The 57,671-nt window shown below is 37.9% G+C and carries 50 protein-coding genes (2 of these 50 cut by a window edge); 19 read left to right on the top strand and 31 right to left on the bottom strand.

The features are described 5' to 3' along the window. The 3 genes in view from QCQ61_RS11450 to QCQ61_RS11460 are tightly spaced (at most 8 nt apart) and all read right to left on the bottom strand, a layout consistent with a single transcriptional unit that may run on beyond the window. Nucleotides 1-790: the 5' portion of a phage tail sheath family protein gene (locus tag QCQ61_RS11450; protein ID WP_279447782.1), read on the bottom strand. It extends 635 nt beyond the left edge of the window; the window shows 790 of its 1,425 coding nt (coding positions 1-790); it begins with the start codon at nt 788-790; its stop codon lies off the left edge, out of view. An 8-nt stretch (nt 791-798) separates the two neighbouring features. After that, nucleotides 799-1,674 carry a hypothetical protein gene (locus QCQ61_RS11455; protein ID WP_279447783.1) on the bottom strand — a complete coding sequence of 292 codons (876 nt, stop codon included), beginning with the start codon at nt 1,672-1,674 and terminating at the stop codon, nt 799-801. Next, nucleotides 1,671-2,264, bottom strand: coding sequence for a Pvc16 family protein (locus tag QCQ61_RS11460; protein WP_279447785.1), 594 nt, complete (start codon nt 2,262-2,264; stop codon nt 1,671-1,673). Before QCQ61_RS11460 ends, QCQ61_RS11455 begins: the two co-directional genes overlap by 4 nt. A 243-nt stretch (nt 2,265-2,507) precedes the next feature. Between QCQ61_RS11460 and QCQ61_RS11465 the strand changes: the two genes are divergently transcribed. Genes QCQ61_RS11465 through QCQ61_RS11480 form a run of 4 tightly spaced genes read left to right on the top strand, consistent with a single transcriptional unit; the run spans nt 2,508 to nt 4,986 of the window. Beyond that, nucleotides 2,508-2,855, top strand: coding sequence for a hypothetical protein (locus QCQ61_RS11465; RefSeq protein WP_279447786.1), 348 nt, complete (start codon nt 2,508-2,510; stop codon nt 2,853-2,855). Between the two features lie 3 nt (nt 2,856-2,858). Beyond that, nucleotides 2,859-3,584, top strand: coding sequence for a hypothetical protein (locus QCQ61_RS11470; protein WP_279447787.1), 726 nt, complete (start codon nt 2,859-2,861; stop codon nt 3,582-3,584). Continuing rightward, the gene (locus tag QCQ61_RS11475; protein WP_279447788.1) at nt 3,554-4,336 is read left to right on the top strand and encodes a sensor histidine kinase; all 783 of its coding nucleotides are present in this window, start codon (nt 3,554-3,556) and stop codon (nt 4,334-4,336) included. Before QCQ61_RS11470 ends, QCQ61_RS11475 begins: the two co-directional genes overlap by 31 nt. Continuing rightward, nucleotides 4,333-4,986 (top strand): response regulator transcription factor, encoded by a 654-nt coding sequence (locus QCQ61_RS11480; RefSeq protein ID WP_279447789.1) that lies wholly within the window; start codon nt 4,333-4,335, stop codon nt 4,984-4,986. Before QCQ61_RS11475 ends, QCQ61_RS11480 begins: the two co-directional genes overlap by 4 nt. Here QCQ61_RS11480 and QCQ61_RS11485 read toward each other — a convergent pair. The 7 genes from QCQ61_RS11485 to QCQ61_RS11515 all read right to left on the bottom strand — a co-directional run bounded on the left by QCQ61_RS11485 (nt 4,983) and on the right by QCQ61_RS11515 (nt 15,663). After that, nucleotides 4,983-5,618 carry an RluA family pseudouridine synthase gene (locus tag QCQ61_RS11485; protein WP_279450261.1) on the bottom strand — a complete coding sequence of 212 codons (636 nt, stop codon included), beginning with the start codon at nt 5,616-5,618 and terminating at the stop codon, nt 4,983-4,985. The genes QCQ61_RS11480 and QCQ61_RS11485 overlap by 4 nt on opposite strands. Nucleotides 5,619-5,795: 177 nt before the next feature. Next, nucleotides 5,796-6,614 carry a 3-methyl-2-oxobutanoate hydroxymethyltransferase gene (gene panB / locus QCQ61_RS11490; RefSeq protein WP_279447790.1) on the bottom strand — a complete coding sequence of 273 codons (819 nt, stop codon included), beginning with the start codon at nt 6,612-6,614 and terminating at the stop codon, nt 5,796-5,798. Nucleotides 6,615-6,733: 119 nt separating this feature from the next. Then, the gene (locus QCQ61_RS11495) at nt 6,734-8,158 is read right to left on the bottom strand and encodes an L-serine ammonia-lyase (RefSeq protein ID WP_279447791.1); all 1,425 of its coding nucleotides are present in this window, start codon (nt 8,156-8,158) and stop codon (nt 6,734-6,736) included. A gap of 149 nt (nt 8,159-8,307) precedes the next feature. Further along, on the bottom strand, nt 8,308-9,525 hold the full coding sequence (gene dinB / locus QCQ61_RS11500) for a DNA polymerase IV (protein WP_279447792.1): 1,218 nt from the start codon (nt 9,523-9,525) through the stop codon (nt 8,308-8,310). A 136-nt stretch (nt 9,526-9,661) separates the two neighbouring features. Then, on the bottom strand, nt 9,662-12,694 hold the full coding sequence (locus QCQ61_RS11505; RefSeq protein ID WP_279447793.1) for a DNA polymerase III subunit alpha: 3,033 nt from the start codon (nt 12,692-12,694) through the stop codon (nt 9,662-9,664). A 136-nt stretch (nt 12,695-12,830) separates the two neighbouring features. Beyond that, nucleotides 12,831-14,090 (bottom strand): MFS transporter, encoded by a 1,260-nt coding sequence (locus QCQ61_RS11510; protein WP_279447794.1) that lies wholly within the window; start codon nt 14,088-14,090, stop codon nt 12,831-12,833. Between the two features lie 109 nt (nt 14,091-14,199). Next, nucleotides 14,200-15,663, bottom strand: a complete 1,464-nt coding sequence (locus tag QCQ61_RS11515) for an alkaline phosphatase family protein (RefSeq protein ID WP_279447795.1) — start codon at nt 15,661-15,663, stop codon at nt 14,200-14,202. A gap of 155 nt (nt 15,664-15,818) precedes the next feature. Between QCQ61_RS11515 and dnaK the strand changes: the two genes are divergently transcribed. Further along, complete coding sequence (dnaK, locus tag QCQ61_RS11520) at nt 15,819-17,732, top strand: molecular chaperone DnaK (protein ID WP_279447796.1); 1,914 nt, start codon at nt 15,819-15,821, stop codon at nt 17,730-17,732. A 168-nt stretch (nt 17,733-17,900) separates the two neighbouring features. Beyond that, a complete protein-coding gene (locus tag QCQ61_RS11525) occupies nt 17,901-18,755 on the top strand; it encodes a bile acid:sodium symporter family protein (protein ID WP_279447797.1) in 855 nt (284 codons plus the stop codon). Nucleotides 18,756-18,919: 164 nt separating this feature from the next. Here the strand turns inward: QCQ61_RS11525 and QCQ61_RS11530 are convergent, their stop codons facing one another. Then, nucleotides 18,920-19,633, bottom strand: coding sequence for a leucine-rich repeat domain-containing protein (locus tag QCQ61_RS11530; protein WP_279447798.1), 714 nt, complete (start codon nt 19,631-19,633; stop codon nt 18,920-18,922). Between the two features lie 87 nt (nt 19,634-19,720). Beyond that, nucleotides 19,721-20,368, bottom strand: coding sequence for an alpha/beta hydrolase (locus QCQ61_RS11535; RefSeq protein WP_279447799.1), 648 nt, complete (start codon nt 20,366-20,368; stop codon nt 19,721-19,723). A gap of 45 nt (nt 20,369-20,413) precedes the next feature. On the opposite strand from QCQ61_RS11535, the gene QCQ61_RS11540 reads away from it, so the two are divergent. Genes QCQ61_RS11540 through menD form a run of 3 tightly spaced genes read left to right on the top strand, consistent with a single transcriptional unit; the run spans nt 20,414 to nt 23,599 of the window. After that, the gene (locus QCQ61_RS11540) at nt 20,414-20,839 is read left to right on the top strand and encodes a PaaI family thioesterase (protein WP_279447800.1); all 426 of its coding nucleotides are present in this window, start codon (nt 20,414-20,416) and stop codon (nt 20,837-20,839) included. Further along, on the top strand, nt 20,839-21,903 hold the full coding sequence (locus tag QCQ61_RS11545) for an isochorismate synthase (protein ID WP_279447801.1): 1,065 nt from the start codon (nt 20,839-20,841) through the stop codon (nt 21,901-21,903). The genes QCQ61_RS11540 and QCQ61_RS11545 overlap by 1 nt, the downstream gene beginning before the upstream one ends. A 31-nt stretch (nt 21,904-21,934) precedes the next feature. Then, nucleotides 21,935-23,599: a 2-succinyl-5-enolpyruvyl-6-hydroxy-3-cyclohexene-1-carboxylic-acid synthase gene (menD, locus tag QCQ61_RS11550; RefSeq protein WP_279447802.1), complete on the top strand. Its 1,665-nt coding sequence runs from the start codon at nt 21,935-21,937 to the stop codon at nt 23,597-23,599. On the opposite strand, the gene QCQ61_RS11555 is transcribed toward menD, so the two are convergent. Next, entirely contained in the window at nt 23,589-23,996 is a 408-nt protein-coding gene (locus QCQ61_RS11555; RefSeq protein WP_279447803.1) for a hypothetical protein, read from the bottom strand. The two genes, menD and QCQ61_RS11555, sit on opposite strands and share 11 nt — an antisense overlap. 87 nt (nt 23,997-24,083) lie before the next feature. Here QCQ61_RS11555 and QCQ61_RS11560 point away from each other — a divergent pair, with 87 nt between their 5' ends. Further along, a complete protein-coding gene (locus tag QCQ61_RS11560) occupies nt 24,084-24,914 on the top strand; it encodes a CvfB family protein (protein WP_279447804.1) in 831 nt (276 codons plus the stop codon). Here the strand turns inward: QCQ61_RS11560 and QCQ61_RS11565 are convergent. The 6 genes from QCQ61_RS11565 to QCQ61_RS11590 form a co-directional block, all read right to left on the bottom strand. Then, on the bottom strand, nt 24,911-25,519 hold the full coding sequence (locus tag QCQ61_RS11565) for a MarR family winged helix-turn-helix transcriptional regulator (RefSeq protein WP_279447805.1): 609 nt from the start codon (nt 25,517-25,519) through the stop codon (nt 24,911-24,913). The genes QCQ61_RS11560 and QCQ61_RS11565 overlap by 4 nt on opposite strands. A gap of 67 nt (nt 25,520-25,586) precedes the next feature. Further along, nucleotides 25,587-25,850 carry a DUF2024 family protein gene (locus tag QCQ61_RS11570; RefSeq protein WP_279447806.1) on the bottom strand — a complete coding sequence of 88 codons (264 nt, stop codon included), beginning with the start codon at nt 25,848-25,850 and terminating at the stop codon, nt 25,587-25,589. A 2-nt stretch (nt 25,851-25,852) separates the two neighbouring features. Beyond that, nucleotides 25,853-26,572, bottom strand: coding sequence for a hypothetical protein (locus tag QCQ61_RS11575; protein ID WP_279447807.1), 720 nt, complete (start codon nt 26,570-26,572; stop codon nt 25,853-25,855). Nucleotides 26,573-26,625: 53 nt separating this feature from the next. After that, nucleotides 26,626-26,859, bottom strand: a complete 234-nt coding sequence (locus QCQ61_RS11580; RefSeq protein ID WP_279447808.1) for a thioredoxin domain-containing protein — start codon at nt 26,857-26,859, stop codon at nt 26,626-26,628. A 164-nt stretch (nt 26,860-27,023) separates the two neighbouring features. Next, nucleotides 27,024-27,503 (bottom strand): hypothetical protein, encoded by a 480-nt coding sequence (locus tag QCQ61_RS11585; protein WP_279447809.1) that lies wholly within the window; start codon nt 27,501-27,503, stop codon nt 27,024-27,026. Nucleotides 27,504-27,557: 54 nt separating this feature from the next. After that, nucleotides 27,558-28,676 carry a C1 family peptidase gene (locus QCQ61_RS11590; RefSeq protein WP_279447810.1) on the bottom strand — a complete coding sequence of 373 codons (1,119 nt, stop codon included), beginning with the start codon at nt 28,674-28,676 and terminating at the stop codon, nt 27,558-27,560. A gap of 132 nt (nt 28,677-28,808) precedes the next feature. Here QCQ61_RS11590 and QCQ61_RS11595 point away from each other — a divergent pair, with 132 nt between their 5' ends. Next, the gene (locus tag QCQ61_RS11595) at nt 28,809-29,648 is read left to right on the top strand and encodes a 1,4-dihydroxy-2-naphthoyl-CoA synthase (RefSeq protein ID WP_279447811.1); all 840 of its coding nucleotides are present in this window, start codon (nt 28,809-28,811) and stop codon (nt 29,646-29,648) included. Between the two features lie 61 nt (nt 29,649-29,709). On the opposite strand, the gene asnB is transcribed toward QCQ61_RS11595, so the two are convergent. From asnB to QCQ61_RS11635, 8 genes are all read right to left on the bottom strand, one after another. Further along, nucleotides 29,710-31,407: an asparagine synthase B gene (asnB, locus tag QCQ61_RS11600; protein ID WP_279447812.1), complete on the bottom strand. Its 1,698-nt coding sequence runs from the start codon at nt 31,405-31,407 to the stop codon at nt 29,710-29,712. 282 nt (nt 31,408-31,689) lie between these two features. Further along, complete coding sequence (locus QCQ61_RS11605; protein WP_279447813.1) at nt 31,690-34,104, bottom strand: alpha-ketoacid dehydrogenase subunit alpha/beta; 2,415 nt, start codon at nt 34,102-34,104, stop codon at nt 31,690-31,692. A 99-nt stretch (nt 34,105-34,203) separates the two neighbouring features. Beyond that, a complete protein-coding gene (locus QCQ61_RS11610) occupies nt 34,204-34,428 on the bottom strand; it encodes a hypothetical protein (protein WP_279447814.1) in 225 nt (74 codons plus the stop codon). Between the two features lie 38 nt (nt 34,429-34,466). Beyond that, nucleotides 34,467-37,277: a gluzincin family metallopeptidase gene (locus tag QCQ61_RS11615; protein ID WP_279447815.1), complete on the bottom strand. Its 2,811-nt coding sequence runs from the start codon at nt 37,275-37,277 to the stop codon at nt 34,467-34,469. 45 nt (nt 37,278-37,322) lie between these two features. Beyond that, nucleotides 37,323-38,012 carry an LOG family protein gene (locus QCQ61_RS11620; RefSeq protein WP_279447816.1) on the bottom strand — a complete coding sequence of 230 codons (690 nt, stop codon included), beginning with the start codon at nt 38,010-38,012 and terminating at the stop codon, nt 37,323-37,325. 60 nt (nt 38,013-38,072) lie between these two features. Continuing rightward, nucleotides 38,073-40,934: an excinuclease ABC subunit UvrA gene (gene uvrA / locus QCQ61_RS11625; protein WP_279447817.1), complete on the bottom strand. Its 2,862-nt coding sequence runs from the start codon at nt 40,932-40,934 to the stop codon at nt 38,073-38,075. Between the two features lie 83 nt (nt 40,935-41,017). After that, nucleotides 41,018-42,730, bottom strand: coding sequence for a gamma-glutamyltransferase (ggt, locus tag QCQ61_RS11630; RefSeq protein ID WP_279447818.1), 1,713 nt, complete (start codon nt 42,728-42,730; stop codon nt 41,018-41,020). Continuing rightward, nucleotides 42,727-43,311, bottom strand: a complete 585-nt coding sequence (locus tag QCQ61_RS11635; protein ID WP_279447819.1) for an acyl carrier protein phosphodiesterase — start codon at nt 43,309-43,311, stop codon at nt 42,727-42,729. The genes ggt and QCQ61_RS11635 overlap by 4 nt, the downstream gene beginning before the upstream one ends. 40 nt (nt 43,312-43,351) lie before the next feature. Here QCQ61_RS11635 and QCQ61_RS11640 point away from each other — a divergent pair, with 40 nt between their 5' ends. Continuing rightward, a complete protein-coding gene (locus QCQ61_RS11640; RefSeq protein WP_279447820.1) occupies nt 43,352-44,419 on the top strand; it encodes an acyltransferase family protein in 1,068 nt (355 codons plus the stop codon). Between the two features lie 80 nt (nt 44,420-44,499). Beyond that, nucleotides 44,500-45,888, top strand: coding sequence for a phosphoglucosamine mutase (glmM, locus tag QCQ61_RS11645; protein ID WP_279447821.1), 1,389 nt, complete (start codon nt 44,500-44,502; stop codon nt 45,886-45,888). Here the strand turns inward: glmM and QCQ61_RS11650 are convergent, their stop codons facing one another. After that, nucleotides 45,889-46,764: a lysophospholipid acyltransferase family protein gene (locus tag QCQ61_RS11650; protein WP_279447822.1), complete on the bottom strand. Its 876-nt coding sequence runs from the start codon at nt 46,762-46,764 to the stop codon at nt 45,889-45,891. 119 nt (nt 46,765-46,883) lie between these two features. On the opposite strand from QCQ61_RS11650, the gene QCQ61_RS11655 reads away from it, so the two are divergent. Next, complete coding sequence (locus QCQ61_RS11655) at nt 46,884-47,534, top strand: rhomboid family intramembrane serine protease (protein ID WP_279447823.1); 651 nt, start codon at nt 46,884-46,886, stop codon at nt 47,532-47,534. Between the two features lie 45 nt (nt 47,535-47,579). Here QCQ61_RS11655 and QCQ61_RS11660 read toward each other — a convergent pair whose 3' ends face one another. From QCQ61_RS11660 to QCQ61_RS11670, 3 genes are all read right to left on the bottom strand, one after another. Further along, a complete protein-coding gene (locus tag QCQ61_RS11660) occupies nt 47,580-48,578 on the bottom strand; it encodes a phosphatase PAP2 family protein (RefSeq protein WP_279447824.1) in 999 nt (332 codons plus the stop codon). An 89-nt stretch (nt 48,579-48,667) separates the two neighbouring features. Further along, entirely contained in the window at nt 48,668-48,958 is a 291-nt protein-coding gene (locus QCQ61_RS11665) for a chaperone modulator CbpM (RefSeq protein ID WP_279447825.1), read from the bottom strand. Continuing rightward, nucleotides 48,958-49,875 carry a DnaJ C-terminal domain-containing protein gene (locus tag QCQ61_RS11670; protein ID WP_279447826.1) on the bottom strand — a complete coding sequence of 306 codons (918 nt, stop codon included), beginning with the start codon at nt 49,873-49,875 and terminating at the stop codon, nt 48,958-48,960. The genes QCQ61_RS11665 and QCQ61_RS11670 overlap by 1 nt, the downstream gene beginning before the upstream one ends. A 313-nt stretch (nt 49,876-50,188) precedes the next feature. Here QCQ61_RS11670 and QCQ61_RS11675 point away from each other — a divergent pair, with 313 nt between their 5' ends. The 5 genes from QCQ61_RS11675 to pyrR all read left to right on the top strand — a co-directional run. Then, nucleotides 50,189-52,039, top strand: coding sequence for a DNA topoisomerase IV subunit B (locus QCQ61_RS11675; RefSeq protein WP_279447827.1), 1,851 nt, complete (start codon nt 50,189-50,191; stop codon nt 52,037-52,039). 12 nt (nt 52,040-52,051) lie between these two features. After that, nucleotides 52,052-52,489 (top strand): hypothetical protein, encoded by a 438-nt coding sequence (locus tag QCQ61_RS11680; protein WP_279447828.1) that lies wholly within the window; start codon nt 52,052-52,054, stop codon nt 52,487-52,489. 54 nt (nt 52,490-52,543) lie between these two features. After that, nucleotides 52,544-55,204, top strand: coding sequence for a DNA gyrase/topoisomerase IV subunit A (locus QCQ61_RS11685; protein WP_279447829.1), 2,661 nt, complete (start codon nt 52,544-52,546; stop codon nt 55,202-55,204). 265 nt (nt 55,205-55,469) lie between these two features. Further along, nucleotides 55,470-57,320 (top strand): 30S ribosomal protein S1, encoded by a 1,851-nt coding sequence (gene rpsA / locus QCQ61_RS11690; RefSeq protein WP_279447830.1) that lies wholly within the window; start codon nt 55,470-55,472, stop codon nt 57,318-57,320. A gap of 217 nt (nt 57,321-57,537) precedes the next feature. Next, nucleotides 57,538-57,671: the 5' portion of a bifunctional pyr operon transcriptional regulator/uracil phosphoribosyltransferase PyrR gene (gene pyrR, locus QCQ61_RS11695; RefSeq protein ID WP_279450262.1), read on the top strand. The gene runs 406 nt beyond the window's last position; 134 of the gene's 540 nt are visible here — the first part of the coding sequence; it begins with the start codon at nt 57,538-57,540; the stop codon falls past the right edge of the window.

The raw sequence follows: 57,671 nt of genomic DNA on the forward strand, positions 1-57,671 counted from the left end.
AATCGCCGCTATCGGCAAGTTCATCAAGTTTTTTACCGTCATAAACACCTGTTGAAGTTGTATTTGTTTCGTCAGTAACACTGTGGGCTAGCGTAACTGCCGAATCTGCATAGGCATAACTGTACACTGTTCTTAAAAACGGATGGTATGCAGCTCCGTACTTTAATAATGATACGCCATTACCCAAAGTTGATGAACTTCGAATATTTGCACTGTTATTTGCGAAGGCATCAATAATTACAAAACGATCCTTTAGTTTTTGGGCCTGGCTCAAAGCTTTATTTATTAACGAGTAATAGCTATCTGCAGTAGATACGGCCATTGCATCAGGAAAAGCATACAACGTTGGTTCATCAAATTTTTCTAATTCGTTTAAGCCGCCAACGAGTGCAACCTGGCTTACACTGCCACCCGAATAATCGCCGACCGAACAGATATAGCAGGGCCCACCGCCGTTGTCAAAATACATTCGCATTGCATAGTACATAACAAACGGACTAGTAGAAGGCATTGCAACAGTAAATTTTTGGTCGGTTAGTTTTAAAGGTGGGCCACTGTCAATGGTATCATTTATTGTAACGGTTATTGCAGCTTCATTTTGTGCTTTGCCAAAATAGGTTTCGTATTCCAGTAATGATACTATGCGTTTTGGTTTGTTTTGCACTGAAGCATCACTGATTTCTGTGTAGCCTATAAAGGCCGGAATTGCTGTTTCCACTTGAGCCACTGATGGAGGAAACTTAGATATTTCCTCCACATAAACTCCGGGTGTTTTGTACGTAGTTGCCATAGTTTTTGTTATTGATTAATATAAATTTCTGAAATTGTTTTAATGATATTTCCGCTGCCATCTTTTTCAAAAATAAGTCGCGAAGGGGCTGCAGATGGGCGTTCTTTTCCATCGAAAGTATACCCGATAATACCATTTTTGGCTAATGGAAGTTCGGTAGGATCTGTAGAGTGGAGCAAGTTGCTATTTACTGCATTACGGTAATTCCAAATAGTTTTACGATTTTTAAATTGAATTTTAAAAGTTTTTGGGTTCGCTGGAATGGTTCCGCTTACATTTAAGATATTTCGGGCGTTTCCATCAAAAGGAATGGTGTCGTCGCCACTGATCTCTAATGAAATAATTCCTAAGAGACCCAATTTTTCCTTTTCTGAAAGGGTTTTGCTTATTTCAGTATAGCTGGCTTGGTTTATAGTAAAATCTGAAATGGGTAGGGTAGTGGTTTCCAAATCTATATATTTAAAGGAAACACCTTCGGTATCTGGCTTTTTGTTTGAAAAGAAATAGGGGATCGGCGGTTTTGAATTCACTGTAGAATAATTTTCAAAAAGTGAATCTTTCACATAAATTAAGAAATTGAAGATTGTAGTCTGCGGCAAATTTACATATGGTTTGTAGGTGCCAGAATTAGGAGTAGTTTCGTCTGCTTGAATATAAATTGTAAACCCAGCAGGGAACGTTTTAAAAACAATTCGGTTTCCATTAAAAATTTCCTGTGTTTTTTCTGAAGGAATTATCTGGCAGAAATCTTCAAAATTATATTTCGTAAGCTGATGTTCTTTTAAGCCTAAATTGCTGTCAAATGCTGTGGCGCCATTATCTAAAAAATAATGATGATATACATTTAGTTTGAACAGAACCTTGTATGTAGTGCGAAAACTCATTTTGTTATGTTGTTAAAGGTTCCGGAAATTTCTGTAATTGGGGTACCTTTTTCAAATAGTGCGGTACTTTCAACTTTCACCACACTAATTTTATAAAGTACGGCCGGTAGGGCTTTTCCGCCCAATGTGCCCCAGATGTAATTTAACTGTTCAAAAGTGGGTGTATAGAGTTCTGCGATAAATCGGAACTCCTTAATATTAGACAATGCAGGAATCGCAGGATTTAATGGCGTATTAACTTGTGTAAATATTTTTTTTGATTGAAAAAATTCTATAATAAACGATACATCGCGTAATGCGCTGGTGTACGTGGTCCTATTGGCCGCAAAAAGCGCAAAAATGTTTACATGAACTGCGGGGTTTTTGTAAATGGTCTCGCCATTCTTAAACTTCACATTTGGATTGTTTTTTAGGGCTACCTCTTCTTCTATATTTAAAAGTGAAAGCACTACCTTATCATTCATCGTATTTATATCCGGATTGTCGTATTTTGAAACATTCTCCAGTACTACTAAATTGGCATCACTGGTTTTTTGTTCCAGATATTTTGAAACCTGATCTTTTACTATTTCGAGTGTTTCGTAGATCATTAGAGGGAAATCTTTAACCGTAATTTTTCAAGAATATAAATATATAGAAATGTAACGTGCTATTCAACAATATTTTACCTAATTTTTAAATGGGCTTTTTACATATTTTTAACAGGGAAAACCCTGTCTCTACTGTAAGTAAAATCTTATGGCATCTGAGGATTTTTCCTATTTATACATTATTGAAAGCATTGCTTAGATTGTTTTTACTACTTTAGTTGTAATTAACCAAAAGAATAAATTATGTCTAAACCAACAAATTGTATTACAGTGGCCGAAGCAAGGCAATTACAGGATAACTGGGTAGCTACTCGTGCCGTAGATATTGAACGCTCTATGGGGTCAGTAGATACGCGCGAATTTCTATTTAGCGTAGCGGAACTTGAACAGTTTTTAAATTATGTAAAAGCCGGATCGGGAAGTTTAAATCCTGGAATTCGTGTTTATTTTGGTGCCTATGACAATGATACTACTGATAAAGCAACGGTCTTTTTAGCACCTACTTTGGGGGTAACCTCAGGTGCGGCAAACGATTATAGTTTAGAGCCACTTAATAAAGGAATAAACGGTTGGCCTCCTAAAAATTACTAGAAATTGGAAATAAGTGATTTCTTGCGTTTTATATTTCCCATAGTTTTTGTGGAAATATTGGCCGCACTAGCGGGTACCTATTACTTAAAAGTAACACGGCCGTGGTTTAAAAGCGCGAAATATTTTGTGCTTTTTCTATGGATAACCGTTTTTGTTGAGTTTGTAGGCTCGTACGCGCCGGCTGCCTATTTTTCTGGTTACCAGTTTTTACCATTTATTAAAGGAACCAATTTTGAAAATAACTTTTGGTGGTACAATCTTTATTCGCTTTTAGGATATTCTTTTTTTGTGCTCTATTTTATTTCTTTTGTAAAAAATACTGTTTTAAAAAATGTCTTTACATTTTTGGTTGCATTGTTTGTAATTCTGTCTTTAGGACTTTACATATATACCGATAGTTTTTTTAAATCTACATCACAATTTGTAAGCATTGTAGGTACGTTATTAGTGTTTTTTAGCGTTGCACTTTTTTATTTTGAACTGTTGCGGAGTGACTTGTTGTTACAATTAAAAAGATTCTTGCCCTTTTATCTTTCAGTTGGTGTACTGGTTTTTCATTTGTGCGTAACGCCAATTGAAATTTTTTCGCAATATTTTAATCTTGAGGGCGGGAATGATTTATTTGTTAAATTGCACGTAAATGTCCTGTTATACGCAAACATATTTATGTATTCCACCTTTATCCTTGGTTTTATAGTATGCTCGAGAAAGAAGAAATCCTCTTATTAATATATTTTATAGCAATCATTTTCTTATTGGTTCTGTTTGTGGTTATTTTTTTTATGGCCTTTCAACGCAGAAAAAATAAATTTTTACAGGAACGATATTTGGCAGAGCAACGTTATCAACGAGAACTGGCAGATTCGCAAATTGAAATCCAGGAACAAACGCTTAAAAATATAGCATGGGAACTTCACGATAACGTAGGCCAATTGCTTTCCGTTGCCAATATTCAATTAAATGTTTTAATGAACGCCGCACCCAAACCACTCTATGGACAAATAAACGAAACTAAAGAACTTATACAGGAAGTGGTACAAGAAATTCGGTCACTTTCCAAAGTGCTTAATAACGACGTTATACTTAAAAATGGTCTTTTAGCATCCTTGCAAGTAGAATTGGATAGATTTAAACGCTTGGGATATCTAGATGCCAGCCTAAAAATAACTGGCGATATAATTCCAATTAGTAGTGCAAATGAGATTATAATTTTTAGAATTTTACAGGAATTTCTCTCAAATGTGCTTAAACACGCCAGAGCTTCAAAATTATTCGTACATTTAGATTATAAAGAGAAATCTCTCAATATTGTAGCTATAGATGATGGTATTGGTTTTAACACCGCATTAAAAACCGATAGTTCTGGTATGGAAACCATGAGAAGTCGTGCACAACTTATTGATGCAAAATTTTTAATAAAATCTGAAATAGGAAAGGGCACACAGTTAACCTTAGGATATTCTTATAAAGGAAACAAATGAAGGCAGGCCATAAAAATACCATTGTAATTGTTGATGATCATTCGCTCTTTGCACGATCGTTGGCTAAACTTATTAATTCATTTACCGATTTCAATGTTCTCTTTATCGCCAAAAATGGAAAGGAATTACAAACCGAAATTCATAAACGAAATGTTCTTCCAGAAATAATCTTGCTCGATATCAATATGCCGGTTATGGACGGTTTTGAAACTGCCGAATGGCTGGGAGCTCACCATCCAGAGATAAAAATTCTAGCTCTTTCTATGGAAGACGACGAGCAAACTATTTTAAAAATGCTACGGCAAGGTGTAAAGGGGTACTTGTTAAAAGATATACATCCAGAAATTTTAAACGAAGCACTCGTTGAATTACAACAAAAGGGATATTATCATTCCGAGAAAGTAGCTGAAACTCTTTTACATTCCCTTACGCCAGATGATGAGGGAAAAATTCATGATTTTAAGGAAAACGAACTCACCTTTATGAAATTGGCTTGTTCGGAAATGACATATAAAGAAATTGCAGATGTAATGGCCCTTAGCCCCAAAACCATAGATGGGTACCGCCAAGATCTTTTTAAACGGCTCAATATTAAAAATAGGGTAGGGTTAGTGCTTTTTGCCTTAAAAAAGAATTTAATTAAAATTTAAGTACAAGCATTCCAAACCGAATCGTCTGGGGTGGGTGCTTCAAAAACAATTTTTTTCTTTAATACCGGGTGGGTAATTGTTAGTTTTTTGGCGTGAAGATGAATACTGCCATCCGGGTTACTTCGGTCTGAGCCATATTTTAAATCGCCTTTAATTGCACAACCAATAGCGGCGAGCTGCGCTCTAATTTGGTGATGTCTTCCTGTTTCCAGTAGTATTTCCAATAAATAATAATTGTCTAATTTCTTTAAAAGTTTATACTGTAAAATTGCTTTTTTACTGTCAGGAACTTTATGGGCGTTGGCGTACGATTTGTTTTGCTTCGAATTTCTTTTTAAATAATGAATTAACGAATCTTCAATTTTTGGTGGTGCATTTTTTACCACAGCCCAGTATGTTTTTTCGGTTTCTCTTTCGGAAAACATTTTGTTTAAACGTCCCAACGCTTTTGATGTTCGAGCAAAAACTACAATTCCGCTTGTAGGCCGATCCAATCTGTGTACCACGCCTAAAAATACCGCCCCTGGCTTATTGTATTTTTCGGCAATGTATTGTTTTACTACTTCGGAAAGAGGTGCATCTCCCGTTTTATCGCCCTGCACAAGATCGCCCGGACGCTTGTTTACCACTATTAAATGATTATCTTCATATAAAACCTGAAGATTATCCTTGGTACTATGTGTTTTAGAATTTGAAATGGAGAAGGATTTAATGTTTTTTAAATAATTGCATTAAGAAACGATCAAGATTGATGTACTAATTTTTGAAATAAGGGTTTATTATATTTATGAAATGCTAAGCGAAAAATTTTAATACTGTTCACTATCATTTGGAAAATCGCCACTTTTTACATCATTACTGTACTGGCTAAAAGCATTTTTCATGTCTGAATAAAGATCTAAGTAACGCCTTAAAAACCGCGGATTAAATTCGTGAGTCATTCCGAGCATATCGTGGGTTACTAGTACTTGACCATCAACGCCATTTCCAGCGCCTATTCCAATAACGGGTATGCTTATTTTTTCGGCTACTTGTTGGGCAAGCTTGGCAGGAACTTTTTCTAAAACAATCGCAAAACATCCAGTTTTTTCTAATAAGATAGCGTCTTCAATAAGTTTTTCTGCTTCTTCTTCCTCTTTTGCGCGAACCGTATATGTTCCAAATTTATAAATAGACTGGGGCGTTAATCCCAAATGTCCCATCACTGGAATTCCAGCGTTTAAAATTCGTTTTATAGATTCCTTTACTTCTTTTCCGCCTTCCAATTTCACTGCATGTCCGCCACTTTCCTTCATAATTCTAATAGCAGAACGCAAGGCTTCCTTTGGATCGCTTTGGTAGCTTCCAAAAGGTAAATCTACTACCACCAAACTTCGTTCAATACCGCGAACCACAGAAGCGGCGTGGTAAATCATTTGGTCCAAGGTAATTGGGAGCGTTGTTTCGTGTCCAGCCATTACATTACTAGCCGAATCGCCCACCAATATTACGTCTATTCCGGCGCTATCTACAATTTTTGCCATGGTAAAATCGTATGCCGTGAGCATCGATATTTTTTCACCTTTCTTTTTCATATCTACCAAAGTTTTGGTAGTAATTCGCTTGTATTCTTTTTTAGCTGTACTCATAGTTTTTATGAAATTGAGGGGTAAAAGTAAGAATTTACGATTTTAGATGGGCAATTTAAAATTTTAAATAATTTTTAGAAACGAACGAAACAATTTTAGGATGTTTTAAGTTATGCGTTTTAACAGTCGCTAATGTTTACTTGTACTGCCAGTCCGCCCTCGCTGGTTTCTTTATATTTTGAAGTCATATCCTTAGCTGTTTCCCACATCGTGGCGATTACTTTGTCCAGCGGTACTTTTGCTTTCGCGGGGTCGCTGTCCAGTGCCATTTCACAAGCATTTATAGCTTTTATTGCGCCCATTGCATTGCGTTCAATACAAGGTATTTGCACCAAACCTGCAATTGGGTCGCAGGTAAGCCCAAGGTGATGCTCCATTGCAATTTCGCTAGCCATTAAACATTGGTCCGGTGTGCCGCCCATCAACTCGCAGAGTGCGCCAGCTGCCATAGATGACGAAACGCCAATTTCTGCTTGACAACCGCCCATAGCTGCAGAAATTGTAGCTCCTTTTTTAAAAATACTTCCTATTTCGCCGGCAGTGAGTAAAAATTTTCGAACGTCTTCAAAATTGGCATCGTGGTTTTCTATCACCATATAATACAGCATTACTGCGGGAATTACGCCGGCACTACCATTGGTGGGAGCAGTTACTACGCGGCCAAGAGAAGCATTAACTTCGTTAACCGCTAAAGCAAAGCACGAAACCCATTTTAATATTTGGCGAAAATGAACTTTTGTATTTCTAATGGCAGCAATCCATTCGTCTGCGCCGTTGTAAGTATGTTCCCCAATTAGATTTTTGTTCATGTCAAAAGCGCGTCGGGTAACGTTTAACCCACCGGGCAAAATACCTTCGGTATGGGTGCCAACATACATGGAATCTAGCATTACGTCCCATATTTTTTTCAGACCTTCGTTTATTTCAGCTTCACTTCGGAGCGATTTTTCGTTTTCGAGTACTATTTCGGAAATGCTTTTATTCTCGGCTTTGCAATACGCTGCAAGCTCAGCTCCGTTTTGAATTGGAAATGGAAATTTTGCAAACTTATCTTGCTTAAGCTTTTTGTTCTTTCTTTCTTCTTTTACGGTAAATCCGCCACCGATGGAATAAAAGGACGAAGATTTTTTTGAGCCGTTTTGTAAAGTTGCCGTAAACGTCATTCCGTTAGGGTGAAACTCAAGAAATTTTCGATTAAAGATGATATTTTCCTTCGGAATAAAGGGTACGTTCAACTCATTGTTTAATTTCAGGATATTTTCAGTTGTAATAAAATCAATTTCCTTTTCAATATTTTCAATGGGAAATGTTACGGGGTCAAACCCTGTTAAGCCTAGCATTACCGCAATATCTGTAGCGTGGCCTTTTCCTGTTAATGATAAAGAGCCGTACAAATCTACTTTTATTCCGCGTACCTCGGCAAACTGTTTTTTTTCTTTTAGCTCCTCTATCCATCGCAATGCCGCGCGCCACGGTCCTAATGTATGCGAACTCGAAGGCCCAACGCCAATTGATAACATATCAAAAACACTAATGCTTTCCATAAAATACTTTTAAAAACAAAGATAGCATCTTATTTAATACCGAATTGGGAATTCTGTATTGTGTTATGTTTTTACTTTATTTATTTAAACTTGAATACTTCTGAATTAAAAACTACTGTTTTACAGTGGAATATGTGCCGTTTTACATATTAGAGTCGTCTATTGGGCAATAAGGGCGGCGGTGCTCCCGTAAACGGATTCCAACGCCCAATGCTTTTAGCTTCCATTCCCGCAGCACGCATTACGGCACGGTCGCCATAACGGTCTCGCATCTTGTCCATGGCGTGATAGAGGTTGATTATTTTTTCGTTATCGTCAAACAAATCTATCTGAAATCCGCCTTCTACCAAATGGCTAAACCGTACTCCAACCATTCGTACCAAAAGCCTACGTTGGTATAATTTTTTAAAAAGCTCCATAACAACAGGAATAATTTTATGGTCTGCCGAGCTATACGGTATTTTTTGCTGCATAGTATAAGTCTGAAAGTCTGAATATCGAATTTTGAATGTTACGCAAGCGGTGAGTTTATTGCCGCGCCGCAATTGAAAAACCAAATTTTCTGCCATTGCAATTATAATTCCTTCAAGTTTTTTTACGTCGGTGGTATCGCGGTCAAAGCTTCGTTCGGTAGAAATAGATTTGCGTTCGGTGTATTGCTGTACGGGCGTATTGTCTATTCCGTTCGCTTTTTGCCAAATAGTCTGCCCATTTTTCCCAAAAACTTTCGCCATCATTTCCACCGGCATTTCCTGTATGGTTTTTATTTGTTTTATGCCGAGATCGCATAAAGCGCGGTAGGTAACTTCGCCCACCATGGGTATTTTATTGACTGATAGAGGCGAAAGAAACGGTTTCTCGGTTCCTTTTGCAATATGAATCTGATTGTTCGGTTTTGCTTCGCCCGTAGCTATTTTTGATACCGTTTTATTGATAGAAAGGCCAAAAGAAATAGGCAGTCCAGTTTCTTTTATAATGCGCTGCCGTAATTCTGAAGCTAATTTTTCGCAACCAAAAAATTTATCCATTCCCGTTAAATCAATATAAAATTCATCTACGGAGGCTTTTTCGTAAAGCGGTACACTTTCTTTTATAACATCGGTTACGTTTTCTGAAAATTTGCTGTAGGTGCCAGCATCACCACGAACCACAATTGCTTCGGGGCATAATTGTCTGGCTAATTTCATTGGCATTGCGGAATGAATTCCGAAAGCACGGGCCTCATAACTACACGAAGCCACTACGCCACGATCGCTTGTGCCGCCAATTAACACAGGTTTTCCAATTAGTTTGTTGTCCAACAAGCGTTCACAGGACACGAAAAAGGTGTCCAAATCCATATGTACTATATTTCTTTTGTCGTTCATATTCATTCCCGTCCTTCGGCTCACGCTCAGGATAAACTACGGGGGAATCTTTTAATTATTATTGGTTTTTTAGCGTCTTTGCGTCTTTGCGAGAAAAATTGCATGCAAATTCGCCAAGCCGCAAAGGTTTTTATGGTCAAAAAGTCTTATGTCTATTCTCTAAAGTAGTGCGCCTATTATTCGTAACGATTCCCCCTTCGGGGGCTAAGGGGCTATACCTCGGATCCTGAATTATCCCCAGCCGTTCCATTTTAAAAACTTCAATATTTATACAATCAAACTCTTCAGTTACTTTTCCGGTAATGCTGTAAACTCCTTTTCCGCGAAAGCGATATTGATTGTTTACCGGCGGAAAATGTACCGTGTCTATAAAATCGCCATCACGATCTATAAAGTTTCCAAAATACATGTAATCGCCTCTGGAGGTTCTGGTTCTTTTGGTGGTTATTAAATATCCTTCAATGGTGATTGTTTTTCCTATAAATTGCGAAAGTTGCGCTGCCCGTAATTTATTTTCCGAAGCATTTATAAGCAAATCAAAAGGGCTACACAGCGGAAAACCCAACAATCCCATTTCATCAAAAGCGTCTTCCAGCGCGGTGTGGGGAAGGGAAGGGGTTTTGTATTCAATCTTTTTCGGCCTAAAAAGTGTGTAAGTGTTTTCTTCAAAACTCACTTTGTTGATTTTCATATACGCTTCCCAAAGCAGTTCGCGTTTGTTTTTTTCCGTAAAACGAAAAGCGTTTATTTTTATAAGAATTGTTAGTTGTTCCGTTCCGATGGAAACGCGTTCCAAAAAATTGTCTAAACTTTCAAAAGCGCCATTTTTGTCGCGTTCAACAATTATTTTCTCAATGAGTTTAGATTCTAAGGATTGTAAAAAACCAAATCCAATATAAATGTCTTTTCCGTCAATAATAGTTTCACCATAACTGCGATTGATGCAGGGTTGCAGAATATTTCCGCCGTGCATTCGCGCTTCGTGTACATACAGTTCTATACTGTAAAAACCGCCGCCATTGTTAAGGGTAGCCACCATATATTCCAACGGATAGTAAGCTTTCAGAAAAAGACTTTGGTAGCTTTCTACCGCATACGAGGCAGAATGTCCTTTTGCAAAGGCATAACCAGCAAAACTTTCAATTTGCCGCCAAACGTCTGCTGTAAATTTTTCATCTCTTCCCGCATCTTTACAATTATTAAAAAATTGATCTTTCACTTTTTGAAACTCTTCCCGCGATCTAAATTTGCCGCTCATGCCTCTTCGCAACATATCTGCTTCGCCTAAATCTAGACCGCCAAAATGATGCGCTACTTTTATTACATCTTCCTGATAGACCATTACGCCGTACGTTTCGGGCATAATATTTAGTAAAACGGGATGCGCTTCTTTTCTTTTTTCGGGGAAACGGTAACGCAAAATATATTCGCGCATCATGCCGCTTTTTGCCACGCCCGGGCGTATTACCGAACTTGCCGCCACCAAACCTAAATAATCATCTACTTGCAGCTTGCGAAGCAACATACGCATGGCGGGCGATTCCACATAAAAACAGCCAATTGCCTGCGCGTTACGCAACAGGGTTTTTATTTTTTCGTCTTTCTTAAAACGTTTTATATCGTGAATGTCTAAAGGCGTTATTTTGGGGTGGTTGTATGTAACAATTTCAACGGCTTCTTTTATTTTTCCCAATCCACGCTGACTTAAAATATCGAACTTATAAAGCCCTATGTCTTCTGCAATTACCATGTCAAATTGTGTAGTAGCATAGCCTTTAGGCGGCATAAAAGTAGCAGTGTAATGATGAATTGGTTTTTCGGAAATTAAAATACCTCCTGCATGAATACCTAAATAATTTGGAAATCCTTGTATATATTGACTGTACATAATTACCAATTGCGACAATTTATCCAAGGTTTTAATATTGTAGTTTTGGGTGGAAAGTTTATCTATTTCTTCTTTTGGCAGGCCAAAAACTTTTCCCAATTCGCGAACGGAAGCTTTAAATTTAAAAGTGTTATAAACAGCTATAAGAGCTGTGTTTTTAAATTTTTTAAAAATAAAATCTGTAATATCGTCGCGGTCTTTCCAAGAAAAATCAATATCGAAATCGGGCGGATTTTTTCGGTAAAGATTTATAAAACGTTCAAAATACAGATCTAACTCTACCGGATCTACATCTGTAATTCGCAACAAATAAGCAATAATACTGTTGGCGCCACTGCCACGACCCACGTAAAAATATCCTTTGCTGCGCGCGTATTTTAAAATCTTCCAATTAATTAAAAAGTACGAAACAAATCCCTTTTCCTTTATAACACGTAGCTCTTTTTCTATTCGTACCAATACGCGTTCGCCTGGACGTTTGTAGCGGTAATGTATGCCTGCATACGCCAATTTTTTTAGCAATCGGAAATCCAAATCTTCATTCGTAGTGTACGATTTTTGATTGCAAGTGGTTTCTTTTGAAAAATTAAAAGAAATATGGCAACGTTCTAAAAGTTGCTCGGTGTTTTTAATTAGTTGCGGAAATTCTTCAAAATATTTTTTTAGTTTTTCTTCCGAAATAAACACATCGTTCTCGCTGCTCTGTTCCGAAGTTGGCAATTTGCTAAGCAACATATTATTATCTATGGCACGAAGCAATCTATGTGTATTGAAACCTTTTTTATTTTTGAAGGTAACGGTTTGTAATACCACCAATTTGTGCTGTTTGTTTTTCCAAGGCGAAAATTTTAACCGGTTTATATCTTCAATCTTTACACCGAGAAATTCATTTTCCGAAAGCGTTTCGCCTTTAAAAGAAGCAAAGGGATAAACAACAAATGTATTGGGCATTTGTTTGGCTTTGGCTGGAATTTCAGCACTTTTAGTTCCTTCGGTTTGATGGAGAAATTCAGATAAATATTGGTTTATATTTTGAAAACCAGCATTGTTTTCCGCTAAAATTATAAATTGTTGTTTGGCGCCATTTCTAAAATCTACGCCCAAGATTGGTTTTATATTATATTCGGAAGCAATGCGGACAAATTCCAAACAAGCCGAAGTAGAATTTACATCTGTAAGAACCATGCACGTAGCGCTATTTTCCTGTCCCAAATGCAATAAGTCGCTTATTTTCAGGGTGCCGAAACGCAGGCTGTAGTAAGTGTGGCAATTTAAAAACATATGTATTGGATTTATTCCAAAATTATGGAATATTTCCATTAATGAAGTAAAAATTACGAAGAAAATATTTTTTTTACTCGTAGTAGTTGCAATGTGCTTTTAGACTTTGCGTTGCGACTTTTAAAAAAATAGAAAGTTAAAAAGATGCTGCTTTTTTTGAAATTCGGTAAAAAATGAATGAAGCCACAAACCCTACCGCCGAAAAAATTGCCAACATCCAAAATACTCCCTGATGTCCTTCTTTTCCCGGCGATGCATCTAAAAAATATCCAATTGCTGGGCCGGCAAAAATTTCGGGAGTATAGCCCATAAAGGATATTATTCCCACCGCCGTTCCTGTTAATGCCAACGGAATATTGCCCTCTTCCATAACAGCAAAATAAAGAACGCGAGCGGCGTACACCCCAACAGCGGTGATTATTATTGAAAGAAAAAATAAGATATCTGTGCCTTCATTTACAATTCCGGAGGAAAAAAGTATTGCTCCAAAAATAGAAAGTATAAAGCCAACACATAAGTAGATAGATGCGCGGGAACGATCTGCAAGAAAACCGATAACAACCCCAACAACGGGGCGAATAAACAATAAGAATGTTCCTGTTTTGGCGGCATCAACTTCATTATACAACATTACATCATTGGCATAAAGTGAAAATATATCGGTTATTTTATAACCTACGTAAGCGCATATTATAATTATCATTAGCAGCCAAACTGCGGGAAGTTTTAAAACTGTTTTTATATTTTTAAAAGTTATTTTATCCAGAGTAGTAGTTTCAGCCTCTTCGTCAACTTTTAGGAAAAAGAATACAATTATTCCTATTAAGGCCACAAGTGCCGAAGAAACATAAATAACATAATGAAAGGCTTTTATTTGTTCCTTTGAAGTTATCTGAATATCTGAAACGAAAAGGGAGAACACAAACACTCCTAGCAACCCAAAGAGCGCTCCTACTAATCCGCGGCCACCGTCTAAAAAGCCAAAAGCTTTTCCTTGGTTTTCGCTACCGCCCCATACCCGAGTAGCCTTTATCATTGCTGACCAAAAAAGAAAGATAGTTGTAAACCCCCAGAAGCCGTAGAGAATCGTTAATGTTTTAAGAGAAGGAGAGTTTGCGTACACCAATCCGCCCAATGCTGTAAGTAATAAAGCTGTGCCCATCAATTTACGGGGCGGGAATCTGTCTGCCAAAGGACCACCAAATAAATAGGAGAAAAAGGCTACAATTCCATAAACCGAGAAGCAAAGCCCCAGTTCGGTATTATTAATTTGAAAAACTTCGAGTACCGTTGCCCGAAAGACACGCGCCAATACAAAAGGAAGAATAAAAACAGATTCCCCGGCCAAAATTAGTAACGTAATATAAAGAACGTGTTGACGAGAAATATTTTTCAATGAAGTTATTGTTTGTAAAATGATAGCTTTAGTAAAAGTACAGATTTTAAAAAACTGTTACTGCCGTAAAAACTGTTTACTACTTAATAATATTGGCTGTAAATAGAAGTTAAAAAGAAACCTTGTTAAAAACGAAAGTTCCATTTCCGTCAATAACTTCATAAACGCCAAACGGAACATCTTGGCTTACAATTAAAAAACTACCGTCGTCTTCCAATTGGTTGCGATACGTTGGCTCCTGGGCGAGATATGAAAATAAAATTCGGAAGAGGTTTACGTTTGTTTTTAAGTCAGTGTCAAATTCGGGGACTTCGTTGTTGGGCCACCGTATGGCGAGGGTGGCGGCAAAAATAGAGTTTACAAGGGTAGCGTTTTTTACTTTTCTTTTGAGCTCCCCAGTGTAATTAAAGCCCACATAACCTCCGTGATCTGCAACAATTACAACCAATGCCGAAGGATCGTTTTCGGTGATTAAAGTAATCATCTGGCGTAACCAAACATTTGCTTTTTCGAGATTATCAATGTAATTTTCTCTTTCTATTTCTTTGCCTTCAGAACCGCTTTTGGATACCGGAATATGTCCGGGCAGTATTTTTTCTACAAAATAAAAGTTTGTTTGGTCTTTGTTCGCTACAATGGCTTTTTCCATTTCGGCAACAACATTTACATTCATATCAAACCCGCGCGATAAAAAGGAGAGGTTGTTATAAGCAATGGAGCTGTAATCGTACCCCAATTTTGGTCTGTTAACAATAAGGTATGGCGATTCTATTAACAATGAAGTTTTATATCCATTTTCGTTAAAGATTGAAAGGGTAGCATTGTTGCCAGCAATACTTTTCCGCAAGCCAAATGCTTCTTTTGAACTAGGTTTTGGATTTTTATAATAGTGATGTTTCATTGCAAACATTGAACTATTGGAAGTAACCGTATTGGAATAATTGCTGCGAAAATTTGGATAAATCTTGAAATTATTTTCACTTAAAAAATTTTCAAAAGCACTATTATCTATAGCGTACGGCGGCTTTTTAAGCATATTGGCATTGGCATAGCCATCAGGTTGAATAATATATACGTTTGGTTTTTTCTTAAACTTGGCTTCCAAAATAGTATCCGGAAGTTGTTTCCATTGAGTAGAAAAGTTTAAATTATTAATTATATAAAAACCCAATTGAAATGCCACAATTAGAGCTAACAGATATTGCAGAAAAATAATTTTCTTTAATTGTTTTTTAAGTAAAAGAGCAAGTAGGAACACCAACACTATAACCAGAAGAATAATTTTTTTCTTTGGCCCCAAGATGCTGAAAGTAAGCAAAGACGCAAACCCAACTAAATTTGATAGGGTTAATAACAGTATATAATTTTTGGCTACAAAAGGTATTTTTTTGGAAGCTATTTTTATGCAAATATTAATTGCTACCGGAACTAATAAAAAAAACGCCACAAAAAAGCATAACTGGCCCAAAGAATCCACCAAAGTGAAATTGGAATAATAATTATAAAGAAAAGGATACAGCCCCGTTGCCAGGCCAACCACCACGGGATTCGTGCTTCTAAAGCGTTTTTTCATTTTGTATTATTAATGGGGAAGTAAAGCTACTAATAAAATTCTTCAAGTTGAATTCTGACATCCTGTCATAATCATTCTGCTGGCACAATCATTGACTTATAGAACTCGAAAATACGAATACACACAATAAATTATAAACAACAAACAATAATATTATGAGTAAAATAATTGGAATAGACTTAGGTACAACCAACTCCTGCGTTGCCGTAATGGAAGGTAGCGAGCCAGTAGTTATTCCGAATGCTGAAGGAAAAAGAACTACACCTTCTGTAATTGCATTTGTGGAAGGCGGCGAAATTAAAGTTGGTGACCCTGCAAAGCGTCAAGCTGTTACCAACCCTACAAAAACCATTAGCTCTATTAAGCGGTTTATGGGAAACAAATATTCTGAATCTAAAGTTGAAACAGAATATTCATCGTATAAAGTGGTAAAAGGAGATAACGATACCGCCCGTGTAGATATTGACGGTCGTTTGTACACACCACAAGAATTAAGCGCTATGATTCTGCAGAAAATGAAGAAAACTGCAGAAGACTATTTAGGGCAAGACGTTACCCGTGCGGTAATTACCGTTCCTGCGTATTTTAATGACAGTCAGCGCCACGCAACCAAAGAAGCAGGCGAAATTGCTGGCCTAAAAGTAGAGCGAATTATAAACGAACCAACTGCTGCGGCACTTGCTTACGGACTTGATAAAAAAGGAACCGACCAAAAAGTTGTAGTTTTTGACTTTGGTGGAGGTACCCACGACGTTAGTATCCTAGAATTGGGCGACGGGGTTTTTGAAGTACTCGCTACAGATGGCGATACCCACTTAGGTGGTGATGATGTAGACCAGAAAATCATTAACTGGTTGGCAGATGAGTTTAAGGCCGAAGAAGATTTTGATCTTCGCAATGACCCAATGGCACTGCAACGTTTAAAAGAAGCTGCCGAAAAAGCAAAAATTGAACTTTCTTCTGCAGCCCAAACCGAAATTAACTTGCCATACGTTACTGCTACTGCTAGCGGCCCAAAACACTTAGTTAAAACATTAACACGTGCAAAGTTTGAGCAGTTAATAGACGATTTGGTAAAAAGAACAATGAAGCCTTGTGAAACAGCAATGAAAGCTGCTGGATTAACTAAAAGCGATATTGACGAAGTAATACTTGTAGGAGGTTCTACCCGTATTCCCGCGGTGCAGGAAGCTGTTGAAAAATTCTTTGGAAAAAAACCCCACAAAGGAGTAAACCCAGATGAAGTAGTGGCCATAGGAGCTGCTATTCAAGGTGGAGTTTTAACTGGAGATGTAAAAGACGTGCTGCTTTTAGATGTAACGCCACTTTCTCTTGGAATTGAAACTATGGGAGGCGTTATGACTAAATTAATTGAAGCCAATACAACAATTCCTACCAAGAAAAGTCAGATATTCTCTACTGCGGCAGACAATCAGCCAAGTGTTGAAATTCACGTACTGCAAGGTGAGCGTCCGATGGCAAACGACAACAAAACAATTGGTCGTTTTCACTTAGACGGAATTCCACCCGCACAACGAGGTACGCCACAAATTGAAGTAACTTTTGATATTGATGCCAATGGTATCATTAAAGTAAGTGCTACAGATAAGGCTACTAACAAAACGCAAGACATCCGTATTGAGGCTTCTTCTGGATTAACCGAAGAAGAAATCAAAAAGATGAAAGCAGATGCAGAAGCAAATGCTGAAAGCGACAAAGCTGCGAAAGAAAAAGTAGACAAACTAAATGAAGCTGATGGAATGATCTTCCAAACTGAGAAACAACTTTCGGAATTTGGCGACAAATTATCTGATGATAAAAAGAAGCCAATTGAAGAAGCATTGGAAGAATTGAAAAAAGCTTACGAATCTAAAGATGTTGCAACTATTCAACCTGCTTTAGATAAAATAAACGAAGCTTGGAAAACTGCTTCAGAAGAAATGTACAAAGCCCAAGCAGAACAGCAAGGTGCCCCAACCGGTGATGCCGGAGAAGGAGCAGAGCAAGGTAATGCCGGCAACTCTGAAAACAGTGATGTTGAAGATGTAGACTTCGAAGAAGTTAAGTAGCCTTTACTGAGCGAAATTGAAGTATAGATTTTGAAGAAGTGAAATAAGTTTCTTTAAATAGTTAAATGCAAAAACCGCAATCTTAATTGGTTGCGGTTTTTTTTGTAATGTGTTGCTCCAACTAGCAAGCTAAAACAATTTGCTTATCTTTCTTCAAAATAATAATGTATGGATAATATCTCTACCATCATCCTTGCCGGGTCGCTTATAGTCATTATGTTAGGAATGGGGCTCACTTTACGAGGCTCAGATTTTAAAAGAATATTTCGCTATCCAAAAGCTATTTTTATTGGGTTAAGCAATCAATTACTTCTTCTGCCAATCATTGGTTTTGGTGTTACGTTGTTTTTCCCAATGCAGCCTGAAATTGCAATCGGCGTCATGATTTTGGCAGCTTGTCCGGGTGGACCTACTTCAAATTTAATTTCGCATTTGGCAAAAGCAGATTTAGCTCTTTCGGTCACGTTGACGGCTTTTAGTAGTTTAATTACTATTTTAACGATTCCGTTTATAGTGAATTTTGCCTTGGAATATTACTTAGGTGTTGGGCAAGTGGTAGAACTAAATGTACTTTCAACGATTATCCAGATTTTTGTGATTGTTGTTATTCCTATTGCTACTGGAATGCTGGTGCGCAAGTATCGCCCACATTTTGCCGATAAAATGGCAAAGCCAGTGCGTATAGCTTCAGGCGCAGTACTGGGGTTAATTATTGTTGGCTTGGTAATTAAAGAAAGAACCAATTTTGTTTCCTATTTTGAGCAAGCAGGAGTTGCTGCCTTGGTATTGAATGTCATAACGATGGTTTTAGGGTATTTTTCAGCAAAACTGTTTGGGTTAAGTAAAGAAGCAGCACGTTCAATCTCTATTGAATCGGGAATTCAAAATGGTACATTGGCTATTACCATTGCAGTAGTATTGCTCCATAATGCTTCCTTTGCAATTGTACCAGCAGTATATAGTTTATTAATGTTTTTAACAGGAGGTGTAATAATTTATCTTTTTAATAGAAAAGCAACGTAGGTTTTTTTTCAATAGTTTAAAAAGAGAAACTTGCCATTAAATTTAAAAGCAATTTAATTTAAAATAAGCACACTAGTATTCACTAATAACCCTTTTAAAATAGAAATAAAAAAAGCGACCAGTGAAGGTCGCTTTTCGGAAGTGAGGGAATTTGAGGTATTGAGTTAATCTGCATTTTCATCCCTCTCCACGGCTATAATAGCTTCAGAAGATTTTGTTTGGAATGGTGAGTTCATTAAATTTAATTTTGAACCGGTGTTGGATAGCACTATAATTGAAAAATCGTTTGGATTGGTAAATTCGTTTTCTGCTACAACCAATTCTTTTAAAAACGGGCAATTTGCCAAGCCTTTAGGTAAGGGGCCAGTTAAGCCGTTGTCAAACACGTTAAAAACTTCTATTTGCTTAAGGTTCGTTACACTTTCTGGTACCGTTCCTGTTAATTGATTACTACTTAAATGTAATTGCTTTAATTTTGAAAGCTGGCCAATAGATTCTGGAATTCTTCCGCTAAGCGACGTAGCATTCAGCGCCAAAACTTCTAAATTACTAAGATTTCCTAACTCATCAGGAAGCGTGCCTTCAATTGGATTAAAGGATAATTCAAGCGTTTTTAAGTTTTGAAGTTGTCCAATTGAAGAAGGAAGCGTACCGTTTAAATTATTAAACATTAAATCGATCGCAATTATTGAATTATTTTCTATTGTTATTCCGTGCCATGTAGATACGGGCGCTTTAAGATTCCATTTCGTATTCCACTTTTGTCCGTTGGTAGCTGTATATAGATCTAAAAGAACAGATTTTTCTTGTTTGCTTATTTCGGCCATTGCAACAGATGCAACAAATAAACAAATACAGGTTAGTAGTGTAGGTTTCATAAGTAGCTGATTTAAAAATTAAGGCATTGTAAAATAACGCGAATTGAAGTTTAAATACAAATTTATTCGACGAAATGCACAAATTTTTTAAATCATTTCTGAAATTTTTAGTAAAAAGGGCTTGTTTACTTCATGGGTACCGTTAAATACTTCAATCTTTAAACGATCTTTAAAGAGATTAGTGCCTTTTAAATATTCCTCGGTTTTTCGCGCTTCGGTAATATATTCATCGTTGTTGCCGTATAAATATAATACCTGCGCATGTTCATTTAAGAAATTAAAATCCTTCGGTTGTAATTCGTTGGGAATACCTCCCGAATGCAATACCAAAACATTGCATTGTAGTTTTCGTCTGGCTACCCATCGTGTGGCGATAGACACGCCTTGAGAGTAACCTAAGACTATAAGATTGGGGATGGGGCCAGAAAGTTCCTTTTTAAATACTGCATCAACATAATTTAAAATATTCTCTGTTTCAGTAACGGTGTTTTCACGGGTTAGCCAAGAGGCGCCAATATGTTTAAAACGCTTATCCTGATAATATTTTGAAGGCGCTTGAGGCGCAATAATATAGTTTTCTTCGGCATTTAATTCAGAAAAATAGTTAATAAAATATTTGCTTAAGTAGCCCATCCCGTGAAAAACTATCCACACATTTTTAGTTTTGTCTGTTAACCTATTCAAAGTGTGGTAAGTATTGGTGCTGGTGTACGAAACCTCTTTTTGGATGCTCATTTTGTTTGTTTCAATTTTGTATTTTTACAAATGTAAACCAATACTATGAAGTACACTAACCAGGAAATTTTGGCTGCATGTAATAAGATGTGCCAAAACACCTTAATGGAAACCCTGAATATAGAATTTACCCAAATTGGCGATGATTTTTTAATTGCTAAAATGCCTGTAACTCCCAGAGTACATCAGCCCGACGGAGTTTTGCATGGCGGTGCTTCTGTTGCTCTCGCCGAAAGTGTGGGAAGTGCGGGCGCCTATTTTTTTCTAAATTCCGATGAAGTTACTATTCGCGGAATTGAAATTGCCGCCAATCATGTAAAAAGCATTCGTGATGGCTATGTTTATGCTCACGCCAGTATAATACATAAAGGCCGAACAACGCAACTATGGCAAATTAAAATAACCAATGAGGACGGGGCCCTTATTTCTCTCATTAAACTTACAACGATTGCTTTACCCAATAAAAAATAATGGACCTACAGCTATTTACCCAAAAAATTTCAGCACATTTTAAAAACGAATTACCGTTCGTGCTTTTTTCGCTGCCACAAGAAAATACAATTACTGCCTTGCTACAGCAGTCTAGTGTGCTTTATAAATCTGACGAGTTTTCAGCAAACGGATTTATTTTCGCTCCATTTAAATTTGAAGGTGAAGCATTTTTTATACCTGAAAGCAATTCGGAAAAAATTACTTGTGAATTTACCAAAACATCGTTTCAAATGGAGCCTGTGGCTATTGCTGAAAACGATGTAGAAAAGTACGAGTATATAGCATTAGTTGAAAAAATAATTGAACATATTAAAAAGCGGAAAGCAAAAAAAATTGTTGCTTCACGTTCCAAAGATCTAAACTTAGATCACTTTTCAATTGATACACTGTTAACTCGGTTATTTTCGGCATATCCTTCGGCTTTTTGCTATATCTGGTATCATCCAGAAACTGGCTTTTGGTGCGGTGCAACGCCGGAAACTTTGGTTCAAATTACAAACGATACTTTTAAAACGATGGCTTTGGCAGGAACCCAACCTTATACCGCTAACGAGGTAAGTTGGGGGCCAAAGGAACTTGATGAACAACAATTGGTAACAGATGCCATAACAACCAATCTACAGCGCGTAACTTCGCTTTTAAAGGTGTCTAATCCCTATACTTATCAAGCTGGGTCATTACTGCATCTAAAAACCGATATTTCGGGCGTTTTGCGTAGTAGAAAAACAACGCTCACTAAAATTGCTGCTGTGGTTCATCCAACTCCGGCAGTCTGTGGTGTTCCTCAAAAATATGCCAAACAATTCATTTTAGAAAATGAAGGGTACGATCGTACATTTTATACCGGCTTTTTAGGTCCAATTCAGGAAAACGGAAATCGTGCAATTCTTATGGTAAATTTGCGATGCATGAAGATTGATAACCACACGGCACACATTTTTGTAGGTGGCGGCATTACTATAGGTTCCAAACCTATGGACGAATGGCAGGAAACACAAAATAAACTACAAACTATGCTACAAGTATTGTCACCAATGCTCTAATATTTTTGGCGTCTTCGTACCTTTGTAATCCATGATATTTTCAAATAATATTCTTTCGCAAACTCTTGTTCAACTATGTTTGGATAAAGGGGTAAACCATATAGTTATTTCTCCCGGTTCTAGAAACGCACCTCTAACTATTGGCTTTGGCAATCATTCTGAATTTAAGTGTTTTAGTATCGTTGATGAGCGATGCGCGGCATTTTTTGCCTTGGGAATGGCGCAACAACTAAAAAAACCGGTAGCCGTTGTTTGTACTTCGGGTTCGGCGTTGCTCAATTATTATCCGGCGGTTGCAGAAGCATTTTATAGTGACATTCCATTGGTGATTCTTGCAGCCGATAGACCTGCGGACCGAATTGATATTGGCGACGGACAGACAATCCGGCAACAAAACGTTTTTGAAAACCATATACTTTACAGCGCAAATTGTATAGAGGGTGAAGAATTCCAAATAAAAAATGAAACCGAAATAAACATAGCGCTCAATACTGCAATTGAGTTAAAAGGCCCAGTGCATATTAACTTACCGTTTTCTGAACCCTTGTACAATACAACCGAAACGCAATTAATCTGGCCACAAAATGTGTTAGCGCGAAAGCCAAATTTTAGTTTAGATGAAAGTTTAAATCCTTTTATTAAACAGTGGAACGATAGCAAAAGAAAAATGATTCTCGTAGGGGTTTTAGATCCAAATAGTGTGGAACAACGCTTTGTTCAGCAACTGGCCAAGGATAAAAGTGTTTTGGTTTTAACTGAAACTACTTCAAATCTGCATAATGCACATTTTATTTCGGCGATTGACCAGCTAATAACACCCTTAACCACTGAGGATTTTAAAAAACTTCAGCCAGATATTTTATTGACTTTTGGTGGGATGGTTGTCTCCAAAAGAATAAAGGCCTTTCTTCGTAACTATGCGCCCAAGGCGCATTGGCACGTTGATGCGAAAAAAGCCTACGATACTTATTTTGCGCTAAAGCATCATTTTAAAACAACTATTAATAATTTCTTTGCAGAATTTCTTCCGAATACAATTGAAGTACAAAGCAATTATCAAACTCAATGGCTAAAAATCAGGGAGCATAGATTGCTACGCCATAGAATATATGAAAGCGAAATTCCATATTCAGATTTTATGGTTTTTTGTGAAATATTTCATCTTCTTCCGCAAAATATCCAGTTGCAATTAAGTAATAGTGCTACGATTAGATATGCACAGCTATTTAATATTTCGCCTTCGATTAGCGTGTTTTGTAATCGCGGCACGAGTGGTATTGACGGAAGTACAAGTACGGCGATAGGAGCGGCATTGGCTTCAAAATTGCCTACAATTTTTATTACTGGCGATCTCAGTTTTTTCTACGATAGCAATGCCCTTTGGAATAATTACATTCCACAAGATTTTAAAATAATTGTAATAAACAATGGAGGTGGTGGTATTTTTAGAATTCTTCCCGGTGAAAAAAACACCGAACTATTTAATACTTATTTTGAAACAAAACATAACTTAAATGCCAAGCAGCTTTCAAAAATGTACAATATAAAGTATGAAAGTGTTGAAAAGAAAGACGAATTAAAGGTAAAACTAAATGCATTTTTAAACAAAAAAGAAGGACCGGCATTGTTAGAAATATTCACACCTGCTACAATAAACGATAATGTACTGTTGGATTACTTTAAATTTATTTTATAAATTGTTTACCCCAGATTGCGGCTAAGGTAAGATCGTCAAAAACGGCAAAAGGTTTTTTGCAGAATTTAGATTCCAATTCAGCATTACTTCGTGCTATATCACTATAGGCAACTACTACCATAGCCTTTAATGTAGTTACTTTGTTTAAATATTTGTAATCCGTAGGTTTTACAGAATACGATTGTACACGATGCGCAATATAAACCCAAGGTTTAGTGCCAAGGTACGCAAGCCCCTGCAATAATGTTGAAAACCCACTTTTGTGAGAAACAGTAGTACCTTCCTTTGCCTCAACAACAACTATATTTCCGTAAAAATATATTATGCCAATATTGGTTTCCAATACTTTTTCTAGCTTGAAATTTGATGGAAGATTATGTGGTGGATTTAAGTTCATTTCGGATGTGAATGTACATTTTAAGTTTGATATGTATCCTAGGTATCAAACAATTTTTTTCTGACAAAATACAGTACCTTTGCAACTATGATAAAATTGGGTGAATACAATACTTTAGAAATTCTTCGGGAAACAGAACCGGGGCTATATTTAGGCGATACAGAGGAAAACGTGGTGCTTTTACCGCATAGATATAAGCCAGAGCAATACGAAATTGGCGATGAAATTTCGGTATTTATATATTTGGATAATGAAGAGCGGCCAATAGCTACTACACTCGATCCTTTTCTTCAACTAAATACTTTTGGTTATTTGCATTGTAGCGACGTTACCGAATATGGCGCTTTTATGGATTGGGGTCTGGAAAAACAACTTTTTGTACCGTTTAAAGAGCAAGCCCGGCCAATGAAAAAAGGCAATTGGTATATAGTATATTTATATATTGATGAAAAAACAAATCGTTTGGTTGGCAGCAGCAAAACAAACCATTTTCTTCAAAATGAGAACTTATCGGTTGAACCGTTTCAACAAATAGATATTTTAGTAACGCATTTAACCGAAAAAGGTGCAAATGTAATTGTTAACGGCCAACACAAGGGACTTATTTATATTGAAGATATTTTCGAAGATATACGAACTGGCGATAAAATGAAGGCTTTTATTAAAAAAATCCGCCCCGATAATAAAATTGATATCGTCCTACAAAGGCCAGGTTATAAAAGTATCGAACCAAATGCAAACTTTATTCGAGAAGAATTGGAGGCTGCAGGCGGTTTTTTACCGCTTCACGATAAATCTGATCCAGATACCATTAAAAACATGCTGGGAATGAGCAAGAAAAGTTTTAAAAAGGCAATCGGGACGCTTTATAAGGACAAGCAAATTGTAATTAAAGAAGATGGAATTGAGTTAATTTAATTCCGTTTTTCTTCAAACTCGGGACAGTCTACCCGTATGGCCTCTGGCGCTAATGGTTGTTGAAGATATTCGCAATAATCTTTGCCATTTTTTTTAGTATAGAATTTACAAGCGAAACAGGTGCGCTGTACACTTATAATGCCGCTTTTATTCAGATTGTAAATAAGTTTTACAATAGCTTCATAAACCGTTTGAAGCTGCTCGTTATCAAAACTATCAAATTGTTTTTTTATGGGATTGGCATAGTTTTCGGTTACAGAAACCAATTCTTTTCCCTTTGCAGAAAGTACGATAAGATAGCTTCTACTGTCGGGTTTTGAATAGTCTTTTAAAATCAGTTTTTTCTTCTCCAAGGATTTTACGGCATCACTAATGGTAGGTTTTGTAACATCAAATTCCTTAGCCAGATAACTAACTGTACAAAGTGAACTTTCGTGATAGGCAATAAAAATTAGTATTTGAATCTGTATTGGGCTCACACCAGATTTTTTGGCTTCGGCCCAGAGTAGGGTTCGGAAAACTTCCGATATCCGTTCAAGACCAACCACTATTTTATTGCTCACACTTTCTTGCTGAAAGGAGGTATCAAAAACGCTTTTTTCCATAATAATGCCTGTTAAGAATTGAGGCTTAACAGGCAAAGTTAGTATTCCTAATTATTTATTTCAACTTTTAAGTACAGTTTTCCATTTCTAAAATATAAAAACCCATGGTGTGGATTGCTGTTGTTACTTCGGGAGTAGCATTTTCTACGTGACAGAAATTACATTTTTTGGAATTTAAACTTCCAGTTTTAAAAGGTTTGCTGGCTAAATACTGTTTTCCAAAAGCGTAAATTTGGTTTTCATTTTCTAGTGCTGCAGGTACCAAAATATCAAAATGCATTTGCAATCCGTCCGGTCTTGCTACATAAGTGTCCCAAACTGCTATTTTCATAATCAATTGTTTTTAACAGTATAGGGTAATGATAAATTTCCACTTGCCACACTGTAAACATTATACACGCCGAGCATTGGCTTATCCATATTTTCAGTGTTTACCTGCATATATGCCGCTACGCCATCATAATTGAAATTGGACTGGTTATTTATTCTGTACTTCGGAACTACCACTTTAATTATGTTGTTCATGGCTTTTACTCCATAGCCCGGAGAGTCCATATACATTGGCATTCCAGGATTTGTGGGTGGTAGCTTTACGGTTGTGTCGCCTTTTTTAAATCGCTTTACCGCAAGTCCACCTTCCACTCTTTTATCTTCAACCAAAATTACCCAATGGGGATGCCAAATTACACCATCATTATCGTAGCGAGTATCCATACTTTCATCCCATAGCGGAGTGTCGTCAAAATCTGGGTGGGAAGTAAGGGCCAAGGCAACAATTCCGTTCGTTTCACTAAAACCTACATCAGTAGATTTTAACGAAGTGGGGAATACATATCCCAAGACGGGAGCGCCATTCATCTTTCCGGCGGGGGTTGGCGTTGTTGCACCTGCTGTTCCCGCCACTGTTATTTCCCAAACTAAAACATCTAATTGGGTATGATTTATAACCTCAGCCTTTGTGATTTTAAAATCATTATTATCATATTCCGAATTTTGTGTACGGGCATGTGTAGCCAGTAAAAGCATTACTATTATAAATATTGGTTTTTTCATTTTTTTGTTGTTTTAATACAAAGGCTTTCGAAAGAATACCTTTGTAGGGTTAATTAATTTTTTAAATCTGCCATGGAGGCACCATAATTTATGTGTAATACATTGCCGGTAGGCGTAACCAGAGCTGGAACAGATTTTACTCCTAGATTTTCGGCAACCTGTATTTTTGATTTGTCTTCACCTAAATGCACTACTTCAATAGAAGTAGGATCCATCAGTTCTAGAATTTCAACTTCGGCACTTACACATACGGGACAACCGGCGTGGTAAAAAATAGACTTTTTCATAATTAAAACGTATTTAAAGATTAAAGCAATATTGCTTGGACAAATATAGTAAGGAATCCTAACTAAATAAAATATAATTGAATTTTTTTTTACGGTGAATGTTTTGGGTGAAAGAATTCACCCAAATATAAGTGCATATAAAGTGGAAGGGAAGAGGTATTGCGTTATTGCGAATACGGTCCGTAGGCGCCATACCCTACATAAAAACCGCCTCGCCGTGACGGCCGTTGATAAAAACCGTACGAGTAGGGCATAAGTTCAGGTCTTAAATAGCCACGAGATTCTTTATAAGAAATATTTTTAACCGCGGTAGAACCATCGGCACTATAACTGCTATTGCCTCCATAAATGCCATATTCTCTGGGATCCAATGAGATTTTTAAATCAGACTTTACATAATTTTCATTGGCTGCCATAGCATCGTACATGCTCACTGCTTCCCGGTAGTTATTCTTGTTTAGTTTAAAGGATGGAAGTGTATTCGAAGAGTTTGTTGAAAATTCTGAATTGGCAAAAGGTACCGTAATTAAACGCTCTAATTCGGGCAACTTCACGAAGTCTAATTTATTTTTATTGCTTTCAAAATCCAACTGTGCCGAGGCAATCAGCGGAAAAAGTACAATAAAAGTGAATAGCTTTTTCATCGCGACAAATATATCAAATTTTAAGCCAATTTAAACTTGCCGTTCAATTGTATGTTACAAACTTAACTTTTTAGCCGTATCTTTAGGAAGAGCATCTTTATGAACGGTTATGCTAATTGTCTTTAACCGCATGTACGCTTCGCTAAAATACACGTAACCTCCGTTGGCAACCCTTGATTCATCAGATCCCCAGCTATTTTTTACTTTATAATATTTGGTGCCGTTTTGATCGTGAAGTAACCCCGTAATATGCATTAAATGATCGTCTGTAGTATTGTAATTTTCAAACTCCTGTTGACGGTATTGTTGAGTAATATCTTTTTCGGGATAAATACTGTGTAGCGCTTTTAAAGTGTTTTCAGCATTTTCTGGCACAACGGCTACACCATCTTTTGATGAAAAGGCACGTTCACTTACATCACAATCCAATTCAACAGTAAAACCATTTTGCAAAGCATTATCAATGGTAGATATTAGCTCGTTTAGCGGAACATTGTAAAAACTTCCGTTGCTCCAATTATCTGGAATATTCAAAATAAATTTAGAATAGAATGGCGCATGTGTAAAGCTGGTAATATTTATATAATCCGTTGGTACAATTTTGGTCATTTTTAAAAAACTTTCCGGAGTATACTGTTTTCCTTCAAAAGTAAAGTTGGTAATGTTTTTGCCGATGTACACATCCAGAACACCTTCAATTGCCGCACGCCATTTTGGGCTTAAGTTTCTACCGGGATTGTCTATATAGGTTTTTAACATTGCTTCGAGTACCGCAACCATTTCGGCGTGGTTGTATTTGGTTTCTCCCTCAGATAGACCATTAAATGCTATTTCGGGTACCAAACCATTTTTTTTAATCGAATTAATAACGTCGTGTGCCAAACCCCCTTCGCCAAATTGTGCTTTTCCTTGGCGCATAATAAAATTTTCAGCCTTTAGTGGGTAGGTGTTTCGCACTTGGTACATTTCGCTAAGATCTATATTTTTTCCGGTGAGCCTAATAATTTCACTCTCCAAAAATGAAGTACTGCTAAAACTCCAGCAAGTTCCGGTAATACCTTGGCTTAATACGGGTGTTGTTTCAAGATCGGTGACGGTTGTAAATTTGTAAATTTCTTGTGATGAGAGTGTTACTGTGAAGAGTAATACGAAGAATAGAATAAAATGTTTCATTGTATATGCCTGGCCGAGCGCAGTCTAGACCATAATGTAATTTATAAGTTAATACGACCGCCCGACTGCACTCGAGACGTCATTGTATAATTTAAGAGTATGATTTCATATATTTACGCTAAAATAACAAATATGATTTCACCCAACTGGAAAACAGCAAAAGAATATACAGATATAACCTATAAAAAAGCAAATGGCGTAGCGCGAATTGCATTTAACAGGCCTGATGTGCGCAATGCGTTTCGGCCAAAAACAACCGCCGAATTACTTGATGCTTTTCACGATGCGCAAGAAGATACATCTGTTGGAGTGGTATTGTTATCTGCGGAAGGTCCATCATCTAAAGATGGGGTGTATAGTTTCTGTAGCGGTGGCGACCAAAAGGCGCGTGGCCACCAAGGATATGTAGGCGATGACGGCTATCACAGGTTAAATATTCTGGATGTACAACGATTAATCCGTTTTATGCCGAAGGCGGTTATTTGTGTAGTTCCGGGATGGGCAGTGGGCGGCGGGCACAGCTTACACGTGGTCTGCGATTTAACCCTAGCAAGTAAGGAACACGCTATCTTTAAACAGACCGATGCCGACGTTACCAGTTTTGACGGTGGTTACGGAAGTGCTTACTTGGCCAAAATGGTAGGGCAGAAGCGAGCCCGTGAAATCTTTTTCCTTGGAAGAAATTATTCTGCACAGGAAGCTTTTGAAATGGGAATGGTTAATGCCGTAATTCCACATGATGAATTAGAAGATACAGCTTATGAATGGGCGCAGGAAATTCTTGCGAAAAGCCCAACTTCCATAAAAATGCTGAAATTTGCCATGAACCTAACCGATGACGGCATGGTTGGGCAACAGGTTTTTGCAGGTGAAGCAACGCGCCTTGCCTATATGACCGATGAGGCCAAAGAGGGGCGCGATGCTTTTCTGGAAAAACGAAAGCCTAATTTTGATAAGAAGTGGTTGCCGTAACTCGTTATATTTTTTTAAAGTTGATATTGATGCAACAGTAAAATTCGCAGACCTTAAATAATTATTTATTTCCATAAGCATCCGCGTGCACATTTTTAACCGCACGTCCGCTCGGGTCATTCATGTTCTTAAAACTCTCATCCCAATCTAACGCTACTTGACTGCTACAAGCCACACTTGGCACGCTTGGTACTGTTAGAGCTGCAGCATCGCTTGGAAAATGTTCTTCAAAAATGGTTCGGTAATAAAACTCTTCTTTTCTTGTAGGAGTCTGTATCGGGAATCGATAATGGGCATTTGCTATTTGATCATCGGTCACTTTTTCATTGACCATTTCTTTTAAGGAATCGATCCAACTGTAACCCACCCCATCACTAAATTGCTCTTTCTGCCGCCACGCTACCTCTTTCGGCAACATATCGCCAAAAGCCTCGCGGAGGACCCACTTTTCCATTGCCTGTTTATCCTGTGGAGCCTTTTGTCCGGCAAGTATCATTTTATCTTTTGGGTTTAACCGCATAGCAACATCCATAAATTCCTTATCGAGAAAAGGAACACGGCCTTCAATACCCCAAGAAGCTAGAGATTTGTTGGCACGTAAGCAGTCATACATATGTAGTTTGTCTAATTTCCGTACGTTTTCTTCGTGAAAATCTTTAGCCGATGGCGCCTTATGGAAATATAGATATCCACCAAAGATTTCGTCAGCACCCTCGCCTGATAATACCATTTTTATACCCATTGCCTTAATAGCACGCGCCAATAAGAACATTGGGGTGGAGGCGCGAATGGTAGTTATGTCGTAAGTTTCAACGTGATAAATAACATCTTGTATTGCATCAAGGCCTTCTTGGACAGTAAAATTTATTTCGTGGTGTACTGTGCCTAAATGTTCAGCAACTTTTTGGGCGGCAGCCAAATCGGGTGATCCGTCTAAGCCTACAGCAAAGGAATGCAGTCTTGGATACCAAGCACCTTCGGTGTCGCCAGATTCTATACGTTTATCGGCGTACTTTTTAGCCAACGCAGAAGTAATGGAAGAATCTAAACCTCCGGAAAGCAAAACTCCATAGGGCACGTCGCTCATTAACTGTCTTTTTACGGCGGCATCCAATGCTTCTCGCAAATCGCTTATACTTGTTTCATTTTCCTGTACAGCGTTAAAGTCCATCCAATCGCGGGTCCACCATTGTTTTAATTGTCCTTCACTGCTGTGTAAATAATGACCGGGAGGGAAAAGTTCAATTTTAGTACAAAAGCCTTCCAGTGCTTTTAATTCGCTGGCGATATAAAATGTTCCATCTTTATCCCAGCCCATATAAAGCGGGATAATTCCCATGTGGTCTCGAGCTATTAAATATTCATTATTTTCTGCATCATATAACGCAAATCCAAATATTCCGTTGAGCTCATCTAAAAATGAAACTCCCTTTTCCCTATAGAGCGCTAAAATTACCTCGCAGTCACTTTTTGTCTGGAAGTTGTATTTTCCAACAAATTGCTTGCGCAATTCCAAATGATTGTAAATTTCACCGTTCGCGGCCAAAACCAGCTTTCTGTCTTCAGAAATTAACGGTTGTTTACCTGAAGTGGGATCTACAATCGCCAGACGTTCGTGTGCCATAATGGCTTTTTTGTTGCTGAAAATTCCACTCCAGTCTGGACCGCGATGTCTTAATCGTTTTGCCATGGTTAGTAATTGCGGCCTTAATTCTTCTGAAGGCCGTTTTAAATCGAATGCACATACAATTCCACACATAATTTTATAATTTAAATGGTTAGTTTCTTTTTAAATTCATCAGCACTACCTAGAACTGTTTATTTTGAACTCGGCTGAGCTAAGTCGAAGCCAAAAAAAAAGCCCGTCAGGAAAAACCTGACGGGCCGTATATCGCGACAAGTTTTTGTTACGGCAGCTCGTTATTATTAATATTTAAACTTAAATGTAACATATACTTGTTTTTGTTTTACTTGTGAATTACGAATGTAGAATAATTATTTTAAACCAACGCAATTCTTTTTTATATATTTTGAAATTTAATTATCGAAGTTTTGGAAACTTTGAAGGATTGGCTTCGTGCATAATTTCATAAACTTTTTCATAAACATCCTCTACAGAGGGTTTGGTAAAATAGTCGCCATCGGTTCCATAGGGTGGACGGTGATCTTTCGCGGCTAGTGTTTGTGGTTTGCTATCTAGGTATTTATATCCGCCCTGTACTTCAATTACTTGGTTAAGAATATAGGCCGAGGCGCCCCCTGGCACATCTTCATCTATAACTAGCAATCTGTTGGTTTTGGCCACACTTTTCACCAAATCGTGATTTATGTCTAGCGGTAATAGCGATTGTACGTCTATTACTTCGGCATCAATTCCGGCTTGCAATAGCTCCTTGGCAGCTTCCTCAACTATTCTTAACGTACTTCCGTATGAAACTAACGTAATATCGGTACCTTTCTTAATTGTTTCAACTACCCCAATTGGTGTTCTAAAATCGCCCAAATTGTTGGGCATTTTTTCTTTTAAGCGGTAGCCGTTTAAGCATTCTATTACCAATGCAGGCTCATCTGTTTCTAAAAGTGTATTATAAAACCCGGCGGCCTTTGTCATATTTCTTGGCACTAGTACATACATACCTCGCAACAGGTGAATTAGACCACCCATTTGAGAGCCACTATGCCAGATTCCTTCCAATCTATGGCCACGAGTACGCACAATAAGCGGTGCTTTTTGAGTGCCATTGGTTCTATAGCGAACCGTCACCAAATCGTCGCTCATTATTTGTAAACAGTACAAAATATAATCTAAATACTGAATTTCAGCAATAGGGCGAAGGCCTCGCATGGCCATTCCAATACCTTGCCCAAGAATGGTTGCTTCTCGAATGCCCGCATCGGCAACCCGAAGTTCTCCATACTTATCCTGCATTCCTTCCAAACCTTGGTTTACGTCGCCAATTGTACCGCTGTCTTCCCCAAAAATTAATACTTCTGGATGTTTTTCAAAAATGGCGTCAAAATTGTCGCGCAGCACTACACGTCCGTCAACATCTTCTGCATCTTGGGCATATGTAGGAGCTACTTCTGCAATAGTTTTGGCATTTTCTTTTGCTTCGGAATATAAATGTGTGCTGTATTTAGGTTGAATAAGTTCAAAATAATTAGCAATCCAATCTTGAAGTTGTTTCTTTTCTGTTGATTCTTCACCAGTTACGTAACGCAATGCCTTTCTGGCCGATGCGAGAATATTTCTGCGCAATGGTTCTTTTTCGGCGGCCAGTTCATTTTTTATTTTTTCAATAAAGTTTTTATTGGCACTGTTTTCAGCTAAATTACCAAGAAGGAGAACGGCTTCTTCCTGCTCGGTTTTCTGTGGCGATACAAATGCCTCCCAAGCTGCTTTTTTACCGTCGCGAACTTGTTTTTTTATCTCTTTTTCAATAGCTTCCAAAGTTTCTTCCGTAGCAATATCACTTGCAATCATCCATTCGCGCATTTTAGCGTTGCAATCGTATTCTACCTCCCATGCTAGGCGTTCCTTGCTTTTATAGCGTTCGTGAGAGCCGCTGGTACTGTGGCCTTGGGGCTGTGTTAGTTGTTGTACGTGAATTAAAACCGGCACGTGTTCGTCGCGCGCAATCTGTGAGGCGCGACTGTAAACGTCTATAAGTTCAGAATAGTCCCAACCATTTACCCGTATAATTTCATACCCTTTTTCATCTTCGGTACGTTGGAAACCTTTTAAGATTTCAGAGATGTTTTCTTTGGTAGTTTGGTGTTTTGCGTGAACGGAAATTCCATATTCGTCATCCCAAACGCTCATAACCATTGGTACTTGTAAAACGCCAGCGGCATTTATCGTTTCCCAAAAAAGGCCTTCGCTGGTGCTGGCATTTCCAATGGTGCCCCAAGCAACTTCATTTCCGTTGATGGAAAAATTGGTTTTGTTTTCAATGCCTTTTACGTTTCTAAAAATTTTTGAAGCTTGTGCCAACCCTAATAAACGTGGCATTTGCCCTGCCGTTGGCGAAATATCTGCGCTACTGTTTTTTTGTTGCGCTAGGTTTTTCCAACTACCATCTTCGTTAAGTGAATGTGTAGCAAAGTGACCGCCCATTTGTCTTCCGGCGCTCATTGGGTCTGCTTTTATATCGGTATGTGCGTACAAACCAGCAAAAAATTGCTCGATGGTAAGTTTGCCAATGGCCATCATAAAAGTTTGGTCTCGGTAGTAACCACTACGCCAGTCGCCATTTTTAAAAGCTTTGGCCCAGGCTAATTGTGGCACTTCTTTTCCATCGCCAAAAATACCGAACTTCGCTTTTCCCGTAAGTACCTCGCGGCGCCCTAAAAGACTACACTCGCGACTTGTTACCGCAATTTTATAGTCGTTTAGAACTGTTTCTTTGAAATCTTCAAAGGAAATCTCGCCATTTGTCTTTGGATCTGTCTGCATGAATTTTTCTTTAAGGATTACAAAAGTAGCGAAATTGAAGGAGTTTTTCAACGCTAATTTTAGAACATAGCAATTTTCAAAAAGCTGCGATTTTTCTTGCTATTTTGTTTTAATAGGGATTAGCTTCAAAATCAATAATCTAAGTAGTAGGATAAACGGAAACCCGTGCAATAAAACGTCAAACCAGTCTTCGGCTTGCATTCCTTCGGCGCCTCCTGCAATCCATTTTAGTTTTCCCCAAAGGTGTGGTTCTGGAAAAAATGGTGCCAAACCAAGTGTAAGGCAAATTAATATAATGATGCGCCAGTTATTGAGTATTTGCATTAAACTATATGGTTACTTGTTCGTTTAAAATTTGTAATCTAGTACCATCTTCGGGTAAACAAGCCGAGCAATGTTTTTGGACTTAAAGTTACAATAAATCGTACTTTTTCGTCGTAATGGGGTAAGTTGGGTTCGAATCCTAAGTTGGAATAAATAGGGAAATACAATTCAAAATAATCTGCAACCAAACTCAATCTAATTCCGCTATCGAACACGGTATTTACGCCTCGCTCCTTGTTTGCCACCAACCCTATGTCGCCATAGGCATAAATCCATTTCCAGATATTGGTGCTGGCATTCACGGTTGCCATCCAACTATTGGCATAGGCGGGTTCTAACTGCGATTTAAAGCCGCCTTCAGCAATAATAAGCTGTTGGCTAAAAAGTCCGGAGTCTTCACTTCGACCGTAATAATTATAATCGAAAAGATAATCATTTGGACGGTCTAATGCGAAGCTGAAAAAATCTTCATTTTCTCGCGTATCATTAAATAAGAACACCCCCGCGAAGAAACGAAGATTTAACTGTCTGTTACTCAAAAACAGCTTTCTGTATTCTAAATCAACCGAAAGCTTGCTAAACTTGGAAGAAATTTCGTAGTCTGCAACCCCTCTAAAATAATTTATAAGATTTGGGTTTGAATATACATATTGCATATTAAACACACTATAATTGGGCTCTTGATCGGTATCATTGGGGTTTTCATCTCTATAAACATTTACATTTCGCAGATTTATAAATTGTTTTTCATTGTTGCGCAAATCTGAATTCCGGAAAGCAAATGTTATATAAGGTGTAAAGCGTTTATAAAAAAGTCCACGATCGTATGAATAATAATTTCCCGAAAATCCATAGCGCATTGCATATAAATCGCCCTGATCCATGGTCTGGGAATAACTAATAGACGCACTGCCCACGAGCGTTTTGGAACGAAATCCGAATTGAGGTTCTAAACTGTAATGAACGGCTTTAGGCAGTACCGTTTTGTTGTAAAGTCGCAAACCTGCCGAAACGCCATCGTAGAGGTTGTACTCGAAAATAGGCATAAAGAAAAACTGTGTGAATCTAGGATCTTCCACGTCCTGAAATAGCCGAAATTGCAAGGGTTTGTTCAATAGCCCATTTACGGTTTTAAAGTTATTTCTTCGGTTGTATTCGGGTATTTTTCCTTCGTAATTTAAAGCTAGTTTCTCAATATTTTGGGCCGGAATAGTAATAGTGCTTATACTATCTAAAGGCTTTGTCCAGGTTTTATAAACTACCGTATTTTTGTTGAGACCGTATAGCGAAATGGGCAGTTCGCTTTGCCTGTTATTCTTTATGGAAACTCTAAGCGAATCGCCAATTTTTTCAACATTTTTAATTCTGAAATCAATGGTATTTCGGGTGTCGGCAAAATCCTCAAAAAACCAATTTATGGGCAAATTTGTTTTGCTGGCGAGTAAATTTTCAAAATCTGAAGATGTAACTGGTTGCAATTTATTTGCCATATAAAATTCCTTTATTGCTTTATCTAAAACGCCTTGGCCTAGATAATCTTCTAAATAACGCAAGCCGCTGCCTCCATAATATCCATTGGCAATATTCATATTAAACTTTAACAATGAATCTTTTGGAGTTGTTAAAGATTGATGAATATTATTGCGTGCCATATTTAAATATAAAATAGGATACTGATCATTAAACTCAAGATCTGCTGCGTGCGCCCAACGAATTACCCACCAATCACTCAGATTCCCTATAATCTTCATTTTAGGATAATAGGTATCTACATATTTCATCATTAAATAAATCTGAAGCGCGTCCTGTAACCAATAATCGTGGCGCGAATCTAAAATAAGCGTGTTTTGAATATAATGACGTGTTATGGTTTTTAACTGTTCCATATCGTACTCAAAACCATCGGGATAGGGGCTAATAAAACTAGGTAAAAGATTTAGCCCATACACCGGATTAGTTTTATAATCTGCTTCGCTGATAACCATTTTTTGAAACGGATAGGGGCCGAGCTTTTCATCTAAAAAATGGGCAATTCTATCAATCAGTAAAGCTTGTACCGGCGGGTTTATCTTGCTGTTTTGTAAGTTGGTTACTACGGTAAACTTATCGGTTTCAATGGTTTCAAAGTTTGAATATCGTTGCAAGTAAAGTATTGCATTTGTACGTTGGCTGCCTTTTAACGATACTGTTTTTTTGTTTTCTGAAATGTTTTCCGAAACCAACTCTAGATCCGATAGTACTGAGTATTGCTTTGGAAGCTGAAGAACAATGGAGTATTCTGAAGGTGTAGTAAAAAGATCGTTGGTGTTTTTATTGCTGTAAATGCGCCATTCACCATTGTAAACAGCAGGCAAAATATACCAATTTCGCAATTTAAAATTTGCTTGATTATCTACTCCAAACCGAGTAAACTTACTGTTTGGAACTTTTACAACATATTCTAAATTAAAGGTGTAATTCGCCCCCGGAAGCAACGGACTGTCGGGAATAACCTTTAAAATATCTACCTCTTCTCCGCGTGCCCACTGAAGTGGCGTAGCAGTATTAGTATATATTTTTTCGATAGAAGTTTTACCGCGATCGCTATCTTTTTCAAAATGAAAAGAACTGTTGTAGTTTTCGGAAAAACGCTTGCCCAACGGACTGGTTTTAGTGGAAAAACTATTGGGCCAATCAAATAAGTAGAGTTCCCGTAATGTATCTGCAGTGGTATTTTTAAAAGTAATTTTTTGTTTAATTGAAAGAGTTTTCTGTGCAGGGTTAAGCGTAGCATCTATATGTATTGTATGCTGAGCTCTTGCTTGTGCTACCAAACAAAATAGGAAGAGGAATATGATTCTATTTGGCATCAAAAAATTTTAGTGAATTTAAACAGGTTCGCGAAGAAAAGACTATTAAAAATTCGGACTTAAATTATACTCGTTATAAAAATCGTTTAATATTTGAAGCACTTCATCTTCGGTATCTACTAAGTGGACTAAATCTAAATCTTCGGCACTTACATTATTATTGGCTTCTAAAAGTGTGGTTTTTATCCATTCAAAAAGTCCCCCCCAAAATTCGGTGCCAACTAAAATAATTGGAAACTTATCTATTTTATGCGTTTGAATGAGAGTTAATGCCTCAAAAAATTCATCTAAAGTTCCAAAGCCTCCGGGCATAACTACAAAGCCCTGAGAGTACTTTACGAACATTACCTTTCGCACAAAAAAGTAATCGAAATCAATATTTTTATCACTATCTATGTACGGATTGTCGTGTTGCTCAAAAGGCAGTGCAATATTTAACCCAACTGATGTTCCGCCGGCCAAATGGGCTCCCTTATTTCCTGCTTCCATTATTCCAGGACCACCACCGGTTATAACACCATAACCATTTTCGGTTATTTTCTTAGCTATGTTTTCGGCCAATTTGTAATGTGGATTATCCGGTTTAGTTCTAGCGGACCCAAATATTGAAACGCAAGGGCCAATACGGCTCATTTTTTCGTATCCATTTACAAATTCTCCCATGATTTTAAAAATCGCCCAAGAGTCATTGGTCTTAACTTGGTTCCAGTTTTTTGGTATTTGTTCGTCTCTCATTATTCGGTATTCAGTGTATTGTAATCTGTTTAATAAATTTGGTGCTTTATCATTAAGCAACTAATATAATTCTTTTTTAAGGAAACGGGCGGTGTAGCTTTTTTTGTTTTCTGCCACATCTTCCGGGGTTCCCAGAGCCATCACTTTTCCACCTTTTTTTCCACCTTCTGGGCCAATGTCTATAATATAGTCTACGGTCTTTATTACATCCATATTGTGTTCAATTATCAAAACGGTATTCCCTTTTTCCACTAGTTTGTTTAGTACAATCATCAACACGCGAATATCTTCAAAATGAAGCCCGGTAGTGGGTTCGTCTAAAATATAGAACGTATTTCCGGTATCGCGTTTAGAGAGTTCCGTAGCTAGTTTTATACGCTGTGCCTCGCCACCCGAAAGGGTTGTAGATTGTTGGCCAAGGGTAATATAGCCTAAACCTACATCTTTTATGGTTTTTACTTTTCGATATATTTTTGGAATATTTTCAAAGAAGTCTGACGCTTCATTTATAGTCATTGCCAAAACGTCGAAAATAGATTTGCCCTTATAACGAATTTCTAAAGTTTCTCGATTAAAACGCTTGCCTTGGCAAGTTTCGCATTCTACATAAACGTCGGGTAAGAAATTCATCTCAATAACCCGAAGTCCAGCGCCTTTGCAGGTTTCACAGCGACCGCCAGCCACATTAAAACTAAATCGTCCGGGTTTATAACCCCGAATCATTGCCTCGGGTGTTTTAGCGAATAGATTCCTAATTTCGGAAAAAACACCTGTGTATGTGGCTGGGTTGCTTCGTGGTGTTCTTCCAATTGGCGACTGATTAATATCAATTACTTTATCAATATTTTCAAGTCCCGCGATTTTTTTATAGGGCATTGGCTTTTTAACCCCGTTAAAAAAATATGCATTGAGAATAGGGTAAAGGGTTTCATTGATTAAAGTAGATTTTCCGCTTCCTGAAACGCCCGTAACTCCTATCATTTTCCCCAATGGAATTTCTACCGATACATTTTTTAAATTGTTGCCAGTAGCTCCTTTTAAAGTTAAGGTTTTTCCGTTGCCATCGCGTCGCTGCTTCGGAACTTCAATATTTTTGGTACCGTTTAAATAATCGGCGGTAAGAGTATGATGTTTTTTTATTTCTTCGGGTGTGCCTTCCGAGACTATTTCGCCACCATGCCTACCAGCAGCGGGGCCAATGTCTATAACAAAATCGGCGCTTTCTATCATGTCTTTGTCGTGCTCCACCACAATTACCGAATTACCAATTTCGCGTAATTGTTTCAATGAAAAAATTAAGCGTTCATTATCGCGTTGATGCAGGCCAATACTGGGTTCGTCTAAAATATATAGCACGCCAACCAACTGCGATCCAATTTGTGTGGCCAATCTGATGCGCTGGGCTTCGCCTCCCGAAAGCGACTTTGAACCTCTGTCTAAGGCTAAATATGTTAAACCAACATCTACCAAAAATTGAAGTCGCGAACGTACTTCCTTAATAATTTCTGAAGCTATTTTTAATTGTGTTTCCGAAATATTTTTATCGAGATACCTAAACCATTCCGCCAGCTCAATTACATCCATATGGGCCAGTTCAGCGATGTTCTTTCCGTTCACTTTAAAAAACAATGACTCTTTTCGAAGTCGTGCTCCCTGGCATTCCGGACACGGGATTTTATCCATATATTCCTTTGCCCATCGTTTTAGTGACGTGGTTTCGCTGGCATCAAAAGTGTTTTGTATAAAAGTAGCAACTCCTTCAAAATCTATTTTATAGCTTCGGGTAATTCCCAATGCTTTCGATTCAATATCAAACTTTTCATTCCCGCCGAAAAAGATAACGTCTTTGGCTTCCTTCGGAATTTTTTCAAAAGGATCGCTCAGCTTAAATTTGAAACGTTCGGCAATTAACTCCAGTTGCTTAAACACCCAGTTGTTTTTCTGCGGACCGTGTGCAGCCAAAGCACCTTGTTTTATAGAAAGTTTGGGATTTGGTACTAACTTGTCTAGGTTTACTTCGTATAATTTACCCAACCCTTTGCAATGTGGGCACATCCCCTTGGGCGAATTGAAAGAGAAATTATTGGGTTCGGGGTTTGGATATGAAATACCCGAACTCGGACACATTAACGATCGGCTAAAATAACGGGCTTCATTTGTATCGTTGTCTAAAACCATTAAAATATCATCGCCGTGATACATGGCGGTATTTATACTTTCAGCGAGTCGCTTATGGTTTTCGGCTCCTTCAATTTCAGAAACATCAATAGTAGCTATTGATGGTATTTTTAAACGATCTATTACAATTTCAATATCGTGTGTTTTGTAACGATCTACCTTCATTCCTTTGGTTATATCGCGCACTTCGCCATCTATGCGTACTTTTAAAAAGCCTTGTTTGGCAATCTGTTCAAAAAGTTCGCGATAATGACCTTTTCTAGATCTAATTTTGGGTGCAAGTATACTTACCTTTTTGCCCGCATACTCTTCCAGAATTAATTGTTTTATTTGTTCGTCGTTATAGCATACCATTTTCTGCCCCGTGTTGTAGCTATAAGCATCGCTCGCACGTGCATAAAAAAGCCGAAGAAAATCGTAAATTTCTGTGATGGTCCCGACGGTAGAACGCGGACTTTTACTCGTAGTTTTTTGCTCAATGGCAATTACGGGCGAAAGACCTTCAATTTTATCGACATCTGGTCGCTCTAAACTACCCAAAAATTGGCGGGCGTAGGCAGAAAAAGTTTCAATATAGCGGCGCTGCCCTTCGGCATAAATGGTATCAAACGCCAAAGAGGATTTTCCGCTGCCGGAAAGACCTGTTATTACAACTAATTTATCTCTTGGAATACGAACGTCAATGTTCTTTAAGTTGTGGACCCGAGCGCCCAAAACTTCTATAAAATCCTCATTTTTCGACATAGCTTGCAAAGGTACTCAATTGAACCGAAAATAAAGAACGCATGTTATTTGTGGGGTGTTAATATTTGATAAAAAAATAAATTTTAATAGCCGATGGCTGTATCATCCCCACGACGATCGGCACCGCCTTGGAGTTTTCCATTTGGCAAAATTAAAATTGCATCTACACTTCCAATTTCGGGTAGTATTTGGTTGCTGGAGGAATAACCTTTAGCTTCAAGGTTTTTAATTGTTTCAGACGAAAATCCATCGGCTTCAAATAATATTAAATCAGGCAGCCATTGGTGGTGAAAGCGCGGAGCATTAACAGCTTCCTGCATATTCATTTCAAATTCATATACATTTAAAAATGTTTGCAAAACCGATGTAATAATCGTAGATCCACCGGGTGTGCCCAAAACCATTAAAAGTTTGCCATCTTTTTCTGCAATGGTGGGCGTCATAGAGCTTAGCATTCTTTTTTGTGGGGCAATAGCATTGGCTTCACCACCAATAAGACCAAACATATTTGGTGTGCCGGGCTTGGCACTAAAATCGTCCATTTCATTGTTTAAAAAGAAGCCGAGCTCAGGAATATATAATTTAGATCCGTATGAAGCGTTAAGGGTTGTGGTTACTGAAACAGCGTTTCCAAATTTATCTACTATTGAATAATGCGTGGTTTCAAGACTTTCGTAACTAGTAATTTTTCCTGGTTTTATCGTTTCGGAAGGAGTGGCATTTTCAAATGAAAAGTTCTTCATTCGTTTAGATATATATGTATTGGAAAGTAGTGAATCTACCGGAATATCAATAAAATCAGGGTCGCCCAAATATTCGCTTCTATCGGCGTAGGCGCGTTTTTCAGCTTCTACCAAAAGCTGTATATATTTTTCTGAATTATGACCGTATTCGGTAAGCGGAAATGGCGCAATCATTTGCAAAATTTGTGAAAGACAAATGCCACCACTCGAAGGTGGCGCCATTGAAATAAGTTTTACATCTTTATACTTAAAAACCATGGCCTCGCGCCAAATGGCTTCATAGGCATCTAAATCTTTTTGAGTTATGATTCCTCCTTTTTGTTGGAGGAAATCGATCATTTTCTTACCAGTTTCTCCAGCATAAAATTCGGCTCTTCCGTTTTTTGCAATTCTGCTAAGGGTAGTTGCTAGCGCAGTGTTTTTTAAAGTATCGCCAGCCGTGTAAGTTGACGTAAAAATTGACGCCCCGCCATTAATTTTTTCAAATTCATCTTTAAATTCATCAAAACGTGCCTTTTGTTTTGGTGTTATTAGAAATCCTTTGTTTGCTAATTCAATCACGGGTTTTAACAGTATTTCCATGGGCATTGTGCCAAATTTTTCGTGCACGGCAAAAATGCCTGCAATACTACCGGGTACGCCAACTGCCAATCCGCCTTCAGTACTTTTTTCAGGAATATACTTACCGTTGTTGTCAAGATACATATCTCGTGTAGCAGCCAAGGGCGCTTTTTCACGAAAATCTAAGGAACCAATTTCGCCAAATTCGGTTCGGAAGACCATAAACCCGCCGCCCCCAATGTTTCCGGCGTTGGGATGCGTTAAAGCCAAAGCCATATGAGTGGCAATCATGGCATCAAATGCGGTACCGCCATTTTTTAGAATCGATGCGCCTATTTTTGAAGCTTCCGCACGAGCCGAAACTACCATGGCACTATCTGCAATTACAGCTTTTATTTCGGTTTTTGGTGAGGTTGTTCCTGTTATGGGCTTGGGATTGTCTTTACAGGAAATCAATAGCATAATTAGTAAAAGGGCGAGGTATTGTTTCATAATTGGTTGCGTTTATTGTTGCAATAGCTAATAAGTTCTTCAAAAAAGGAAGTGAATTCTGCTTCAAATTCGTCGTAATAGATTTCTAGCTCCTCAACGGCCAGATTCATTTTTGAAATCCCTTTGGTGCGAACATTCATTTGAGCCAGTATTTTTCCGATACCTTCAACAGTAGCGTAGCTTAAAAGCCAGTTGTCGGCTATCATGTATGGCATCATTCGCTGAATGCGTGCGGGGAGTATTGTAAAGTTTTCGCGAAGTAATTTATAAAAATCCTGTACGTATATATCCAAAGGTTGGTTAGAATATTGGCTCCAATTTTTGGCTAAAAAGTGATCGTACAGTATATCTACAATTACCCCGCTATAATGACTGTAATTTTTGTGAAGCCGCGCCGTACTTTGGTGTACGGTGGGGTGGGCGTCTGTAAAGGTGTCTATAGCCCGGTGGAGCAAAATTCCTTTTGCAATGCCGGGTGGAAATTTTAGATAACGTTTCCCTTTTATGCCATCGGCAATAAAGTTGCCGATAATTACGTCTTCTTCGTCGCCGGAGAGATAGATGTGGGCTAAAAAATTCATTCAATAAATATATGTATTTTTGAGCTGTAAAAACTGAAAATTGAAGAGGTTACCCAATTTAGATCCATTGCGGTTTTTTCTAGCTTCCCTCGTGTTGCTTTTTCACTTGCCCCAACTTTCGGCCAATCAAGGGTTGCCTTTTTTTGACGGGCTTCCAGTATTTCATCGCGGTTTAGAGGCGGTGTACATGTTTTTTGTGCTTAGCGGTTTTTTAATTATTCGGATTATTTACCGAGCAAAAATTCGAGATTCTTTTTCTATTAAAGATTTTTACATTCGCCGAATTCTGCGCATATTTCCACTGTATTATTTAGTTTTAGGTTTTGGCCTGCTTTTTTACAATGTTATTTTACCGTGGTTAAATATACCTTTTGAAATAAATTATACGTGGAAACAAGCCTTATTTTACAACGTTTTCTTTCTTCCGAATGTATTCGCAAAATTATACGACCCCGGCGGAATTATTGAAATACTGTGGTCTATCGGCATTGAAGAACAATTTTATTTACTAATTGCACCGTTGCTGTTTTTTATTAATGCGAAATGGATTTTACGTGTTTTAAGCATTTTGTTGTTAGGATATTTCATTCTTTATTGGTCCGATGTTTTTGAGTTGCTTCGCCAATATACCTTTGTTTTTTTCTATCTTTTTACGGGTGGTGTAATTGCCATTTTAGAAGAAAGGAAAAAGCTCGAATTTTTAAAATGTTCGGCAATTTTTCCGGCAGTAATTTGTGTAGCAACTTTACTGTATTACATTACAGATATATTTCTGTTTGAACCGTTGTGGCTTCGGTCTTTAATAACGTGCTTTTTGTTTGGTTTCTTTATACATTCCTTGGCTTTTAACAATCGGGGTGTACAGGCCAACAGCAAAGTTTTAAATCACCTTGGGAGTATTTCATATGGCATTTATATGTATCACGCCATTGTATTAAATGCCGTAGTGTTTTTATTTTTGAAATTGGAGATACTACAAAACCTTAATGAAAAATTAACTGTAATTTTAATGCTCCTGCTTACCTTCGCGGGAACTATATTTATTGCCCATTTATCCTATACATATTTTGAGCTATACTTTTTAAAGTTGAAAAATAAATTTAGATAACGATTTTTTAAACTACGAGATATTGAATTTCACGTTAAATACAACTTCAACAAATAACTATTAAAATATAACAATATATAATGACACTAATTAAATCTATATCGGGAATCCGTGGCACAATTGGCGGAGCGCAAAGCGAAAACTTAACACCTATTGATGCGGTAAAATACGCCGCGGCATACGGCACTTGGGTTAAACAACAACGCAATAAGAAAGATTACAAAATTGTGGTAGGTCGCGATGCGCGTATTTCGGGACAAATGATTCAACAACTTGTAATGAATACCTTGGTGGGGATGGGAATAACCGTGATAGATTTAGACCTTTCAACCACACCTACTGTAGAAATGGCAGTAACAATGGAACACGCTGACGGCGGAATAATTCTTACCGCAAGCCACAACCCAAAACAATGGAATGCGCTTAAATTACTAAATAATAAAGGTGAATTTTTAAACGCAGCTGCCGGCCAACAAATTCTGGATATTGCCGAAGAAGGAAATATACGCTTTGCCGAAGTTGACGATTTGGGTGAAATTCATAAAAACGATGCCTACATAGATTTACATATTGATGAAATTTTAGAGCTGCCACTAGTAAATTCAGATGCCATAAAAAGCGCAAAATTGAAAGTTGTGGTAGATGCCGTAAATTCTACGGGAGGTCTTGCAGTACCTTTGCTTTTAGAGGCTTTAGGCGTAGAAACGGTAAAATTGTATTGTACCCCAAACGGCGAATTTCCACACAATCCGGAACCGTTAAAAGAACATTTGGGCGATTTAATGGAATTAGTGGTGGAAGAAAATGCCGACTTCGGAATTGTGGTGGATCCCGATGTTGATAGACTTGCTTTTGTAGATGAAAAAGGCGAAATGTTTGGCGAAGAATACACCCTCGTTGCCGTTGCCGATTATGTTTTGCAAAACAATCCAGGAAATACGGTTTCAAATATGTCGTCTTCCCGGGCTTTGCGCGATGTTACCGAAAAACATGGCGGAACTTATACCGCAAGTGCCGTTGGCGAAGTGAATGTAGTTGAAAAAATGAAGGAAACCAATGCTGTGATTGGGGGAGAGGGCAATGGCGGTATTATTTACCCTGAGCTGCACTACGGCCGAGACAGTTTGGTGGGCATTGCTTTATTCTTAAGTTTTTTAGCAGAAGAAAAAATTTCAGTGAGTGAACTTCGTAAAAAATACACCGCGTATTTTATGAGCAAAAAGAAGATTGAATTAACCCCGCAATTGGACGTTGATGCAATTTTAAAAGCAATGGAAGCTAAATATGCTTCGGAAGAAATAAATACCATTGACGGCGTAAAAATAGATTTTGCAGAAAACTGGGTACACCTTCGAAAATCAAATACCGAACCTATTATAAGAATTTATACCGAAGCGAAAAGCCAAGAAGAGGCGGATGCTTTGGCAGATAGGATTATTGGGGAGATTAAGGGCATTGCTGGGTTGTAGTCAATCAGTTCTTCTAAGTTTCCACCGTTTGTGCGACCATAAATAATACTCAGGTTTTTCACGAATCTGCGCTTCCAAAGCGTCAAAAAACATGCGGGTAATTTGAAAATCTGGGTATTCTTTCGGGTTGTCAACCAACGGAATAAAAGTGGCCGTGTAATAGCCTCGTTTCACCTTTTCAACTTTAAGATAAACTACTGAAAAGTCAAGTTTTTTTGCCAGTTCCTCAGTTCCTGTGAACATAGGTACATCTATTCCCATAAAGGTGTCACGATGTTTAAAAGCACCTATTTTTGGAGTTTGGTCGCTAAGAATATAGGTAAGGGTTTTTATGCCTTTTTTCCATTTTCTAAATAGAACCGGCACAATTTTTTTATTGCTGACAATGATACCGCCAAAGTGTTCGCGGGTTTTTTTAACCAAAGCGTCAAATTGTTTACTGCCCAAAGGTTTGTAAACGGCGTGGGCTTGATGCTGCATCAATTTATTCAAAATTCCGCTCCATTCCCAGTTGCCATAATGGCCTGCCATTAACAGGATGCTTCTGTCGTTTTGGTAATAGCTGTCAAGTATTTCGGCATTGGTAACCACAAACCGTTTGCGGATTTCTTCTTCGGAAATGGTAAATGCTTTTATCGTCTCAAAGATAATATCGCACAAATGTTTAAAAAATTGTCGCGCAATTCGGTTTCTTTCTTTTTGGGTTTTTTCGGGAAAAACCAAGGCCAGATTATCCTTTACAACTTTTTTGCGATAGCCAATAATATAATAGGCCAATATGTACATTGCGGTAGATTTAATGTACAAAATGCGCATTGGCATAATGGAAAGTAGCCAAAGAATTGGATAAGCCAGGATATAAAGCAATCTTTGCATAGCGAATGTTCGTGCAAAACTAATTAAATAAATGTTCAATATTCAACGTTCAATATTCAATATTCAGGATAATGCCACAATTAATCACTAACTTTTAACTATTAACTTTTCAATTAAAGATGCAAAACTTACACATCGCCACAATTGTTATCATTGCCGCCAATGTAATTATTTCGTTAAAAGGATTTAACGATTTTTCATTTTTCGAAAAATATAAATTCAATATTGCCGGGATACGCCGCGGCGAGCAGATACGTATGTTTAGCTCCGCTTTTCTGCATGCGGATTTTTCGCATTTATTGTTTAATATGCTTACGCTTTACTTTTTTGCGCCTGTGGTTATTATGAGCGTGGGGGTTACGTATTTTGTAATAATATATGTAGCGAGTTTAATCATTGGCAACCTGCTTTCGTTTTATTTCCATAAAGACGAGTATCACTATAGTGCAATTGGCGCGAGTGGCGCGGTAATGGGCGTTTTATATTCTGCCATTTTATTTTTCCCAGACATGGGTCTTTATTTATTTTTTATTCCCATCCCCATACCTGCTTGGCTTTTTGGAATGGGTTATTTGCTGTATTCAATTTATGGTATGAAAAAACGATTGGGCAATATTGGCCACGATGCCCACATTGGCGGAGCAATTGGCGGGTATGTACTTACCCTTGTTTTTGCGCCTTATTTATTTCAAACTAGTTTGTGGATAGTTGTGTTATTGGCTATTCCTCTAATTATATTGTTTGTTATGCACAAACTGGGAAAAATATAGAAAATTGGACGCTGGGTATTATACTTTTAAATGTAGAACAATTATTTAAAAACTATATCTAAAAGCCATTCCATTATAGCTATCGCCATTAAAGCTGGTTCCTGAACTTGGGTAAATATCTATATTGTCCATTTTCTTTTTATGTAGTTCGGGCACTAAAATTCCTGTTCCGGCGCCCAAAACATACCCTAATAATACATCGGTTAAAAAATGTTGTCCGGCTTCCATTCTCAAAACTCCAACTGCCGCAGGTAGGGCTGCCGCCCCGGTCCATATGAGTACTTTCCCGTCTCCGTCCGGGTTAAAATCGCTGTATGCCTTTGCGGCAAAAAAGGTAGCTGTGGCTGTGGCTGCAACATGACCGGAATAAAAGGAGCGCTGCCCATTATTTTTAAACCGTCTGTCGTTAGGTGTATCTCCACTATTATCATATACATACGGTCTACTTCTATTTACCAGACCGGCAGTTATGGAGTATAAAGCAGCCGTAGTGGCTAAGCTTTCTATATATAGCCCCAAATATTGTCCTGTGTAGTCGTTAATTTCATCGTCTATTAGGAGTGCGAATGGTGCTGCAAAAGACAGCGCAAAAGGAATGTCGCTTATGGAGTTTGCGCTTTTATTGTGTTTTCCTGCCACCCATTGATCTAAAAAATTTAATTTATCGATTTTTTTCTGGAGTGATTCTTCATTCAAATATTGCTCACGTTCGGCCAGGGGCATATCGTCTTTATTTTGAATTAAAATTAAACCATATGCGCTGGCTCCCAAAGCAGCACCCGTCCAAATACCATCGCGAACCCATTTCCATTCATAGGGCGAGCCGTTTTTTTGATCGTCTATAGCAAAATTTATTTTATCCTGAAAGTTACTTTCGGGTGCAGCGCTGGGCAATTTAAACATAAACGCATTTGAATTGCCTATTGCCAATTTTTGGGAATACGTGTTATTGTTTTTTATAGAAATTGATGAATTTTGAAAGGATTGCTGCGCATAAAAATTGATGCCGGCAAAAAACGCAAATAGTAGAGTGATTTTTTTCATATAACCATAAAGATATGGTTTTGGCCAACTGCGCAAATTTCATTTAACGTTTAATTAAAGAGAATTTATAGTTCCTTTTGGAAATTTTTTTATTCGTACAACCGTAATCTTTTCTGAAGTGAATTCATTTCTTTTTCCATCTTCCTCATACGTTTTAGCATTTGTTTAATGGCGTCTAATCCTTCAAAATTAATTCCTAAATCGTGATGTAGCCGAAACATTCGTTCAATTTCCGAAATATCCTTTTCATCTATAAAAAGGTCGTTTTGTTTCTCTTCAAAAGCAATAAGTCCAAAATCGTGAAGCCTTTCAATAAAGGTATTTTCAATTTGTGAAACTTTGCAGTAGTGACTTACCAATATGTATTTTTCTCGTGCCATTATCTCAGTTTTGAAAGTTCAGTAAACAGTGCTTTTTCTTTTTCCGACAGATTTTTTGGAAGCTCTATTTTGTAAGTAACATACAAATCGCCGTGTTGATTTTCCTTTTTGTACTTCGGTAAGCCTTTGCCTTTCAGTTTAACCTTGGTATCGTTTTGGGTCTCGGGTTTTACTTTTAGCTTAACTTTACCAGAAAGGGTTTCAATTGTAATTTCGCCGCCTAAAATTGCAGTGTACAGCGAAATATTTTCGGTGGCATACAAATCGCTTTCCAATCTTTTGAAACGCGTATTGTTGAAAATTTCAAAAGTAATTAGCAAATCGCCTTTTGGGCCGCCCTGCATTCCTTCGCCGCCGTAACCTTTAATTTTTATGGTTTGCCCGTCTTCAACGCCTGCCGGAATTGTTAATCTAATTTTTTTATCTCCAATGCTGATAGTTTGCTTTTGACTTTCCAAGATATCGGTCAAATTCAATCGAAGCGTTGCGGCTAAATCTTGCCCTTTAAACTGTGCAGATTGCCTGCGGCCGCCACCAGTAAATCCACCTCCGCCAAACATAGATTCAAAAAAATCTGAAAACTGACTTTCGTCAAAACCTTGCCCGCCGCCGGAGTAGGTTCGTTGCCCACCAAATCCGTCGCCGAATCCTTGCGAGCCTTGTTTACGCTTGGCTTCTTCAAATGCATCGGCGTGTTGCCAATCCTTTCCGTATTGGTCGTATTTTTTACGTTTTTCGGGGTCGCTCAAAACTTCATTTGCTTCATTTATCTGTTGAAATTTTTCCTGCGACGCTTTGTCGTTGGGATTTAAATCGGGATGATGTTTTCTGGCAAGTTTGCGGTACGCCTTTTTAATATCGGCCGCAGTCGCATTTTTATCCAACCCGAGAACTTTATAGTAATCTATGAATTCCATTGAAGTTTTTATTTGTGCTATGAAATTATAAAAAGAAATTTACCTATTCAATTTCCAACCATATTCTTCACAAAAGTTTAGCAATCATACTAGCTAAACTCTCCGCAAAAGCTATTTTTCCAAACAAAATATTTCAATCTTGCTTTTGTGGAAAACTAATTGTATTTTATTCAGAATAGCACGGATATTTGCACAATTGGAGCAAAAACCAAATTACTAACAATTAATATTGTTTTATTGTTAATTACTTTCCGAAGTATTGGTTTCACAAGTGCTCACGTATATTTATATTAGCCACCCTACACCAAATCTTATGTCTGAAACACAATATACCGAAGATAACATTCGCTCGCTAGACTGGAAAGAACACATCCGGATGCGTCCGGGGATGTATATTGGAAAGCTCGGCGATGGTTCGTCGCCCGATGACGGTATTTATATTCTTCTAAAAGAAGTGATAGACAACTGTATTGACGAGTTTGTAATGGGCGCCGGGAAAACCATCGAAGTTCGCATTAAAGACAAGGAAGTGAAAGTGCGCGATTACGGTCGCGGCATTCCGCTTGGGAAAGTGATCGACGTGGTTTCAAAAATGAATACGGGCGGAAAGTACGACAGCCGCGCGTTTAAAAAATCTGTCGGTTTAAATGGGGTCGGTACCAAAGCGGTAAATGCTCTTTCTGCATTTTTTAAGGTGGAATCGGTTCGCGATAACCAAATGAAGGCGGCGGAATTCTCTTTGGGTGAATTAACCAACGACGTTGAAGTTGAAGAAACCAGCAAACGAAAGGGGACGAAAGTAATTTTTATTCCCGACGAAAGTATTTTTAAAAACTTTAAATACCGTACGGAATACGTACAAAAAATGCTGAAAAACTACGTTTATCTCAACCCGGGATTGACGATAGATTTTAATGGCGAAAAGTTTTATTCCGAAAATGGATTGAAAGATCTTTTAATGGAAACCATCAGCGACGAAGATATGGCATACCCCATAATTCATCTACGCGGCGATGATATTGAAGTTGCCATAACGCATAGCAAAACCCAATACAGCGAAGAATATCACAGTTTTGTCAACGGACAAAATACAACCCAAGGCGGAACACATTTAGCAGCTTTTCGCGAAGCGTTGGTTAAAACCGTTCGCGAATTCTACAATAAAAATTACGACGCCAGCGATGTGCGAAAAAGTATCGTTTCGGCAATTAGTATAAAAGTGATGGAGCCCGTTTTTGAAAGCCAAACGAAAACAAAGCTTGGCTCCACCGATATGGGCGGCGATCTGCCAACGGTGCGCACGTTTATAAACGATTTTGTAAAAACAAATCTCGATAACTTCCTTCATAAAAATCCTGAATCAGCAGACGCCATTCAGCGTAAAATTGTGCAGGCCGAACGTGAGCGTAAAGAGTTAAGCGGTATTCGAAAACTGGCAAAAGATCGAGCTAAAAAGGCAAATCTTCACAATAAAAAACTACGTGATTGCCGCGTGCATTTGGGCGACGTGAAAAACGAACGCAATCTTGAATCTACACTGTTTATCACCGAGGGAGATTCGGCAAGTGGTAGTATTACCAAAAGTCGCGATGTAAATACACAGGCGGTGTTTTCACTTCGTGGAAAACCGTTGAACACCTACGGGATGACCAAAAAAATTGTGTACGAAAACGAAGAGTTTAACTTGTTACAAGCGGCTTTAAATATTGAAGATTCCATGGAAGATTTGCGATATAACAATATTGTAATCGCTACCGATGCCGATGTGGATGGGATGCATATTAGATTGTTGCTCATTACATTTTTTCTTCAGTTTTTCCCCGAACTAATTAAAGAAGGGCATTTGTATATTTTGCAAACGCCACTGTTTCGCGTTCGGAACAAAAAGGAAACCATTTATTGTTATTCCGAAGAAGAAAGAATAGCCGCAATAGAAAAACTAAAGCCAAAACCCGAAATAACCCGTTTTAAAGGTTTGGGTGAAATTTCACCAGACGAGTTTGTGCATTTTATTGGCAACGATATCCGGTTAGATCCCGTGATGCTCGATAAATCTATGAGTATTGAAGAATTACTTTCTTTCTATATGGGAAAAAACACCCCCGATAGACAAGAGTTTATTATTGATAATTTGAAGGTTGAACTTGATAGAGTGGAAGAATAAAAAATATTAGGCATGGAAAAAATTTATGTAGTGTTTTTCTTATTGTTAATTATGAGTGCGTGTGATACAAATGATGATTGTGCGGCGACAGACCCACCTCCGCAATCAATACATATTTCTATTCTCGACACCGAAGGAAATTCGCTGATTGGTGAAAATAATATATATAAACCTACGGAAATTACACTTGATAGAGGCAATCAAAATATTCCATTGAGATTTTATGATTATGATGGGAAAACTTTTATAGAGCTTTATTATTATGATATGGAATCTGAAAAGGATTATAACTTGATGCTTAATCAGCAGGAAACTGATATTTTAAAATTAAAAATAAATATTTATAACACTGATTGCTTTACGGAGCTTAAAAGTGTTGAGAAATTTTTATTGAATGGTGAAGAAATTCAAAGAGATAATGAAACTTATAGTTATATCATTCAAAAATAATATTAAAAGATTTCCGAACCTGGAACCTGAATTCTGAAACTTGGAACCAAAACAATGAGTGACGAACTCGACAACAACGAAGAACAACAAACAGGCCCAGACTACTTGGGCGTAAACGACGATACTTCCGGCGATACCATAAAAAAGGTAACCGGCATGTACCGCGACTGGTTTTTGGATTACGCCAGTTACGTAATACTTGAACGCGCCGTACCCGCTATTGAGGACGGTTTTAAACCTGTGCAGCGCCGCATTATGCAGTCTATGAAAGATTTGGACGATGGGCGTTACAACAAAGTGGCAAACATCGTGGGGCATACCATGCAGTATCACCCACACGGCGATGCGAGTATTGCGGATGCCATGGTGCAAATTGGCCAAAAAGATTTATTGATTGATACCCAAGGTAACTGGGGAAATATTTTAACCGGTGATAGCGCCGCAGCATCGCGATATATTGAGGCACGGCTTTCAAAATTTGCCTTGGATGTGGTTTACAATCCAAAGGTAACAAAATGGCAGGCTTCATATGATGGTCGAAGAAAAGAGCCAATAAATCTGCCAGTTAAATTTCCGTTGTTGTTAAATCAAGGTGGCGAAGGTATTGCGGTTGGGCTTTCAACAAAAATACTTCCACATAATTTTATTGAACTGATTGATGCTTCAATTAAGCATTTACAAGGTAAAAGGTTTACAATCTATCCAGACTTTCCCACAGGTGGATTGATGGATGTGGCCGATTATAACGATGGTCTTCGCGGTGGGAAAATCCGAAGTCGCGCGCGTATAAACCAACTGGATAAAAATACGCTGGTAATTACCGAAATTCCCTTTGGAACCAACACTTCATCGCTTATCGATTCAATTTTAAAGGCGAACGACAAAGGGAAAATAAAAATTAAAAAAATAGAGGATAATACTGCTGCGGAGGTGGAAATTCAAATCCATTTGCCAAGTGGCATTTCGCCGGATAAAACCATAGATGCGCTGTATGCCTTTACGGCTTGCGAAAGCAGCATTTCGCCATTGGGTTGTGTAATTGAAGATAACAGTCCGTTGTTTGTTGGAGTGTCTGAAATGCTTCGCGTAAGCACAGATCGCACGGTGGAACTGCTTAAAAGCGAACTCGAAATTCAATTAAATGAACTGGAGGAGCAGTGGCATTTTGCGTCTTTGGAGCGAATTTTTATAGAAAACCGAATCTATCGCGATATTGAAGAAGAGGAAACGTGGGAAGGCGTAATTGCTGCAATCGATAAAGGATTACAGCCGCATATTAAACATTTAAAGCGTGCTGTAACCGAAGAAGATATTGTGCGTTTGACTGAAATTCGCATTAAGAGAATTTCAAAATTTGATATTGATAAAGCACAGCAAAAGATTGAGGCGCTGGAAGATAGCATCGCTCAAATAAAGCATCACTTAGCGCACTTAATTGAGTATGCAATAGACTATTTTAAACGTTTAAAAAAGGATTACGGCGTAGGAAAGGAACGGAAAACCGAAATCAGGACTTTTGATGATATTGAAGCTACAAAAGTAGTAATCAGAAATACAAAATTGTACGTAAACCGCGCTGAAGGATTTGTGGGCACCAGCCTAAAACGCGACGAATACGTTACCGATTGCAGCGATATTGACGATATTATAGTGTTCACCGAAGATGGTACAATGATGGTCACAAAAGTGGACGCCAAAACGTTTGTGGGCAAAAACATTATTCATGTGGCCGTTTTTAAAAAGAAGGACAAACGCACTATTTATAATATGATTTATCGCGATGGAGCTCGCGGCGCAAATTATGTAAAGCGCTTTGCGGTGACTTCTACAACTCGCGATAGGGAATATGATATGACGAACGGGGCAAAAGGTTCCAAAGTGCTTTATTTTACTGCAAATCCCAATGGTGAGGCCGAATTGGTTACTATTTATTTACGCCAAAGTGGAAGCATTAAAAAACTTAAATTCGATTTAGATTTTGCAGATCAGCTGGTAAAAGGGAGAAATTCCAAAGGAAACATCGTTACTAAATATTCCATCAGAAAAATTGAATTAAAAGAGAAAGGACTTTCTACACTCAAACCCCGTAAAATATGGTTTGACGATTCTGTACAACGTTTAAATGTGGACGATAGAGGTGAGCTTTTAGGCGAATTTCGTAAAGAAGATCGATTGCTAATAGTGAACCAAAAAGGTGTAGTAAAAACCGTTGTGCCCGACCTTCAGCTTCGGTTTGATGACGATATGATAATTCTTGAAAAGTGGGACCCAAAGAAACCTTTGAGCGCCATTTACTGGGAAGGCGAAAAAGAATTGTTTTATGTGAAGCGCTTTTTAATTGAAAATCCCGATAGAGATGAAACAATTATTACCGATCATCCAAATTCATATTTAGAAAAAATATTTACCGATTACCGACCAATGGCCGAAGTGGTCTTCGCCAAAAAAAGAGGGCAGGAGCGCGAGGAAAATTTGGAGCTTAATTTGGAGGAATTCATAGCTGTAAAAGGCATAAACGCAATGGGCAACCAACTTACAAAGGAAAAAGTTTTGGAAATAAACACCAAAGAACCTTTGCCTTACGAGCCGCCAGCACCTGTAGAGCCCGAGGAAATTGATGTTGTGGACGAGGAGGATATGGCTTCGAAAAACAACGATTCTAAAAACGATAGTGATTCAAAAACCGATGAAGGCGGGCAGGGGTTATTGTTTTAAACATTCAAGGTCGTTTTTGCTGCAAAATTAATTATTCCAAAAAATAATTTTCAGTCCCCAAACCTTTTGATTTTCAAAAGAAAAACCTTATTTTTGCACCCCTCTTAGCGACGAGGCAAGAATAAGAGGAATTAAAACAAAACAAAATCAAACCCTTCTGTGGGATAGTCGCAGTAAAATCTTGTAACAACGCAGAATACAAAGCGTTTGAAATTAGCAGTTTTCACTTTGTTGAAAATTTAAAATTTCAAACACAAATTAACAAATGGCTGATAAAGCAAACAAAGAAGAAGTGCAGGTAGAAGATACTGCAACTCAAAATGAGGTAGCTACAAAACCTCAAAAAGAAGTTTCTCTTAAAGAGAGCAATCCTGAAAAATTTCTTGAAGAATTTAACTGGCACAACTACGAAGAAGGTATTGACCCAATCGACGATGGTAAGCTAGAAGAATTCGAAAAATTGGTAGCAGAGAATTTCGTTGACACTTTGGATGACGAAGTTGTTGAAGGAAAAGTGGTTTACATCACAGATCGTGATGCAATCATCGACATTAACGCGAAAAGTGAAGGTGTTGTTTCATTGAACGAATTCCGTTACAATCCAGATTTAAAAGTTGGTGATAAAGTAGAAGTATTGATCGACGTTCGTGAGGACAGCACCGGTCAACTTATTCTTAGCCACCGTAAAGCTAGAACCATTAAGGCTTGGGACCGTGTAAATGCTGCCCACGACGAAGCTACAATCGTAAATGGTTACGTAAAATGCCGCACAAAAGGTGGTATGATCGTAGATGTTTTCGGTATCGAGGCTTTCTTGCCAGGTTCGCAAATTGACGTTAAACCAATCCGTGATTACGACGTTTACGTTGGTAAAACAATGGAATTTAAAGTTGTTAAAATTAACCACGAATTTAAAAACGTTGTTGTTTCTCACAAAGCGCTTATTGAAGCGGATATTGAAGAGCAGAAAAAAGAAATCATCGGCCAACTTGAAAAAGGACAGGTACTTGAAGGTGTTGTTAAAAACATTACTTCATACGGTGTATTCGTTGATCTTGGTGGTGTTGATGGACTTGTTCACATTACAGACCTTTCTTGGTCACGTATTAACCATCCAAATGAGATCGTTGAACTTGATCAGAAATTGAACGTTGTAATTCTTGATTTCGATGAAGATAAAACACGTATCCAATTAGGTCTAAAACAATTAAACCCGCACCCATGGGAAGCTCTTGGAGAAGAGTTGAAAGTTGGTGATAAAGTAAAAGGTAAAGTAGTTGTTATTGCAGACTACGGTGCATTTATTGAAGTTGCTGAAGGTGTTGAAGGTTTAATCCACGTTAGCGAAATGTCTTGGTCTACGCACTTACGTAGCGCTCAGGATTTCGTAAATGTTGGTGATGAGGTTGAAGCGGTAATCCTTACAATGGATAAGGAAGAACGCAAAATGAGCCTTGGTATTAAGCAAATGACTCCAGATCCATGGACAGATATTACTACTAAATACCCAGTTGGTTCACGTCACAAAGGTATTGTACGTAACTTCACTAACTTTGGTGTTTTTGTTGAATTAGAAGAAGGAATTGACGGTCTTATCTACATAAGCGATCTTTCTTGGACTAATAAAATTAAGCACCCAAGTGAGTTTACCAATATTGGTGACACGCTGGAAGTTGTTGTATTAGAATTAGATGTTGAAGGTCGTAAACTTAGTTTAGGTCACAAACAAACAGAAGAAAACCCTTGGGATAAATACGAAGATGAATTTGCAGTTGGAACTAAGCACACTGCTTCTATTGACGAAGTAGTAGACAAAGGAGCAACTATTAAATTCAACGAAGATATCGTAGCATTTGTACCAAGCCGTCACCTTGAAAAAGAAGATGGTTCTATGTTGAAAAAAGGCGATGAAGCAGAATTCCAAATTATTGAATTCAACAAAGAATTCAAGAAAGTGGTTGCTTCGCATATGGTAATTCACAAAGAGGAAGAGGCAAAAATTGTAAAAGAAGCTGTTAAAAAACAAGCAACTGCACAAGACGAGTCTAAAACCACTCTAGGCGATGCCAATGCTGCATTACAAGCGCTTAAAGACAAAATGGACGGTAAAAAATAATCGGTTCATTTTATAAATAATGAAAAGCCTTCCCGAAACGGAAGGCTTTTTTATTATATAAAACACTAACTTTTTCTGATTATTACCATTATAGGTAGGCGTCAAAGAGGGAGGAGATCCCTGAAAAACAGTCCCTTCAAAATCAATTTCAAAATCTTCACTTTTTGAACCCAAAAAAATCGTACTTTTGCTCTCTGAATACAATTCAGAACTTCCTATGAGCCAAAAAGTGTTATTGAACGCAACCGAGATAAACATTGCGCTTAACCGTTTGGCTTGCCAATTAATTGAAAAGCACGACGATTTTTCTAAAACCGTACTTATTGGCATACAACCCCGCGGTGTATTCTT

The sequence above is a fragment of the Aequorivita marisscotiae genome, assembly GCF_029814825.1.
Lineage (GTDB): Bacteria > Bacteroidota > Bacteroidia > Flavobacteriales > Flavobacteriaceae > Aequorivita > Aequorivita marisscotiae.

Excerpts from the sequence above, each read along its gene's own strand:
- QCQ61_RS11455 (WP_279447783.1), bottom strand. The coding sequence starts at position 1,674 with ATGAGTTTTCGCACTACATACAAGGTTCTGTTCAAACTAAATGTATAT.
- QCQ61_RS11460 (WP_279447785.1), bottom strand. The coding sequence starts at position 2,264 with ATGATCTACGAAACACTCGAAATAGTAAAAGATCAGGTTTCAAAATAT.
- QCQ61_RS11465 (WP_279447786.1), top strand. The coding sequence starts at position 2,508 with ATGTCTAAACCAACAAATTGTATTACAGTGGCCGAAGCAAGGCAATTA.
- QCQ61_RS11475 (WP_279447788.1), top strand. The coding sequence starts at position 3,554 with ATGCTCGAGAAAGAAGAAATCCTCTTATTAATATATTTTATAGCAATC.
- QCQ61_RS11480 (WP_279447789.1), top strand. The coding sequence starts at position 4,333 with ATGAAGGCAGGCCATAAAAATACCATTGTAATTGTTGATGATCATTCG.
- panB (WP_279447790.1), bottom strand. The coding sequence starts at position 6,614 with ATGAGTACAGCTAAAAAAGAATACAAGCGAATTACTACCAAAACTTTG.
- QCQ61_RS11495 (WP_279447791.1), bottom strand. The coding sequence starts at position 8,158 with ATGGAAAGCATTAGTGTTTTTGATATGTTATCAATTGGCGTTGGGCCT.
- dinB (WP_279447792.1), bottom strand. The coding sequence starts at position 9,525 with ATGAACGACAAAAGAAATATAGTACATATGGATTTGGACACCTTTTTC.
- QCQ61_RS11505 (WP_279447793.1), bottom strand. The coding sequence starts at position 12,694 with ATGTTTTTAAATTGCCACACTTACTACAGCCTGCGTTTCGGCACCCTG.
- QCQ61_RS11515 (WP_279447795.1), bottom strand. The coding sequence starts at position 15,663 with ATGAAAAAACGCTTTAGAAGCACGAATCCCGTGGTGGTTGGCCTGGCA.
- dnaK (WP_279447796.1), top strand. The coding sequence starts at position 15,819 with ATGAGTAAAATAATTGGAATAGACTTAGGTACAACCAACTCCTGCGTT.
- QCQ61_RS11525 (WP_279447797.1), top strand. The coding sequence starts at position 17,901 with ATGGATAATATCTCTACCATCATCCTTGCCGGGTCGCTTATAGTCATT.
- QCQ61_RS11530 (WP_279447798.1), bottom strand. The coding sequence starts at position 19,633 with ATGAAACCTACACTACTAACCTGTATTTGTTTATTTGTTGCATCTGTT.
- QCQ61_RS11535 (WP_279447799.1), bottom strand. The coding sequence starts at position 20,368 with ATGAGCATCCAAAAAGAGGTTTCGTACACCAGCACCAATACTTACCAC.
- QCQ61_RS11540 (WP_279447800.1), top strand. The coding sequence starts at position 20,414 with ATGAAGTACACTAACCAGGAAATTTTGGCTGCATGTAATAAGATGTGC.
- QCQ61_RS11545 (WP_279447801.1), top strand. The coding sequence starts at position 20,839 with ATGGACCTACAGCTATTTACCCAAAAAATTTCAGCACATTTTAAAAAC.
- menD (WP_279447802.1), top strand. The coding sequence starts at position 21,935 with ATGATATTTTCAAATAATATTCTTTCGCAAACTCTTGTTCAACTATGT.
- QCQ61_RS11555 (WP_279447803.1), bottom strand. The coding sequence starts at position 23,996 with ATGAACTTAAATCCACCACATAATCTTCCATCAAATTTCAAGCTAGAA.
- QCQ61_RS11560 (WP_279447804.1), top strand. The coding sequence starts at position 24,084 with ATGATAAAATTGGGTGAATACAATACTTTAGAAATTCTTCGGGAAACA.
- QCQ61_RS11565 (WP_279447805.1), bottom strand. The coding sequence starts at position 25,519 with ATGGAAAAAAGCGTTTTTGATACCTCCTTTCAGCAAGAAAGTGTGAGC.
- QCQ61_RS11570 (WP_279447806.1), bottom strand. The coding sequence starts at position 25,850 with ATGAAAATAGCAGTTTGGGACACTTATGTAGCAAGACCGGACGGATTG.
- QCQ61_RS11575 (WP_279447807.1), bottom strand. The coding sequence starts at position 26,572 with ATGAAAAAACCAATATTTATAATAGTAATGCTTTTACTGGCTACACAT.
- QCQ61_RS11580 (WP_279447808.1), bottom strand. The coding sequence starts at position 26,859 with ATGAAAAAGTCTATTTTTTACCACGCCGGTTGTCCCGTATGTGTAAGT.
- QCQ61_RS11585 (WP_279447809.1), bottom strand. The coding sequence starts at position 27,503 with ATGAAAAAGCTATTCACTTTTATTGTACTTTTTCCGCTGATTGCCTCG.
- QCQ61_RS11590 (WP_279447810.1), bottom strand. The coding sequence starts at position 28,676 with ATGAAACATTTTATTCTATTCTTCGTATTACTCTTCACAGTAACACTC.
- QCQ61_RS11595 (WP_279447811.1), top strand. The coding sequence starts at position 28,809 with ATGATTTCACCCAACTGGAAAACAGCAAAAGAATATACAGATATAACC.
- asnB (WP_279447812.1), bottom strand. The coding sequence starts at position 31,407 with ATGTGTGGAATTGTATGTGCATTCGATTTAAAACGGCCTTCAGAAGAA.
- QCQ61_RS11605 (WP_279447813.1), bottom strand. The coding sequence starts at position 34,104 with ATGCAGACAGATCCAAAGACAAATGGCGAGATTTCCTTTGAAGATTTC.
- QCQ61_RS11610 (WP_279447814.1), bottom strand. The coding sequence starts at position 34,428 with ATGCAAATACTCAATAACTGGCGCATCATTATATTAATTTGCCTTACA.
- QCQ61_RS11615 (WP_279447815.1), bottom strand. The coding sequence starts at position 37,277 with ATGCCAAATAGAATCATATTCCTCTTCCTATTTTGTTTGGTAGCACAA.
- QCQ61_RS11620 (WP_279447816.1), bottom strand. The coding sequence starts at position 38,012 with ATGAGAGACGAACAAATACCAAAAAACTGGAACCAAGTTAAGACCAAT.
- uvrA (WP_279447817.1), bottom strand. The coding sequence starts at position 40,934 with ATGTCGAAAAATGAGGATTTTATAGAAGTTTTGGGCGCTCGGGTCCAC.
- ggt (WP_279447818.1), bottom strand. The coding sequence starts at position 42,730 with ATGAAACAATACCTCGCCCTTTTACTAATTATGCTATTGATTTCCTGT.
- QCQ61_RS11635 (WP_279447819.1), bottom strand. The coding sequence starts at position 43,311 with ATGAATTTTTTAGCCCACATCTATCTCTCCGGCGACGAAGAAGACGTA.
- glmM (WP_279447821.1), top strand. The coding sequence starts at position 44,500 with ATGACACTAATTAAATCTATATCGGGAATCCGTGGCACAATTGGCGGA.
- QCQ61_RS11650 (WP_279447822.1), bottom strand. The coding sequence starts at position 46,764 with ATGCAAAGATTGCTTTATATCCTGGCTTATCCAATTCTTTGGCTACTT.
- QCQ61_RS11655 (WP_279447823.1), top strand. The coding sequence starts at position 46,884 with ATGCAAAACTTACACATCGCCACAATTGTTATCATTGCCGCCAATGTA.
- QCQ61_RS11660 (WP_279447824.1), bottom strand. The coding sequence starts at position 48,578 with ATGAAAAAAATCACTCTACTATTTGCGTTTTTTGCCGGCATCAATTTT.
- QCQ61_RS11665 (WP_279447825.1), bottom strand. The coding sequence starts at position 48,958 with ATGGCACGAGAAAAATACATATTGGTAAGTCACTACTGCAAAGTTTCA.
- QCQ61_RS11670 (WP_279447826.1), bottom strand. The coding sequence starts at position 49,875 with ATGGAATTCATAGATTACTATAAAGTTCTCGGGTTGGATAAAAATGCG.
- QCQ61_RS11675 (WP_279447827.1), top strand. The coding sequence starts at position 50,189 with ATGTCTGAAACACAATATACCGAAGATAACATTCGCTCGCTAGACTGG.
- QCQ61_RS11680 (WP_279447828.1), top strand. The coding sequence starts at position 52,052 with ATGGAAAAAATTTATGTAGTGTTTTTCTTATTGTTAATTATGAGTGCG.
- QCQ61_RS11685 (WP_279447829.1), top strand. The coding sequence starts at position 52,544 with ATGAGTGACGAACTCGACAACAACGAAGAACAACAAACAGGCCCAGAC.
- rpsA (WP_279447830.1), top strand. The coding sequence starts at position 55,470 with ATGGCTGATAAAGCAAACAAAGAAGAAGTGCAGGTAGAAGATACTGCA.